We start from the raw sequence: 57073 nt of genomic DNA, 5'->3' as shown, positions 1-57073 counted from the left end.
CGGACCAGGTGCGACGGCGAATCAGCAGGCAAGGCTCGCCCCGCTCGATCTGCAGCAGCCGGCATTCTTCGGCTTCGGCGAGAATCGCCTCCACCACATGCTCGCCCTCGGTCAGGGGCGCGACCTGGGACAGATAGGCGTAGGGGGTCTGCAGGGTGAAGTCCTGCTTGAGGTACTCCGGCGCCACCAGGGCGTTGACGAAACGGTCCTCGATCTGCACCGGGATGTCGTTCTCGAAATGCACGATCAGCGAGTGGAAGACCTTCTGCCCTTCACGCATGTCCAGGGCCAGGGCACGCTCGGAACCGGCGGCCTCCTCGCCCAGGGTGATCACCTGGCAGGTATGGCGATGACCGCGGGACGCGATCTCGTCGGCAATGTTGTGCACTTCGAACAGGGCGGACTGGCTCTTGGGTTCGGCGACGAAGGTGCCCACGCCCTGCATCCGCACCAGCATGCCTTCGGCCGTCATCTCGCGCAGCGCGCGGTTGATGGTCATGCGGCTGAAACCCAGCTGATTGACCAGCTCGCTTTCCGAGGGAACACGGTAGTGCGGCGGCCAGTTTCCGCTCTCGATCTGCTGGGTGATCATCTGTTTGACGCGGGCGTACAAGGGCGCCGGACTATCGCCCAAGTGGGCAGCCAGCGGCGATTTGGCAGGCGGAGTCGGCACAGGAAATCCTTGTTGATCGATAAAGGTGGCTAGCTTGCCGGAGTTTACCGGGCAGGCAAACGTCTGTATATGTATATACAAATAACAAACGATAGGGTGCTTGAACCATGTACGCCTTTTTCGCCGAACGTGCACTGCTGCCTGATGGCTGGGCCAACCATGTACGCCTTGAAGTCAGCGCTAACGGCCAACTGACACAGATCCAGGCCAACGCCAGCGCAGACGGCGCGGAACGGCTCAAGGGCCCGCTGCTGCCGGGCATGCCCAACCTGCACTCCCATGCATTCCAGCGGGCCATGGCCGGGCTGGCGGAAGTGGCCGGCAACCCCAATGACAGCTTCTGGACCTGGCGCGACCTGATGTACCGCCTGGTGGGCAAGATCAATCCCGAGCAGTTGGAAGTCATCGCCCGGCAGCTGTATATCGAAATGCTCAAGGCCGGCTACACCTCGGTAGCTGAATTCCACTACGTGCATCACGACAGCGACGGCAAGCCCTACGCCGACCCCGCCGAACTGTCCCGACGCATCAGCCAGGCCGCCGCCGGCAGCGGTATCGGCCTGACCCTGCTGCCAGTGCTCTACAGCCACGCAGGCTTTGGTGGCCAGGCACCGAATGACGGCCAGCGCCGCTTCATCAACAGCACGGAAAACTACCTCAAGCTGCAACAGCACTTGCAGCCGCTGCTGGCGCAGCAGGCCAACCAGCAACTGGGCCTGTGCTTTCACTCGTTGCGAGCGGTCACGCCACAGCAGATCAGCGAAGTGCTGGCTGCCAGTGATCGCCATTGCCCGGTGCATATCCACATCGCCGAGCAGCAGAAGGAAGTCGACGACTGCCTGAGCTGGAGCGGCCGGCGTCCATTGCAGTGGCTGTATGAAAACGTCGCGGTGGATCAGCGCTGGTGCCTGGTCCACGCCACCCACGCCAACCCCGAGGAAATCAGCCTCATGGCCAGAAGCCGGGCCATCGCCGGCCTGTGCCTGACCACCGAGGCCAACCTGGGCGACGGTATTTTCCCGGCGGTGGACTTCCTGGCCCAGGGCGGGCGCCTGGGCATCGGCTCCGACAGCCATGTGTCCTTGAGCGTGGTGGAAGAGCTGCGCTGGCTGGAGTACGGCCAGCGCCTGCGGGACCAGCGCCGCAACCGCCTGTACCGCGCCGACCAGCCCATGGTCGGCCGGACCCTGTACGACGCCGCGCTGGATGGCGGTGCCCAGGCCCTGGGACAAGGCATTGGCGCCCTGGCCGTGGGTGCCCGCGCCGACTGGATGGTGCTGGATGGCAACGACCCCTACCTGGCCACCGCCGACGGCGACGGGATTCTCAACCGCTGGCTGTTCGCCGGCGGCGACCGTCAGGTGCGCGATGTGATGGTGGGTGGGCAGTGGGTCGTGCGCGACGGGCGTCACGCCGCCGAAGAAGACAGCAGCCGGGCCTTCACCCAGGTCCTGCGTGACCTGCTCAACTAACCCCGACCTGTAGGCGCCTGCTGGCCGGCGAAAGCATTCTCACGAGCGCCTTCGCCGGCCAGCCGGCTCCTGCGGATGAGCTTATTTCGAGGTCTTGGCCATGGCCGAGTCCGACACCCGCCAGATCAGCCGCGTGGTGTCATACCCCTGCTGGCGAGCCTTGCTCAGCAGTTCCTCGCGCACCGTTTCGTTGACCTCCTTGGTCCGCGACAGCAGCCACAGGTAACGGCGGTTCGGGTTGCCGACAATCGCGGTCTTGTAGTCATCGCTGACGTACAACACCCAGTAGTCGCCCTTGGTAGCGCCCGGCAGCAGCCGCGAGAACCAGTTATCGAACTCCACCCACAGCTTGTCGGTCTTGCCCGGCACTTGAGGCGTGGCCGTACCACGGGCCTCTTCCCATTTCCATTCCGGCGTCAGGCAGCGATTGAGCACCGCCACGTTGCCCTCCGGCAGCAGGGTATAACGAGCCTCGGATTGCGCACAGTTGCGCTGGAAGTACATGGGCAACCGCGCCAGCTCGTACCAGGTGCCCTGATAACGCTTGAGATCGACGTGGTTGACGGTCTTGGGCGCCAGCGAATCGTCCCGGGACGTGGCGCAGCCGGCCAAGAGCAGGCCGACCAGAAGAGTGACAGCAAAACGCATCATTATTTTTCTCCCGTGGGCCCGAAGCCCCGGTTTTTTTTACTTCAGGCCTTGCCCGGAAAACATCAGAACCTTGTCACCGGCGTACTGCACGCTGATAAAGCTGTTCTTGTCACCCCAGGTGCAGCTGGACATGCCCAGCGCGCCCGAACAGTCAGTCGGCTTGCCCAGGAGTTGTTCGACCTCGGCCTTGGGCATACCCGCCGACAGCTTGGAATAGTTTTCCTGATTGACCTTGCTGCACGCGGCCAGCAGCACGCAGAACGACAACAGAGCGAGAGAACGCAGGGACATGGTGAACTCCTGAACAAAAGGGGGAAGGCCTGTCAGCCAACCAGAAGCTTAGAAGAGAAAACCCCCTTCTGGTTCCCCGGGGAGACGGGTATTTCTTGCCTGGCAAACCGGGCAATTGCCTCGTAAATCAAGGACCTTTTTGCCGCACCTGACAGTTCGTCGGCTTTGTGCATCTGCCCCTCATTTTCAGTGGTGGCCAGTCGACATAAGATGCAGCGCAAAGCCCTCCACTGTGGCAAATTGACGCCCCTCGTTGACCAGCCCCTCGCGGTAGTTCATTTAATGACCAGAAATATGAAGTTCAGCCACAAGATCCTGCTCGCCGCCGCCCTTGTGGTTGCCGTTGCGTTCGCCTGTTTTATTCTGTTCAACGACTATCGACAGCGAGAAGCCTTGCGCAGCAGCACCGAAGCCTCGATGCAGGAACTGGGCAGCCTGACCACCAGCAACATCCAGACCTGGCTGGAAAGCCGCATCCAGCTCCTGCAATCCCTGGCCCAGCAGATCGCCGTGGACGGCAGCGGCGCCGATAGCCTGAAACGCAGCGTCGGCCTGCCCGCCTACACCGGCAACTTCCAGCTCAGCTACTTCGGGGGCCAGGACGGCGTGATGTTCTCGGTACCGGCCGGCAACCGCGCCGCCGATTACGATCCCCGTGCCCGCGGCTGGTACAAGGCAGCCACCGGCGCCCAGCGGACCATCGTCACCGAACCCTACATCGCCGCCTCGTCGGGCAAGCTGGTGATCACCGTCGCCACCCCGGTACAGCACCAGAACCAGATGATCGGCGTGGCCGGTGCCGACATCGACCTGTCGAGCGTCAGCGCCATCATCAACTCACTGAACTTCGGCGGCCACGGCCATGCCTTCATCGTCAGTGCCGAGGGCAAGATCCTCATCCACCCTGACAGCAAGCTGGTGCTCAAGAACCTGAGCGAGGCCTACCCCAACGCAGCGCCGAACGTCAGCCCAGGGCTGAAAGAAGTGCAGCAGGGCGGCAAGACCCAGTTCATTTCCTTCACCCACGTCAATGGCGTGCCCTCGGCCGACTGGTACGTGGCCCTGGTCCTGGACCAGGACACCGCCTTCGCCATGCTCAGCGAGTTCCGCACCTCGGCCATCATCGCCATGGCCATTGCCGTGGTGATCATCATCAGCCTGCTGGGCATGCTGATCCGCATGCTGATGCAGCCCCTGCACCTGATGGGCCGGGCCATGCACGATATCGCCGAAGGTGAAGGCGACCTGACCAAACGCCTGGTGATCCACGGCCACGACGAATTCGGCACCCTGGGAGTGTCGTTCAACCGTTTCGTCGAACGCATCCACAGCTCGATCCGCGAAGTGTCCTCGGCCACCGGCCAGGTCAACGAAGTGGCCCTGCGGGTCGTGGCTGCCTCCAATTCGTCGATGTTCAACTCCGACCAGCAGGCCTCGCGCACCAGCAGCGTGGCCGCAGCCATCAACCAGCTGGGCGCCGCCGCCCAGGAAATCGCCCAGAACGCAGCCCTGGCCTCGCAGCACTCCAGCGACGCCCGCAGCCTGGCGGAAGACGGCCAGCAGGTAGTGGACAAGACCATCGCCGCGATGCACCAGCTGTCGGCCAAGATCAGCAGCTCCTGCGACAACATCGAAACCCTCAACAGCAGCACGGTGAACATCGGGCAGATTCTGGAAGTGATCACCAGCATCTCCCAGCAGACCAATCTGCTGGCCCTCAACGCCGCCATCGAAGCCGCCCGCGCCGGTGAAGCCGGGCGCGGCTTCGCAGTGGTAGCGGACGAGGTGCGCAACCTCGCCCACCGCACCCAGGATTCGGCGCAGCAAGTGCAGAAGATGATCGAGGAACTGCAGGTAGGCGCCCGTGAAGCCGTGGGCACCATGACCGAAAGCCAGCGCGAGAGCGAGAACAGCGTGGGCATTGCCAACCAGGCCGGCGAGCGCCTGGGCAGCGTGACCCAGCGCATCGGCGAGATCGACGGCATGAACCAGTCGGTGGCCACCGCCACCGAGGAGCAGACCGCCGTGGTGGAGTCGATCAACGTCGACATCACCGAGATCAACACCCTCAACCAGGAAGGCGTGGAAAACCTCCAGGCCACCTTGCGCGCCTGCGCCGACCTGGAGCAGCAGGCCAAGCGCCTGCAGCATCTGGTGGGCAGTTTCCGTATTTAAAGGAACAGCTTCGCCGGCTTGCCGACGAAAGTGCCCTTAAAAACGCGAACCGGGCTCGCGCAGGAAAGCCAGTTCCTCGGCCGTGGATTCGCGGCCCAGGATGGCATTGCGATGGGGGAAGCGCCCAAAGCGGGCAATGACTTTCTGGTGCCGTTCGGCGTAGTCCAGGTTGTCGGCAAACACTGCACGCTCGTCCGCTAGCTGTTCATCGTGCAGGGCGGTAAAGCGTGAAACGCTCTCGTTCTGCACCGCCAGGTTTTCGCAGTGCTCGAACACCAGGTAGATGAAGCAGCGCTGCATGGCCGGCAGGCGCCGGTCAAAATCCGCGGCGATACCCTGGGCCACCAGTGCCTGGGCACGCAGGTCGCCGGCAAATGCCTTGGGAGTGTCGCGATAGATCATCCGTGGCAGTTGGTCGAGCAACAGCACCATGGCCAGCCAACCTTGGGGGCTTTGCGCCCATTCGGTCAAACCGCCAGCCAGGGCCTGCTCCACCAGGCCGGCGAAACGCTGACGCGCTTCGAGGTCCTGGCTGTCGCGCTTGCCAAACCACAACCGGCCCTTGGCAGCGACAATCTCCGCCGGCTTTTCGGCTGAACCGAACCACCAATCAAGCAGAGGCTGCCAGGGCGCGCTCATGATTTATTCCTTGTGGTAGCCGGTCACGCGGGCCACCTCTTCCTTCGAGCCGAGGAACACCGCCACACGCTGGTGCAGGCCTTCAGGCTGAATGTCGAGAATGCGCTTGTGACCATCGGTGGACGCGCCGCCGGCCTGTTCCACCAGGAACGACATCGGGTTGGCTTCGTACATCAGGCGCAGCTTGCCCGGTTTTTCCGGCTCGCGGCTGTCCCGTGGGTACATGAACAGGCCGCCACGGGTCAGGATACGGTGCACGTCAGCCACCATCGCCGCGACCCAGCGCATGTTGTAGTTCTTTTTCAGCGGGCCGGTGTCGCCCGCCAGCAGTTCTTCCACGTAGCGCTTGACCGGGGCTTCCCAGTGACGCTCGTTGGACATGTTGATGGCGAATTCCTGGGTGGATTCCGGAATCTTGATGTCTTCGTGGGTCAGGACGAAGCTGCCCATTTCGCGGTCCAGGGTGAAGCCTTTGACGCCGTCGCCCAGGGTCAGCACCAGCATGGTCTGCGGGCCGTAGATGGCGTAACCGGCGGCGACCTGCTGGGTGCCCGGCTGCAGGAAGGCCTTTTCATTCAGGGCTTCGTTCTGGCTCAGGTACTCGTTCGGGCAGCGCAGTACCGAGAAAATGGTACCGACCGGTGCGTTGATATCGATGTTCGAGGAGCCGTCCAGCGGGTCGAATACCAGCAGGTAGGCGCCTTTGGGGTACTTGCCCGGGATCTGGTAGGCATTGTCCATTTCCTCGGACGCCATGCCGGCCAGGTGGCCGCCCCATTCGTTGGCTTCGAGCAGGATCTCGTTGGAGATCACGTCGAGCTTCTTCTGCACTTCGCCCTGCACGTTTTCCGTGCCCATGCTGCCCAGGACACCGCCCAGGGCGCCCTTGGAAACGGCGTGGCTGATCTCCTTGCAAGCACGCGCCACCACTTCGATCAGGAAGCGCAGATCGGCAGGAGTGTTGTTGCTGCGGGTCTGCTCAATCAAATAGCGACTCAGGGTAACGCGGGACATGGAAGGCTCCGGAGGAATGGGGGGCTAAAAACCCGCGCAGTTTAACGCGAGTCGGGGCGCATTTCCTCCTCTCAGACAGGGAACCGCCAGTTAGAGTTCAGGCGCCGGTTCCAGCGTAGTCAAAAACCCCCAGGCACGATGGACCTTGGTGGCGAGGGAACAAGCTCCCTCGCCACACCTGCCCGCCTCAGGCCGCGGGCTTGCGCAACATGCTGAAGGCCATGCCGGCCAGGGCCAGCACCCCGAGAAGCAATACGGCCCACAGGCCGATCTTCTTCCAGTCCGGCCCGCCTGCCGCCACGGCAGCGGCAGGAGCGACAGTGGCCGAGGCCAGTTGCGCCGCGCCCTCGACCTTGGCCTGGCCCAACTGCTTGAGGCGTTGCGCACTGTAGTCGGGGATCAGGGTCGCCAGCGGCAGGTTGGCCGCGCTCGCGGTGGGGTTGCCCAGGGCCAGGGTGTAAGGGCCGGCTCCCCGAGCCAGGAACACCAGTTGGGTGCCACGCACGGCGAACTCCAGGCTCGGGGCCTCGGCGCCCAGGCCGCCACCACGCTCATCCACCACCAGCCTGAGTTGCTGCACGGTCTGCCCCGGCAGTTGCAGTTCGTTCTGCTGTACGTCCTGGCCATTCTGGGTCAGGCGGTACAGCAGGCCATTGCCCAGTGGCTGCCACGGCAGGCTGCTTTCTCGGCGCCCATAAAGCGTGGCCGGAGCCAGGCTGTTGGCCTGGGTCAGGGCAATGCGCACCCGTTCCAGGTTCAAACCCATAGGCAGCTGCCAGGTGTACTCGCCGGCCTTGGCACTGCTGCCCTTCAGGGGCTGCGACCACACCAGCGGCGATGGCAGGCTGCTGGTGGTACTGCTTTGCAATTGCGCCGAAGTCAGCACCGGCGCCGTTTGCGGGGTGTTCCATAACAGGCGCAGGTAGCGCGCCGTCTGCCCGGGCAAGGCCACTTCATGCTGTTCGACCCGTTCGTCGGCGAACGACAGGCGCGCCACCTGGCCTTCGCCCCAGGGCTGCCAGTGCTGCAGGTCGTCGCTGGCTTCGATGCTGAACCGCTGGAAGCCGTCGCGTTCGCTGGTCCAGTCCAGCACCAGTTGCTGCAACGGTGCCTTGATTGCGCTGGCATCCAGCAACCAGCCACGCAGGACCTCCTCGCCGGCCTCCAGTTGAGTGGAGGGCTGAACCTCCACCAGCGTGCCATTGGTGGTGGATTGCACCCGCACGCTGGGGGTGCTGTCGGCGGCATCTGCCGAGCTGTACAACGGGAACCACTTCACATCGCTGAGCGTGTGCTGCTCGGTGGTCTGCGCCTGCTGGCGCGCCAGGGCATAGGCCTGGGGCTCACCGGCAGCGTTGAACACACGGATATCCCGCAGGTCGGTCTGGCTGGCGTGCAGTTGCACCGCCAACGGCAATTCCAGGCGATACCAGGGCCCCTCGCCGCTCAGGCTCAGGGGTGCCAGGGACTTGAAGTCCCCCGGTTTGTCCTGGGCCACGGCGGACAACGCCACACACAGGCCCACAGCCCCCAACCAGCCCAGGCTCAGCTTCGCACTCACGATGACACTCCTTCATTCAACGGTTTGCCAGGCTCGGCTTGCGCCTCGGCGCGCTTGGGCGGCAATGGCGCGAAATAGCCCACCACCAGCAGCAATACTCCCACCCCGATGAACGAGACGATCCGCGCCAGCCCGCCACGGTTGCTCAACTCCACCAGGAACAGCTTGGCCACCACCACGGCAATCAGCACTGCGCCGATCAGCCAGACTTCACGGCGATGACGCAGGTGGCCGCCGATCATCAGGCTCAGGGCAATCAGGGTCCAGACGATGGACAGCCCGGCCTGGACCATCATCGATTCCAGCAACGCATCCGCCTGGAACGGCACGCCGCTCCAATGGTGGGCCGCCCGCATCACCAGCACGGTGAAGAAGGCGAACAGCGACAGCCCCGCCACCAGTTGCGTGGCACGCTCGGCGTAGTCGGCACGGATCGCCAGTTCCCGCACCGCGCTGCGCGACCAGACATAGACGCCGAACAGCGCGAACAGCAGCCCCAGTTCCAGCGGGTTGAGCAGCGGCAGGTAAGGCAGTGGTTCGGCCCGGCCATCGCTGAAGATATTCGCCAGCCAGAACCAGCCGAGCATCAGCACCGCCAGGGGCAGCGCGGCATACAGGCGGTACTCGCGGGAATGGGCAGAAACCGGCCACGGCCAGGCGCGCGGCGCGGCCATCGCCACCAGGTACAGGCTCGGCAGGATCGCCCAGCCCAGCCAGCGCCAGGCGTTGTACTGCTCCGACAACAGCAGCAGGCCATAACGCAGCTCCAGCGCCAGCACGCCGATCAGCAACCAGCAGCCCAGCACATGGGCGATGCTCGCCACCCGTGCCGGCAGCTGCGACACCAGGCGCCGCTGGCTGAAGAAGTGCACGGCGAACAACAGGGTCCAGGCCAGCCAGCCGAAATCCGCCGCCGGGTGATAGCGCGGAGCCCAGGAAGCCAGGAGCACCAGGCCCGCGGCCGGTATCAACAGGCTGCACAACAGGCCCAGGGACGACCATTTCAAACGTACCGCCAGCAGCGCCCAGAGCAACACGCTAGCCGCGCTGATCAGCAACAGCAGGTTGGCCTGCCAATGGGCCGGGGCGAAGCGCAGCACTTCCTTGAGCCAGGTAAAGGCCCACCAGCAGGCGCCCCAGGCCAGCAACAGATCGGACAGATGGCCCAGGCTCAAGGTATCGAAGGCCGAACCATGGTTGCCCCGCTGCAGGCGCCAGGCGCCCACCAGGGCCGCCAGGGCCAGGACCATCGGCGTCCAGAAATCGCCATTGGCCAGAGGCCGCGCAGCGTCCGCCGCGACGAAATACCAACCCGAACCGGCCAGCAGGAAAGTGCTGCCGCCAATCACCTGGAGCACCAGGCCGAAGACAAAGCTGGCCCGCTGCTGCAGATACAGGCTGAGCCAGATGATCAGCAGGCCACTGGCGGCCCAGACGCCACTGGCCGTGCTCCAGGGCAGGACGAACAGCACCGCCAGGTTGATCATCATCAGGCCGGCCAGCAGTACCAGGGACAAGCCCCGCAGCAGCCGCGGATCGCTGCGCACCATGTCATTGCGGGCTGCCAGGAGCATGCCGCCGATCAGCGCCAGGCCAATCAGCGAAGCGCTCATCAGCCCGCTCCAGCCGGCGTTGAACACCGCACCGGCATCACCGTCCGCACCTTGCAGGCGCATCAGGAACAGCGCACCGCCCAACAGCTGCACGGCGAAGGCGGTGAACAGGAACGTCCGCGATTGCAGGCGCAGGCCGACAAACAGCGTCGCCAACCCGGCCACCGCCCAGCTGATGGCGGTGCCCTGGGTGAACAGGAACAACGGCGCCAGCAGGTACAGGAAAGCCAGCCCGGCCACCGCCAGGATCGGCGCAATGCCCTGCTCCCAGCTCGCTACCTGGGTCTTCTGCGCCCGCCGCAACTGGTCGAAGCTGAACAGCAGCGCGACGCCCAGCAGCAACGCCCCCAGCGGCGCGCCATCCAGCAGGCTGGTAGCGCCAGGCTGCAGCTTACTGAGGAAGGCCAGGGCCGACCCCAGTTGCAGCAGCAGGGCGAACGCCCGGGCCAGCGGCCGTTGCTGGCGCAGGCCGAGCCAGAAGATTCCCGCCCCTTCCACGGCCCAGGCGGCGCAGGTCCAGCGCGCATCCAGGCCTAGAGGGATCGCCAGGCTGGCGAAGATCACGCCCAGGGCCAGGCAGGTTTCACCCAGCAACAGGGCGCGGCCGCCCATCAGTAGCCGGGCCAGGACCATATAGGTCAGGCCCAGGGCCAGGGCACTGAAGGAAGCGGCGAACTCCAGGTGCTGGACCAGCGCCAGTTGCAGGCCGAAGCCCACCAGGGGCGGGCCGAAGAGCATGCTGCCGTCGACGTAGTCACCCTTGCGCGCAGACCAGTGCAGCAGCGCCTGGCGGCTGTCATCCGCCGGTGCGTCGGGCATTTCCAGCAGCTTGCGCCGGGTGAACAGCAGGCCGATGGCCAGGTACATGACAAAGAACAGGATCAGGAAGGGCTCGGTGCTCCACAGCAGCTCCGGCGTGTAGGAGCGCAGGCCCCAGGCAAAGCCGATACCGAAGGTGCCGACAAAGCCGATCAGGTTCAGCAGGCGCCAGGCCTTGAACCAGGCAATGGCCAGGATGCCTGCATTGAGCAGGGCGAAGTAACTGAACAGTGCCACATGGCTGCCGGCGCCGGTGGACGTCAGGATCGGTGCGGCAAAGCCGCCCAGGGCTGCAGCGGCCGCCAGACTGAGGGCGTCCTGGGTAATGGCCAGGATCGCCGAAAACACCGTGACCGCCACCAACAGGCCAAGGGCCGCGGAAGGGTCGAGCAACGGATGCAGGCGCATCGCCGCGAACACCGTCAGGTACAGCACGGCGATACCGGTGCCCTGGAGCATCAGGGCGTAGTTGCTGTTGCGCCGCCGCAACCACCAGCCCAGGCCCAGGAGGCCCAGGGAGCAGGCCGCAACCCCGGCGTAGCGCAGCTCCAGCGGCACCACCATGCCTTCGGTGGCGTAGCGCAGAAGGAAAGCCAGGCCAAGGAACAACAGCACCACGCCGACCCGCAGCACAGTGTTGCCGCCAAACAGCCAGTTGCGCGCGCCGCTCAGGGCGCGCTCGATCAGGTTGGGTTCCCGAGGCGCAGCTACGGATTCACGGGCCGGCGCCTGGGGCTGGGGTTGCCATACCGACTCCGGCACCGGCTGGCTGGCCTCCACGGAGGCGGCAGGGCTCGCTGCCGCGGGCAACTCCCAGACCAGCTCGGGGGCAGCCGGCGCCGGCTCCACGGGCTGGACTTCCTCAAGAATGAATTCGGGAAGGTCTGCAAGTTCCGGCGCGGCGCTCATGCCGCTGCCTGCCTCGGCCAGCGGGGCGCTGGCCTGGGGTTCTGAGGCGGGTTCGGCAGCGGGGCCGCCGGTGCTTTCCAGCAGGGCAAGGCGCTGGCCCAGGGTAGCGAGGGCCTTCTTTGCCTTCTCCAGCTCACGATGCTGGTCGACAACTTGTCGATGCAGGGCGTCGGAACGAATCGCCAGGCCGATGGCCAAGCCCGAGACCGCGCCAATCAGGGCGTCGCTGAAGGACTCGTCAAGGAGCCAGCCCAGTCCCCCTCCCAGCAGCATGAATATCCATTGCATGTGTCGATATCCCTAAGCAGTCCATTGACGGACGGGTGCAACCGTATGGGTGCCCGCGCCGGTAAACCGGTAAAGGCCCCTCCCCGCTTGGAAGCCGGACACCAGCCAAAAGACACCGCCGGGGAGGCAAAACGCTGCCCAGTATATCGGCAAGGCCCAACAAACGCTGGGCCTTGTACACACTTCTAGAATTTTCTCAGGGGCCTCATTCCAGGGCCTTCCAGATCTCCGTAGCGTATTCACGGATGGTCCGGTCCGAAGAGAACCAGCCCATGCGCGCAGTGTTGAGCACCGCCGAACGCCACCATTCCTTGGAGTCGTGCCAGCGCTCCTCGACCCGAGCCTGGGCGTTCCAGTAAGCGTCAAAATCGGCGCAGACCAGGAACCGGTCGTAATCGATCAGCGAATCGATCAGCGCGGTATAGCGCGACGGATCGTCCGGGGAGAACACCCCGCCGCGAATCGCCTGCAGCACGTCGTTCAGCCGATGGGAGGCGGCGATGTCCGGCACCGCGCTGAACTCGCCATTGCGTTTGCGCGCCTCCACCTGCTGGGCACTGAGGCCGAAGATGAACATGTGCTCCGCGCCGACCTGCTCGCACATCTCCACGTTGGCGCCGTCCAGGGTGCCGATGGTCAACGCGCCATTGAGGCCGAACTTCATGTTGCTGGTGCCCGAGGCCTCGAACCCGGCGGTGGAGATCTGCTCCGACAGGTCGGCGGCAGGAATGATGCTTTCCGCCAGGCTGACGTTGTAGTTGGGCAAGAACACCACCTTGAGCAAGCCGCGCACCGTGGGGTCATTGTTCACCGTACGGGCGATGTCGTTGGTCAGCTTGATGATCAGCTTGGCCTGGTGATAGCTGGCGGCAGCCTTGCCGGCGAAGATCTTCACCCGGGGCACCCAGTCGGTTTCCGGCTCGGCGCGGATCGCCTGGTACAACGCCACGGTGTGCAACAGGTTGAGCAACTGGCGCTTGTATTCGTGGATGCGCTTGACCTGCACATCGAACATTGCCGCCGGGTTGATCGCAATCCCCAGGCGCTCATGGATGATCGCCGCGAGGGCGCGCTTGCTGTGCAGGCGCTGCTCGGCGAACTGTTTGCGAAAGGCCGGTTTCTCGGCAAAGGGTTCGAGCCCCCTGAGCAGTTCCTCGGGGCTGTCCAGCAGCTCGGGGCCCAGGGCCTCCACCAGCATTTCAGTGAGTTGCGGGTTGGCCTGGTACAGCCAGCGGCGGAAGGTGATGCCGTTGGTCTTGTTGTTGATGCGCTCGGGGTACAGCTTGTGCAGCTCGGAGAACACCGTGCTGCGCATCAACTGGGTGTGCAGCCCGGACACGCCGTTGACGCTGTGGGAGCCGAGAAACGCCAGGTTGCCCATGCGCACCCGGCGGCCGTTGTCTTCCTCGATCAGCGACACCGCCCGCAGCACGTCGAAATCGTGCAGGCCCTTGGCCCGCAGCGAGTCGATGTGCTGGGCGTTGATCAGGTAGATGATCTGCATGTGCCGCGGCAGCATGCGCTCCATCAGGCCCACCGGCCAGGTTTCCAGGGCCTCGGGCAGCAAGGTGTGGTTGGTGTAGGAGAGGGTTTCCACGGTGATCTGCCACGCCGCGTCCCAGGCGATGCCGTGCAGGTCGACCAGTTGGCGCATCAGCTCGGCCACGGCGATCGACGGGTGGGTGTCATTGAGCTGGATCGCCGCGTGCTCGCCGAGGCTGAGCACCGAGTCGTGCATGTTCTTGTGGCGGCGCAGCAGGTCCTGCAGCGACGCCGAGACGAAGAAATATTCCTGGCGCAGGCGCAGCTCCTGGCCGGCCTCGGTGCTGTCGGCCGGGTACAGCACCCGGGAAATGCTCTCGGCCCGGGCCACTTCGGCTACCGCGCCCAGGTGGTCACCGGCATTGAAGCGCTCCAGGTGCAGGTCTTCCATGGCCCGTGCCCGCCACAGGCGCAAGGTGTTGACGCTGGCCCCGCGCCAGCCCACCACCGGGGTGTCGTAGGCCACCGCGCGCACCGTTTCCGCCGGCCACCAGACCTGCCGGGTGTTGCCCGCCTCGTCGGTCACGGTGTCGACACTGCCACCAAAGCCGATGGAGTAGATCACCTCGGGGCGCTCGAACTCCCAGGGGTTGCCGAAATCCAGCCAGTGCTCGGTCTGCTCCTGCTGCCAGCCATCGACGATGGCCTGGCGGAACAGCCCGTGTTCGTAGCGGATGCCGTAGCCGTGGCCGGCGATGCCCAGGGTCGACATGCTTTCCATGAAGCATGCCGCCAGGCGCCCCAGGCCACCGTTGCCCAAGGCCGCATCGGGCTCCAGCAGGCGGATGCGCTCCAGGTCCACCCCCAGGTCGGTGAGGGCCTCGCGGGCCACCTCCAACAGCCCGAGGTTGCTCAGGCTGTCGAACAGCAGGCGGCCGATAAGGAACTCCAGGGACAGGTAGTACACCCGCTTCTGGCCCTTGCGGTAGATCTGCCGCGTGTGATCCATCCAGTGGTCGACCATGTGGTCCCGCGCGGCCAGGGCAATGGCTTCGAACCAGTCGTGGTCGAAGGCGTGATCCGGGTCTTTGCCTACCGCGTAGGTGAGTTTGGTCAAGACGGCTTCGCGAAAAGCGGCCACCTCAGCGTCGCGAACAAGGGGTTCCTGAGTCATCGATACGACCTCTGACGAGATACACAGTGAGCATGGAATTGTCTGAGCCTAGTCGGTCTGACACGAGGCGAAGGCTCTGGTTCGGCGCTATTTCAAATGGCTCGGCTAAACAGGGAGTCTTCTGCGCCAGCGGGAGAAAAGGATGCAGTTGCCGTGCCGCCAGGTATTGTTCGGCGCCACATGAAGAAAAATCCGACCTAAAGTCGTTCAAAAATCCACCAGTCCCGGTATGATCGCGCGCCCTGGAACACCTGCCGGAAATGACCTTGATGAAGTCCAACCTGATCGCCGCCGCGGAAATCGATCGTCTCGATACCTGGGCCAAGTACACCGCCCCCATGTGCGGCTCCTGCATGTCCAGCTGCTGCACACTGCCGGTGGAAGTGAAGATCAAGGACCTGATCCGCATCGGCATCGTCGATGAATTCGAACGCGGCGAGCCGGCGAAGAACATCGCCAAGCGCCTGCAGAAGGAAGGCATCGTCGAGCGCTACAACCAGAAGTCGGAAATCTTCACCCTGCAGCGCATGAGCAACAACGACTGCCTGTATCTGGATCGTAAAAGCCGCCTGTGCACCATTTATGACAAGCGCCCGGACACCTGCCGCAACCATCCGAAGATCGGCCCGCGCCCGGGTTACTGCGCTTACAAGCCCAAGCCCCAGGTGCGCCCGACCAATACCAGCAGCCGGACCCTGGAACGTTTCTGAGCCCCGGCCTGCGCCTGCAACCCCGTTCCCCATGTAACCCTGCCGCCCTGTAGCCGCAGCCGAGCCTTGGCGAGGCTGCGAACGGCTGCAAAGCCGCCGCAGTACAGGCTACTGCAGAGTTTCAGATACACCGCTTTACGACCGCTACGCGGTCGAGCGCAGCCTCGCAGGCTCGGCAGTGGCGACAGGACCCGAGCTTTTTCACAGATCAAAAAAAACGCCCCCGGCCGCAAGGCCGGGGGCGTTTTCATTCAGCCGGAACTAAAGACTCAGTTCTTGGCTTTCTTGGCAGCGCGAGTACGCTCGCCTTCGTCCAGGATCTTCTTGCGAAGACGGATGGACTTAGGAGTTACTTCACACAGCTCGTCGTCCTGGATGAATTCCAGAGCCTGTTCCAGGGTGAAACGGACCGGCGGAACCAGGGCGATGGTTTCGTCCTTGCCCGAAGCACGCATGTTGTCGAGCTTCTTGCCTTTGGTTGGGTTCACACCCAGGTCGTTGTCACGGCTGTTCAGACCAACGATCTGACCGTTGTAGATTTCCTGGCCGTGCTCGACGAACAGCTTGCCGCGCGCCTGCAGGGTTTCCAGGGAGTAGGTCAGGGCCTTGCCGGTTTCTACCGATACCAGTACGCCGTTCTGACGGCCGGACATGTGGCCGGACTTCATCGGAGCGTAGCGATCGAAGATCGAGGTCAGGATGCCTGCACCGTTGGTCAGGGTCAGGAACTGGTTACGGAAACCGATCAGACCACGGGCTGGAATGTTGTATTCCAGGCGTACACGGCCCTTGCCATCCGGAACCATGTTGCTCAGGTCACCCTTACGCAGGCCCATTTCTTCCATGACCTTGCCCTGGGAATCTTCAGGGATGTCGATGGTGACGTTTTCGAACGGTTCCTGCTTCACGCCGTCAACTTCACGGATGATCACTTCAGGACGGCCAACGCCCATTTCGAAACCTTCGCGACGCATGGTTTCGATCAGTACCGACAGGTGCAGCTCACCACGGCCGGAAACCTTGAACTTGTCGGCCGAGTCACCTTCTTCGACACGCAGAGCAACGTTGTACAGCAGCTCCTTGTCCAGACGCTCCTTGATGTTACGGGAGGTCACGAACTTGCCTTCTTTACCGCAGAATGGCGAGTCGTTGACCTGGAAGGTCATGGAAACGGTTGGCTCGTCGACGGTCAGCGGCTTCATCGCTTCAACAGCGGTCGGGTCGCACAGGGTGTCGGAGATGAACAGCTCGTCGAAACCGCTGATGCAGACGATGTCGCCGGCAGCGGCTTCTTCAACGTCTACGCGGTGCAGACCGTGGTGGCCCATCAGCTTGAGGATACGACCGTTGCGGCGCTTGCCGTCGACGTCGATGGCCACTACCGGGGTGTTGGGCTTGACGCGACCGCGAGCGATACGGCCAACGCCGATCACACCCAGGAAGCTGTTGTAGTCCAGAGCGGAGATCTGCATCTGGAACGGACCGTCACGGTCAACGCTTGGCGCTGGCACGTTGTCGACGATCGACTGGTACAGCGGGGTCATGTCTTCGGCCATTTCGGTGTGGTCCAGACCGGCGATGCCGTTCAGGGCCGAGGCGTAGACGACTTTGAAGTCCAGCTGTTCTTCGGTGGCGCCCAGGTTGTCGAACAGGTCGAAGATCTGGTCCAGAACCCAGTCAGGACGCGCGCCCGGACGGTCGACCTTGTTGATCACCACGATTGGACGCAGGCCGGCTTCGAAAGCCTTCTTGGTCACGAAACGGGTTTGCGGCATAGGGCCGTCTTGAGCGTCGACCAGCAGCAGCACGGAGTCGACCATGGACATTACGCGCTCAACTTCGCCGCCGAAGTCGGCGTGGCCCGGGGTGTCCACGATGTTGATGTGGTAGCCGTTCCAGTTGATGGCGGTGTTTTTCGCCAGGATGGTAATGCCGCGCTCTTTTTCCTGGTCGTTGGAGTCCATCACGCGCTCGTCGTTGAGCTCGTTGCGCTCCAGGGTGCCGGATTGACGCAGGAGTTTGTCTACCAGGGTGGTCTTACCATGGTCAACGTGGGCAATGATGGCGATGTTGCGTAGATTTTCGATCACTTGTGTATCTCGATCAGAGGATTCGGTGTGCTGACAAATGCTGGCAGCGATTAACAATAGATTCAGGCCTGGCCGTTACAGCTGGACGGCGGCGTCGGGGGGCCGGTGACGCAAGCCACAGGCGAACATCCCCGGGCACTTAGCTCGGTCTATAAACGCGCACATTGGCATGTCCCTCACTGAGCAGATGGTGAGCATGCAGGCGACTCATGACGCCTTTGTCGCAATACAGCAGGTACTGGCGCGTAGGGTCCAGTTCCTTGAAGCGGGCGTTCAATGCATAGAACGGCAGCGCTTTTACTTCGATGCCTGCGAGCTCCAGCGGCTGGTCTTCCTCGGCATCCGGATGACGGATGTCGATGACGATCTGACCGGCCAGCGCCTCACTGACTTCTTCAATCTGTACATCCTGGCCCAACTCGTCGATCACCCGATCGATCGGCACCAGTTTGGCCCGCTCGATCGCACGCTCGAGCACCGCCATATCGAATTCTTTCTCTTCATGCTCGACGCGATGGCGCTTGGCATGGGTCTTGGGGTTCACCGAGATGACCCCGCAGTACTCCGGCATGTGCTTGGCGAAGTCGGCGGTGCCGATCTCCACGGCCAGGTCGATGATGTCCTGCTTGTGGCTGGCGATCAGGGGGCGCAGTACCAGTTTCTCGGTCACGCAGTCGATCACCGACAGGTTCGGCAGGGTCTGGCTGGACACCTGGGAAATCGCCTCGCCGGTCACCAGCGCATCGATGTGCAGGCGGTCGGCGATGCTCGACGCGGCACGCAACATCATACGCTTCAAAATGACGCCCATATGACTGTTGTCGACTTTGCCGAGGATTTCCCCGAGCACTTCCTCGAACGGCACGCTGACGAACAGCACGCGCTGGGAGCTGCCGTACTTCTTCCATATATAGTGCGCGACTTCCATCACGCCCAGTTCATGGGCACGCCCGCCCAGGTTGAAGAAGCAGAAATGCCCCATCAGGCCGCGGCGCATGATCTGGTAGGCCGCCACCGTGGAATCGAAACCGCCGGACATCAGGACCAGGGTCTGTTCCAGGGCGCCCAGCGGGTAGCCGCCGATGCCGTTGTGCTGGCTGTGGATCACGAACAACCGTTGGTCGCGAATTTCCATCCGCACTTCGATTTCAGGCTCTTTCAGGGAAATTCCGGCGGCGCCGCACTGCCGACGCAGTTGGCTGCCGACGTATTTTTCCACGTCCATGGAGCTGAATTCATGCTTGCCGGCACGCTTGCAGCGCACGGCAAAAACCTTCCCCGGGAGGGCTTCGCCAAAGTGCTGCTTGCACTTGGCGACGATGTCGTCGAAGTCGCCCAGAGGGTACTCGTCGACCTGCAGGAAATGCGCGATGCCGGGCATGCAGCTCAGGCGCTCGGTCATGTCCTTCAGGGCCTTGGGCTCGCTGACGGCGGTTTCCAGCTCGAGGTTGTCCCACACACCATTGACCACCACGGCCGGGTCCAGGTCGCGGAGCACGGCACGGATGTTCTTCGCCAACTGACGGATGAAACGCGTCCGAACCGGGCGGCTCTTAATGGTGATTTCCGGGAAAACTTTAACGATTAGTTTCATGAAAACAGCGCGCGCTGGGCCAGCCGAAAAAGGGGGGCGCGGATTATAGCGGAAATTGCTCAAGGTTTAACCAGTTTATGTGCAGAAGGTTTTCGATGCACCAAAACGGGTCATTTATTGGCAAAGACGCTACATTGCAGTGCGCCGAATGCCGGCATTCAACCCAATACGTCGCAGAAAGCGTGATTTTGGGGCAGAAAACCCATCTCGGGGCACTGGCATGCAATTTGCTCCCTTGTGAGGCAGGTTGCCATGGCAGAGTATTCGCGCCGGCATCACCCACATTCTAAGGGCACTCCAACACCAAGCCCGAAGCCACCCGGAGGACACTATGTCGAAGTCGGTTCAACTCATCAAAGATCATGACGTCAAATGGATTGATCTGCGCTTCACTGACACCAAGGGCACTCAACATCACGTGACCATGCCGGCTCGTGATGCGCTGGATGAAGACTTCTTCGAAGCTGGCAAGATGTTCGACGGCTCCTCCATCGCTGGCTGGAAAGGCATCGAAGCCTCCGACATGATCCTGATGCCGGACGACGAAACCGCCGTACTGGACCCGTTCACCGAAGAACCGACCCTGATCCTGGTGTGCGACATCATCGAACCTTCGAGCATGCAGGGTTACGATCGTGACCCACGTGCCATCGCCAAGCGCGCCGAAGAGCACCTGAAAGCCACCGGTATCGGCGACACCGTATTCGCCGGCCCAGAGCCAGAGTTCTTCATCTTCGACCAAGTGAAATTCAAGTCCGACATCTCCGGTTCGATGTTCAAGATCTACTCCGAACAAGGTTCCTGGATGTCCGACCAGGACATCGAAGGCGGTAACAAGGGCCACCGTCCAGGCGTCAAGGGCGGCTACTTCCCGGTTCCACCGTTCGACCACGACCACGAAATCCGTACCTCCATGTGCAACGCACTGGAAGAAATGGGCCTGACCGTCGAAGTTCACCACCACGAAGTGGCGACTGCCGGCCAGAACGAAATCGGCGTCAAGTTCAACACCCTGGTGAAGAAGGCCGACGAAACCCAGACCCTGAAGTACGTGGTGCACAACGTGGCTGACGCCTACGGCCGCACTGCCACCTTCATGCCCAAGCCTCTGTACGGCGACAACGGCTCGGGCATGCACGTCCACATGTCGATCTGGAAAGACGGCAAGAACACCTTCGCAGGTGAAGGCTATGCCGGCCTGTCCGATACCGCCCTGTACTTCATCGGCGGCATCATCAAGCACGGTAAGGCCCTGAACGGCTTCACCAACCCGGCGACCAACTCCTACAAGCGTCTGGTGCCAGGCTTCGAAGCCCCGGTCATGCTGGCCTACTCGGCGCGCAACCGCTCCGCTTCGATCCGTATTCCTTACGTGTCGAGCCCTAAGGCCCGCCGTATCGAAGCCCGTTTCCCGGACCCGGCTGCCAACCCGTACCTGGCCTTCGCTGCCCTGCTGATGGCCGGCCTGGACGGCATCCAGAACAAGATCCACCCTGGCGACGCTGCTGACAAAAACCTGTACGACCTGCCGCCTGAAGAGGCCAAAGAGATCCCACAAGTTTGCGGCAGCCTGAAGGAAGCCCTGGAAGAGCTGGACAAAGGTCGTGCGTTCCTGACCAAAGGCGGCGTTTTCAGCGACGACTTCATCGACGCCTACATCGCCCTGAAAAGCGAAGAAGAAATCAAGGTACGTACCTTCGTACACCCACTGGAATACGAGCTGTACTACAGCTGCTGATCCGGTAACGCCGGCGCAAGCCGCGTGATCAAGAGGCCTCCTTCGGGAGGCCTTTTTTATACCCGCGCATTTGCCCTGCCCGGGGTGGTTGCGTGCATCATGGGCGCCGTCTCCCCATCAGCAGCCGAGCCCGCCCATGACTTCACGCCTCAACCTGTGCCTCGCCCTGACTTGCAGCCTGTTCGCCACCGCCGCCTGCGCCAGTGACGCCCCGCCCGCCCTCGCCCCGCTGCTGCAGAGCATCGGCGAACGCCTGGCGATTGCCGATCAGGTGGCCCTGAGCAAATGGGACAGCCACAAGGCCGTGGAAGACCGCCCGCGGGAACAACAGGTGATCGCCGGGGCAACCGCCCAGGCCGCAACCTATCACTTGAGCGAAGAAACGGTTGGGCAGTTCTTCGCCGCCCAGATCGAAGCCAACAAGCTGGTGCAATACGCCCGACTCTCTACCTGGCACTTGCAAGGCCGGGCACCGGACACTCCGCGCCAGGACCTGGCCGGGCAGATCCGCCCCCAACTTGATCAGTTACAAAAACGCCTGCTGCAGCAACTGGCCGACTTCAGCCCGCAGCGCACCGACCGCCAATGCCCGCAATGGCTGGCCCGGGCCAATCAGGCCAGCAGCAGCGACCCACTGCGACGACTGGCGATGGTTCGTGCCACGGCAGAGTTATGTGTGTTCAAAGGTTAACCACGCCTGCGCCACGCGCAGCAGCACCCTATGCTGGAGCCTTTCAGGCACCCGCCAGGATCTGCGAGATGTACCTCGTCATTGCTTGCCTGCTGTGGATCAGCGCATTGCCAGCCGGCGCGCAGATCTACCAGTACACCGACTCGGCCGGTAATCGCGCCTATAGCGACCAGCCGCCGGGAACCTCGTACCGGCAGATTGAAACGCCCGCGCCGAATCGCCTCCCCAGCCCGGCCACACCGGCGCCACATACGCCGGCAGCACAACCTGCCAGCACCCTTCAGGCCTACGAACGGCTGCAACTGAGCGGCGTTCCGGAGCACGGTGCCTTGCGCGCCAACAACGGCAGTTTCAGCGTGCAGGTGGAGTTGCAGCCCAGCCTGCGGCCCGGCCACCGTCTGCGCCTGCTGCTGGATGGCCAGCCCTATGGCCAGACTGGCCAGGGGCTCGAGCTGCAACTGGTGAATATCGACCGTGGCCAGCACCGGTTGGCAGTGCAGGTGCTGGCTGGCGACAAGGTCCTGCAACAGAGCCCGGCCATCAGCTTCACTCTGCTGCGGGCCCGCCGCCCCTGAGCCTCAACCGTGCACCACGCCGCTGGCCAGCAGTGCGGCGATGGTCGGTTCATCCAGGCCCAGCCCCTGCAATACCGCCCGCGTGTCCTGCCCCAGGCTCGGCGGCGCCGTACGGTAGCTGGCCGGCGTGCGTGACAACTTCACCGGCGAACCTATGCCCCGGTAGCCATCGAGCTCCACCAGCAGCCCGCGATGCCGGGTGTGGGGATGAGCCACCACCTGGTCGACGGTGGCGATCGAACCACAAGGCACCCCCAGGCCGATCAGCCGCGGGGCCAGCAACGCGCCGTCGTGCGCCGACAGGTAATGCTCCAGTTGCTGCTTCAAGGCCTCGCGGTTGACCGAGCGCTGGCCGTTGTCGGTAAAGCGCGGGTCCTCCAGCAACGCGCCGGCCCCCAGTTCCTGGCACAGCCGGGTGAACTGGCGGTCGTTGCCCACCGCCAGGAAAATCGGCTCGCCAGCAGTGCGGTAGCTGTCGTAGGGAGCAATGTTGGGATGGGCGTTGCCCGTGCGTTTGGGCGTCTTGCCGGCGGCGAAGTAGTTCGGCAGGTGCGGGTGCAGCAGGGACACGCCGCAGTCGTACAGGGAGATGTCCAGTGACTGCCCGAGGCCGCTGCGCTGGCGCTCGTTGAGGGCCAGGAGAATCCCCGCCAGGGCATTCAGGCCGGTGACCATATCGACAATCGGCAGGCCGATGCGCAACGGCCCGCCGTCGCCTTCGCCGTTGACGCTCATCAGCCCGGCCATGGCCTGGATCACCGCGTCGTAACCCGGTAGCCCGCCCAGCGGGCCATCGGCGCCAAAGCCGGAAATCCCGCAGTGGATCAACGCCGGAAAACGCTGGCTCAGCACCTCCTGGTAACCGATGCCCCAACGCTGCAGGGTGCCCGGCTTGAAGTTCTCGATCAGCACGTCGGCGCCTTCCAGCAACTGCATCAGCAGTTCCAGGCCTTCGGGGCGCGACAGGTCGACGGCGATCCCCTGCTTGTTACGGTTGATGCCGCGAAAATACGCCGCGTCATCACCTTCGAAAGGCGGCCCCCAGCCCCGGGTCTCATCACCGCTCAAAGGTTCCAGCTTGATCACGTCGGCGCCGTGGTCGGCCAGGGCCTGGGAGCAGTAGGGGCCGCCCAGCACACGGCTGAGATCGATGATTTTCACGCCCGCCAGGGCGCCTTGGGCAAACGTCATGGATGTACTCCGGCAGATCGGACAAGGACGGCCATTCAGGCCGGCAGCAATTGCATGGCCTGGGCCTGGGACAGCGGGCTTTCATTGGCCAGGCGCACCAGCAGCTCGGCATCGATCACCGGCTCAAGGCCCAACGGATCGCGCGGCAACACCTTGTGCACCAGCACCAGGTGAGCCAGGGCCAGGCGCCGATGGTCCGCACCCTGGCGCGCGGCCTCCCAGGCCATGAAGATGGCGCTGGCCAGGTGATAGAGAACGCTGCCCACCTGCCGCACCTGCTCGTCCCGGCGCTGCTGCGCCACGGCATGGAAGCCGGTCACGGTGCGCAACAGGGCCGAATCGAACAGCCGGCGGCTCGCCGGTGGCAAATCGGCCTCGGCCAGCAGCCCGGCCAGATAGCCCTGCAACGGCTCCAGCGCCTGCTCCCGAGTCACCGCCCGGGCAATGTCCAGGGCGACGATGTTGCTGGTGCCCTCCCAGATCGACCCCAGGTGCGCATCGCGCACCAGCCGGGCATCGCTCCACTCCTCGATATAGCCAACCCCGCCGCGCACTTCCATGGCATCGCCGGTCACCCGGCGGGCATCACGGCAGGCGCGGAACTTGATCAGCGGCGTAAGGATCCGCACGCACTTGCGCGCCGTCTCATCGCCGCCATCGGCCCGGGGCAGCAAGCTGGCGATCTGCATGAACATCGAGCGCGCCTGTTCGGCGGGCAGCATCATCTTCAGCAACTGGCGCTGCATCAGCGGCATTTCGATCAGGTGCTTGCCGAAGGCCCGGCGCTGGCGGGCGATGTACAACGCCTCGCTCAGCCCCCGGCGCATCAGCCCCGCCGCGCGCACGCCATTGGACAGGCGCGACATGTTGATCATGTCGGCCATCTGCTGAAAACCGCGGCCGACCTCACCGATCAGGTAGGCCGTGGCGCCTTCCAGGGTGATCTCGCCACTGGCCATCGAGCGGCTGCCCAGCTTGTCCTTCAGGCGCTGGATCCGATAGTGGTTGCGCGAGCCGTCGGGCAGCACCTTGGGCAACAGGAACAGGGTCACCCCGGCCATGCCCGGTGGTGCGTCTTCCGGGCGCGCCAGGACCATGGCCAGGTCGGCATCCGGGTTGGAGCAGAACCACTTCTCACCGAACAGGCGCCATTGGCCATCTTCCAGCCGGGCCCGAGTTTCGGTGCGTGAAACGTCGGAACCGGCGGCCTGTTCGGTCATGAACATCGCCCCCTGTAACAGCGTCTCGAAATCCTGGGACTGCAACTGCGGCAGGTAGCGCGCCACCAGTTCCGGCGTACCGAACTTGCACAGGGTGCGGGTCAGGGAGTCGGTCATGCTCACCGGGCAGCACAGGCCGAACTCGGCCTGGACGAACAGGTAGGTCAGGGCGTACTTGATCAGCGGCGGCGGGCCTCCGGGCTGGTGGCTCATGGCAGCCAGCCCCAGTTCGGCAAAGGCCACCCGTTCCAGGGTGACGTAGTCCGGATGCTTGGCGATGCTTTGCAGGTTCTCGCCGCGGCGGGTACGCGGTTGCAGCACCGGGGGATTCTTGTCGGCGCTCAGGGCCAGCACATCCAGCTCGCCACCGGCCCGGGCGCCCAGGTGCTGCAAGGTGGGCAACCACTGCTGGTAGACCGCCGAGGGCAGGTAGACCTGGAGCAGCGCGGCCAGGCCGGCGTCGCACTCGAACAGGTTGATGCCGCGGCTGTCGGGGATGTTGAGGCTGTCTTCAATGGGGCGGGGCTCGGCGGTCATGGCGCGTCTCCTGTTTTTTGTAGGCCGAGACTAGAGCCGCCATCGATAAGTATCTAATACAAAATCAATCAACTACGATAAGAAATCCATATCGTAGAACCGGAGTCGCCATGGACCTCAAACAGTTGCGCTACTTCGTCGCGGTAGCCGAAGAACTGCATTTCGGGCGGGCCGCGAACCGTCTGTGCATTTCCCAGCCGGCCCTGAGTTTCGACATCAAGAAGCTTGAGGGGCAACTGGAAGTCCAACTGCTCAATCGCAACAACAAGTCGGTGAGCCTGACCAACGCCGGACAGGTTCTGCTGGACGAGGCCCGCTACCTGCTGCTGCGTGCCGACCAGGCGCGGCACCTGACCCAGCGCTCGGCAGAAGGCTTTGCCGGGCGCCTGAGCCTGGGTTTCGTCAACTCGATCCTGCACCGCGGGCTGCCCGAGGCGGTCAAGGCCTTCGAACAGCAATACCCGGAAACCGAAGTGGTGCTGATGGAAATGAACAGTGCCGACCAGACCCAGGCCCTGCAACGCGGCCAGATCGACATCGGCTTCGTCCATGGCAGCACCTTCGCCGCCGGCATCCACAGCGAACCGCTGCTGGCCGAGCCGTTCCTCTGCTGCCTGCCCCAGAGCCACTCGCTGGCCACCCAGGCGCGGATCGACCTGGCGCAACTGGCCAATGACGATTTCATCCTGTTTCCGCGGGCGGTCTCGCCGCACTACCACGACCTGATCATTTCCCGCTGCGTGGCGGCCGGGTTCAGCCCGCGCATTCGCCACGAGACGCGGCTATGGCAAACGGTGGTGGCAATGGTGGCCCACGAGATGGGCGTGGCGCTGGTGCCACAGACCCTGGCCATGCTCGGCCAGCCGGGCGTGCATTACGGCGAGCTCGAAGGCTCCGGCGCGCCTTCGCAGATCCAGGCGATCCGCCTGGAGGACAAGCCTTCGGCGGCGGCCGAAAGCTTTCTCGGGCTGCTCAAGTCCCTGATCAAACCGGCCGCCGGAGGGCGCTGAGCGTTGGGGCGCGATACGCAATCACGTATCAAACCATAAGATTTAATCATTATATTTTTCGATTCCTGCCTGTATAGGCTCCCAGCGGTCGGACCTTGCCAGAGGTCCATGCGCCCGATCAGGGGCGCATATAACAATAAAAACGCAGGAATTGAACATGAACGCTGCCCAGGATGCCGCTGCCCACAAGAAAGCCCGCAAGGCGGGTATCGCCTCATTCATCGGCACCACCATCGAGTGGTATGACTTCTACGCCTACGGCATCGCCGCCGCCCTGGTGTTCGGCAAGGTGTTCTTTCCCGCCGACCTGCCCCCCGGCACGGCCACCCTGCTGTCCTTCCTCACCCTGTGGGCCGGGTTCATCGCCCGCCCCGTCGGCGGCATCATCTTCGGCCACATGGGCGACAAGATCGGCCGCAAGACCACCCTGGTGATCACCCTGATCATGATGGGCCTGGCCACCACCTGCATCGGCCTGCTGCCCAGCTACCTGCAGATCGGCGTCTGGGCCCCCATTGCCCTGGTGACCCTGCGCATCATCCAGGGCATCGCGGTGGGCGGCGAATGGGGCGGGGCGATCCTCATCGCCAGCGAAAGCGCGCCCAAGGGCAAGGGCATTCTCTATGCCGCCTTCGCCCAGCAGGGTTCGCCGGCCGGCAACCTGCTGGCAACCCTGGTGTTCTTCGGCCTCAGCGCCCTGCCGACTCCGGACTTTCTGCTCTGGGGCTGGCGCATTCCGTTCCTGCTGTCGGCGGTGCTGGTGATCATCGGCATGGTCATCCGCCTCAAGCTGGAAGAATCCGATGACATGAAGCGCCTGATGGAGCAGAAAAAGACCGTCAAGCTGCCGATTCTCGAAGTCCTGCGCGACCACTGGCGCCTGGTACTGCTGGGGGCCGGGGTGCTGCCGATCATCCACGTCACCTATTTCAAGAGCACCTTCGCCCTGTCCTGGGCCACCAAGGAGCTGGGCTACAGCCAGGGCAGCTTCCTCAGCGTGATCGTCATCGCCCTGGTGGTGCAGTTCATCACCCAGCCCCTGGGTGCGGTGCTGGTTTCACGCATGGACATGCGCAAGGCCATGGTGCTGATGGTGGTGCCCGAGCTGCTGCTGATGCCGGCGATGTTCTTCGCCGTGGAGACCGGTCACTACTGGATCGCGGTGCTGGGCATGTGCCTGGCCACGGTGCCGCACTCGATGTTCTATGGCGCGGTGGGCGGCATCCTGGCGCGGGCGTTTCCGACCCGGGTGCGCTACAGCGGACTGTCGATCTCCTATCAGCTGTGTTCACTGCTGGTGGGCGGCGCCACGCCGGTGCTGGCCCAGAGCATCCTCAATGGCACCGGCAGCATCATCGGCGTGGCCATCGCCTCGGCCTGCTACGCCCTGGTCTCGCTGGCATGCATGCTGGCCCTGCTCAAGCGCATCGGCCATAACGCCGCCGAACTGTCCACGGCGGAACAGGCGGATGCCGACGAACTGGCGCGCCAGACTGGCGCCCAGCCACCTGTGGATAAGGTTTCCCGGCCCGACCCGGTGCCCGGCAGCGAGCTACAGCCCGCTCGCTGATGCACCCTGCAAGTGGTGCAGGCGCCGCTCATGTTCCAGCAGCCAGCGCTTGCGCCACAGACCACCGCCATAGCCGGTCAGGGAGCCATCGGCGCCAATCACCCGGTGGCAGGCAATGACAATGGAAATCTGGTTGGCGGCATTGGCCCGGGCCACCGCGCGCACCGCTGAGGGCGAGCCAACCTGCCGCGCCACCTCGGCGTAGCTGCAGGTGGTACCCAGGGGAATGGCCCGCAACGCCTGCCAGACGGTACGGGTAAAGGGCGAGGCGCTCATCGCCAGCGGTGTGGCGAAGTGCACCGCCTCGCCGGCGAAGTAACGCTGCAGTTCGGCCTCGATCTGGTCGATGGGGGCAAAACGCCCGAAACCTATGCTCGAACCGCTGCTCTTCTGCAGGTTCTGCAACTCATTGGCCAGTGCCGGGCGGTCGAAGAATTCCAGCAGATGCAGGACCTGGGCGTCGGCCACCGCCAGCATCACGCCGATCGGGGTCTGCAACCAATCGACCTTGAGCAGTTCCCGCCCCCGCAAGTTGGACGGCGGCTGGCCCGCCAGGCGGCTGAAGGCGTGGCGAAAGCCGCTGTCGGAGTCGAAGCCGGCGCTGATCTGCGCCTCGATCACCGGCTCTCCCGAGGCCAGTTGCTGCATGCCCTGGCCCATGCGACGCAGGCGCGCCATTTCCAGGAAGGTGACGCCGAAATAGCGCTTGAACGCACGGCGCACGGTGGATGGGTCCAGCCCCTGGACGACCAGGTCGTCCTCGTACCAACGGCGTTCCGGGTCGCGGCCCAACTGCTCGAGCAAGGTCTGCACCCAGGGCTCCTGGACCCCGGCCCGCTCCAGCGGACGACAGCGCAGGCAGGCGCGGAACCCTGCTTCGACACAACCCTTGATGGAGCCGAAGAACACCGTGTTCTCGCGCTTGGGCTTGCGTGCAGCGCAGGTCAGGCGGCAGAACACGCCGGTGCTCTTCACCCCGACAAAGGCAAAGCCTTCATAGGCCGGGTCCCGGGCCAGCAGCGCCTGGTACAGGGTGTCGTCATCGGGAAGCTGGAACAGCAGAGGGGCATTTTCCATGGCCGCATCCTAAACCTTGAAGCATCGGGTTCGAGCACTCTAAACCCGCCCTTTGCCCCGCGCCGCTGAAAAACGGGCGTTGATTCTTCTATCAAGGCACGCCCATCGAGCGCCGCTCAGATTCATGCACTATATTGGTGCAATGCCTTGCACTCAGGTGCCAATACCAGCCCATTTTGGTTCGAAAATACCCGCCAGAGCTGGCAAAACGCCACAGAACCAGGCTTCAAACGCCTGTTTCAGGGCATGCGCGCTTCTTTTCGGAGCCTTGGTTTGGTTTTTGCATTTTCTCCACCACAGCGCCTTAGCCGCGCGCGCACTTCGGGACCGGCCCCGGATTGTCTTGCTTCAAAAGAGGTCACCATCTACCCATGACCATCAGCGACCCACTGCACCGCCTGCTTCTGGACAACCTGACCACCGCCACCATCCTGCTCAATGCCGACCTGCGCCTTGAGTACATGAACCCGGCGGCGGAAATGCTCCTGGCCATCAGCGGCCAGCGCAGCCATGGGCAATTCATCAGCGAGCTGTTCACCGAATCCGCCGAGGCCCTGAGCTCCCTGCGCCAGGCGGTGGAGCAGGCGCACCCCTTCACCAAGCGCGAAGCCATGCTCACCGCACTGACCGGCCAGACCCTGACCGTCGACTACGCGGTGACGCCGATCCTCAGCAACGGCGACACCTTGCTGCTGCTGGAAGTCCACCCCCGGGACCGGCTGCTGCGGATCACCAAGGAAGAGGCCCAGTTGTCCAAGCAGGAAACCAGCAAGATGCTGGTGCGCGGCCTGGCCCATGAAATCAAGAACCCCTTGGGGGGCATTCGCGGCGCCGCACAGTTGCTGGCCCGGGAGCTGCCCGAGGAAAGCCTCAAGGACTACACCAACGTCATCATCGAAGAAGCCGACCGCCTGAGGAACCTGGTGGACCGCATGCTCGGCTCGAACAAGCTGCCATCCCTGGCCCTGACCAACATCCATGAAGTGCTGGAGCGGGTCAGCAGCCTGGTGGAAGCCGAAAGCCAGGGCTGTATCACCCTGGTGCGCGATTACGACCCGAGCATTCCCGACGTGCTGATCGACCGCGAACAGATGATCCAGGCGGTGCTCAACATCGTGCGCAACGCCATGCAGGCCATCAGCAGCCAGAATGAAATGCGCCTGGGGCGCATCACCCTGCGCAGCCGCACCATGCGCCAGTTCACCATCGGCCACGTGCGCCATCGCCTGGTGAGCAAGATCGAGATCATCGACAACGGCCCGGGCATCCCCGCGGAACTGCAGGACACCCTCTTCTTCCCCATGGTCAGCGGCCGCCCGGACGGTACCGGGCTGGGCCTGGCCATCACCCAGAACATCATCAGCCAGCACCAGGGTCTGATCGAATGTGACAGCCATCCCGGCCACACCACGTTCTCGATCTTTCTGCCACTGGAACAAGGAGCCCCATCGACATGAGCCGTAGTGAAACCGTGTGGATCGTCGATGACGACCGTTCTATCCGTTGGGTCCTGGAAAAAGCCTTGCAGCAGGAAGGGATGACCACCCAGAGCTTCGACAGCGCCGACGGGGTGATGAGCCGCCTGGCCCGCCAGGCCCCGGACGTGATCATTTCCGACATTCGCATGCCCGGCGCCAGTGGCCTGGACCTGCTGGCACGGATTCGCGAGCAGCACCCGCGCCTGCCAGTGATCATCATGACCGCGCATTCGGACCTGGATAGCGCTGTCGCCTCCTACCAGGGCGGTGCCTTCGAATACCTGCCCAAGCCGTTCGATGTCGATGAAGCGGTGTCGCTGGTCAAGCGCGCCAATCAGCACGCCCAGGAACAGCAAGGCCTGGAAGTGGCCCCGACCCTGGCTCGCACCCCGGAGATCATCGGCGAAGCGCCGGCGATGCAGGAGGTGTTCCGCGCCATCGGGCGCCTGAGCCACTCCAACATCACAGTGCTGATCAACGGCGAGTCCGGCACCGGCAAGGAGCTGGTAGCCCATGCCCTGCATCGCCACAGCCCGCGGGCGGCTTCGCCGTTCATCGCCCTGAACATGGCGGCGATCCCCAAGGACCTGATGGAATCCGAGCTGTTCGGCCATGAAAAGGGCGCGTTCACCGGCGCGGCCAACCTGCGGCGCGGGCGCTTCGAGCAGGCCGACGGCGGCACTCTGTTCCTCGACGAGATCGGCGACATGCCAGCCGACACCCAGACCCGCCTGCTGCGGGTCCTGGCCGATGGCGAGTTCTATCGGGTCGGTGGCCATACCCCGGTCAAGGTCGATGTACGCATCATCGCCGCGACCCACCAGAACCTGGAAACCCTGGTGCACGCCGGCAAGTTCCGTGAGGACCTGTTCCACCGCCTCAACGTGATCCGCATCCATATCCCGCGCCTGTCGGACCGTCGCGAAGACATCCCGACCCTGGCCAGGCACTTCCTCAGCCGCGCCGCCCAGGAGCTGGCGGTGGAACCCAAGTTGCTGAAAAACGAAACCGAGGAATACCTGAAGAACCTGCCGTGGCCGGGCAACGTGCGCCAGCTGGAGAACACCTGCCGCTGGATCACCGTCATGGCCTCGGGTCGCGAGGTGCATATCAGCGACCTGCCACCGGAGTTGCTGAGCCTGCCCCAGGATTCAGCGCCGGTCACCAACTGGGAACAGGCCCTGCGCCAATGGGCCGACCAGGCCCTGGCCCGCGGGCAATCGAACCTGCTGGACAGCGCGGTACCGAGTTTCGAGCGGATCATGATCGAGACCGCCCTCAAGCACACCGCCGGCCGCCGCCGCGATGCCGCGGTCCTGTTGGGCTGGGGGCGCAATACCCTGACCCGCAAGATCAAGGAGCTGGGGATGAAGGTCGACGGTGGCGACGAGGATGAAGGCGAGGAAGGCTGAAGCCCCGGCCGCGGCATGTAGGAGCTGGCTTGCCAGCGAAGAGGCCCTTGAGCCTTGCAGTGCGCCCACAGGCGCTTTCGCCGGCAAGCCGGCTCCTACGATGAGGATGTGCGTGCACCAGGATGGGGTGCATGCACTGCCCGAAGGCGCGCTGCAGTGCCATCCAGCCCGGGTACAACCCGGGCCTCAGCTCTGAAAAGCCCTCCGTCGAAAACGCAAAAGCCCCGGATTACGGGGCTTTCGGCTTTTTATCCCAGCAATCAACGCCTCTGCAGCCAAAACTGGCACGCCACCTGCAATAACCCAGTCACTACCCAGTTTCGGGGACCTTGGTACAGGCAGGCCGGGGATTCCCCTCTTTAACACCAGGCTCGGCACGCACATCGCGACGGCCAATGGTTTCGGGAACCCCAGTACAGGCAGGCTGGGACTTCCCTCTTTAACACCAGGCCCACCCCGCTCACAGCGACGGGCCAGGCTTTCGGGAACCCCGGTACAGGCAGGCCGGGACTTCCCTCTTTAATACCCGGCCCATCCCGCGCATCGCGACGGGCCACGCTTTTGGGGACCCTGGTACAGGCAGGCCGGGAATCCCCTTCTTTACACCGGGACTCATCGCCCTCGTGGCGCTCAGCCCCTCCCGCTTTTGGGGGCCTTGGTACAGGCAGGCCGGGGTTTCCCTCTTTTATTCCTCCCGCAAGTGGATCGCCAGGCGCCAGCGCCCCTCCACCTCGCTCCCGTCCCACTGGCCCCGCAGCGGCCGCGCGGCCACCAGGTTCAGCAGCAGACCCTGGTCCGCCCGGCGCACCCGCCAGTTCACATTGCGCTGATTGACCTGCAACTGGCCCTTCTGTGCCTGCCCCTGGGCATCGAACAGCAGCGCCACGGTGCCATCGATGTGCTCCCCATGGAGCTTGGGCTCATGGTTGAACCACAGCACCAGCCCATCGGGCGCCACCTCGACCTGCTGCAACGCCACCGGATCAGGCTGGGTCAGGCGGCCGATCATCAGCCCTACCATCACCCCGACAATCGCCAGGGAGCCGAACACCCGCAGCATTAGCTTCGGTCGCGAGTACGCTTCAGGCGTAGAATGCAGTCTGTCTTTCTCTTCGGAGCCGTGCATGTTTCACGTCATCCTCTTTCAACCAGAAATTCCGCCGAATACCGGCAACGTTATCAGGCTGTGCGCCAACAGCGGCTGCCACCTGCATTTGATCGAGCCGCTGGGTTTCGAAATGGACGACAAGCGCCTGCGCCGCGCCGGCCTCGACTATCACGAATACGCCACCCTGCAACGCCATGCCGACCTTGCCAGTTGCCTGGAAAGCCTCGGCCACCCGCGCCTGTTCGCCTTCACCACCAAGGGCTCGCGCCCCTTCCATGACGCCAGCTTCCAGGAGGGCGACGCCTTCCTGTTCGGCCCCGAGAGCCGGGGCCTGCCGGCGGACGTGCTGGACGCCCTGCCCGGCGAACAGCGCCTGCGCCTGCCCATGCGCGAAGGCTGCCGCAGCCTGAACCTGTCCAACACCGTGGCCGTGGCGGTCTATGAAGGCTGGAGACAGTTGGGGTTCAAGTAGGGCCAGGGGTTCGCGGGCAAGCCCGCTCCTACAGGTTTTGCCCGAGCATGAAAAAAGCGCCGTTACAGGCGCTTTTTTCGTACCGCAACCAGCACTTACTGAACGGTGTTTTCGCCAGCGGACTGCAGGCGTTGCAGCTCTTGGGCATACAGCGCATCGAAGTTCACCGGGGCCAGCATCAGCGCCGGGAACGAACCGCGGGTCACCAGGCTGTCCAGCGCTTCACGAGCGTAAGGGAACAGGATGTTCGGGCAGAAAGCACCCAGGGTGTGGCTCATGGAAGCCTCATCCAGGTTCTTGATCAGGAAGATACCGGCCTGCTGGACTTCAGCGATGAAGGCCACTTCGTCGCCGTTCTTCACGGTCACGGACAGGGTCAGCACCACTTCGTGGAAGTCGGCTTCCAACGCTGTCTGGCGGGTATTGAGGTCCAGGCCGACGCTAGGTTCCCATTGCTGACGGAAGATCGCCGGGCTTTTCGGCGCTTCGAAGGACAGGTCACGCACGTAGATACGCTGCAGGGAGAATTGCGGTGCGCTTTCGTCGTCGGCAACGGTGTTCTGTTGGTCAGTCATCTCATGATCCTTCTTGATCTTGGGTCTATAGGGTTAGGTTCTGTACGCAAACTGCCTGCGCTTCGACCATGCTGCGTTAAAAACAGGCTCGGCGAGTTTCCATACGAACCTAGGAATTTCAGGCCGCTAGCAGCGCGTCGAGCTTGCCGGCACGCTCCAGGGCGAACAAATCATCACAGCCACCTACGTGGGTGGCGCCGATCCAGATCTGCGGCACGGACGTACGCCCGGCCTTCTGGGCCATCTCGGCGCGTACCTGGGGCTTGCCATCGACCTTGATCTCTTCGAAGGCTACGCCTTTGCTCGCCAGCAGATGCTTGGCGCGCGAGCAGTAAGGGCAGTAATCACTGGAGTAGACGATGACCTTGGACATTACTTCACCAATGGCAGGTTATCGGCCTTCCAGCTGGCCACGCCGCCGGACAGCTTGGCCGCGGTGAAACCGGACTTGAGCAGCTCGCGGGCGTGAGTGCCGGCGTGCTGGCCCTGGGCGTCCACCAGGATGATGGTCTTGGCCTTGTGCTTCTCCAGCTCGCCGACACGGGCGGCCAGCTTGTCCTGGGGAATGTTCAGTGCACCGACGATATGGCCGGCGGCATAGTCCTTGGATGGACGGATATCGATCACGACGCCCTGCTCGCTGTTGACCAGCGCGGTCAGTTCACGGGTGCTGAGGCTGCGGCCACCGCGGCTCAATTCATGAGCGATCAACAGAGCCAGCAGGATGGCGAAGGCGCCGACGAGCAAGTAGTGTTCAGTGGCGAATTGAATCAGGTGAGCAACCATCTAAGGAGGTTCCAGGGCGTTAAAATGTCGGCCAGTATACACAGCCCTCCGGGTCGACCAAACCCCGCCCGGCGGTGACTCCACCGGAACTTCGCTTTAAACTGCCACTCCCTTTTTCAACACCTCCCTTTCATCTCTTTCCTATCCAGCCACGAGTGGACGCCATGACTACCACGCCTAAACCTTTGGTCCTGATGATTCTGGATGGCTTCGGTCACAGCGAAAGCCACGAATCCAACGCCGTCTATGCGGCCAAGAAGCCGGTCCTGGACCGCTTGTGCGCCAGCATGCCCAACGGCCTGATCTCGGGTTCGGGCATGGATGTCGGCCTGCCGGACGGGCAGATGGGCAACTCCGAAGTCGGCCACATGAACCTCGGCGCCGGTCGCGTGGTGTATCAGGACTTCACCCGGGTGACCAAGGCCATCCGTGACGGTGAGTTCTTCGAGAACCCGACCATTTGCGCGGCCGTGGACAAGGCCGTGGCCGCCGACAAGGCCGTACACATCCTCGGCCTGCTGTCCGACGGCGGCGTACACAGCCACCAGGACCACCTGATCGCCATGGCCGAACTGGCCTTCAAGCGCGGCGCCGAGAAGATCTACCTGCACGCCTTCCTCGACGGTCGCGATACGCCGCCCAAAAGCGCCCAATCGTCCATCGAACTGCTGGACGAAACCTTCAAGACCCTGGGCAAGGGCCGCATCGCCAGCCTGATCGGCCGTTACTTCGCCATGGACCGCGACAATCGCTGGGACCGTGTGGCCCAGGCCTACAACCTGATCGTCGACGGCCAGGGCCAGTTCAACGCCGCCACCGCCCAGGAAGGCCTGCAAGCCGCCTACGCCCGCGAAGAGAGCGATGAATTCGTCAAGGCCACCACCATCGGCGAACCGGTCAAGGTCGAAGACGGCGATGCCGTGGTGTTCATGAACTTCCGCGCCGACCGGGCCCGCGAGCTGACCCGGGTCTTCGTCGAGGACGACTTCAAGGACTTCGAACGTGCGCGCCAGCCAAAGCTGGCCGGCTTTGTCATGCTCACCCAGTACGCCGCCAGCATCCCCGCGCCGTCGGCCTTCGCTCCGGGCAGCCTGGAAAACGTGCTGGGCGACTATTTGGCGAAAAACGGCAAGACCCAACTGCGCATCGCCGAGACCGAGAAGTATGCCCACGTCACCTTCTTCTTCTCCGGTGGCCGCGAAGAGCCGTTCCCGGGCGAGGAGCGCATCCTGATCCCGTCGCCGAAAGTCGCCACCTACGACCTGCAGCCGGAAATGAGTGCCCCGGAAGTCACCGACAAGATCGTCGACGCCATCGAGCACCAGCGTTATGACGTGATCATCGTCAACTACGCCAACGGCGACATGGTCGGTCACAGCGGCGTGTTCGAGGCGGCGGTCAAAGCCGTGGAATGCCTGGACCTGTGCGTCGGACGTATCGTCGACGCCCTGGAAAAGGTCGGCGGCGAAGCCCTGATCACCGCCGACCACGGCAACGTCGAGCAGATGTCCGACGAATCCACCGGCCAGGCCCACACCGCCCACACCACCGAGCCGGTGCCATTCATCTATGTCGGCAAACGCGCCTTGAAAGTCCGTGAAGGCGGGGTTCTGGCGGACGTGGCGCCCACCATGCTCAAGCTGCTGGGCCTGCCCAAGCCCGCGGAAATGACCGGCACGTCGATCCTGGTGGACCCAGCGCACTGATCCCTCCAGCTCGCCATTGCAGGCAAAAACGCCCGATGCAACCGTCGGGCGTTTTTCATGGTGGCCTTGCACAGGGCGAATCAGGGCCATGGAAGTAAAAGCAGACAAGCGCCGGGCACTTATTGAATAATGATTATCGTTATCAATAACAGCAGGGAGAATCTCCATGAACAAGACGGCTACGCTGCTTCTGGCCTCCCTCCTGTCAGGCTGTGCAAGCCAGATTCCTGCTCAACAGCCGGTGGATGCCAGTGCCCTCGCACAGCAACACAGCCCGGTGGAAATGGATGCTCAGACCGCCGATAAATTGAAAGCACTGCTGAAGATCCAGCCTCCTCGGGGCTCTACCGACATAGGCCAGATGAACGACCTGATTTCCCGGGAGTTCCTGCACACGCCTTACGCGGCGAACCGGCTGCACGGCTCCGCAACCCTGGCCGAGAAGCTGGTGGTCGACTTCAGGGGCCTGGACTGCTTCACCTACCTGGATTACGTCGAGGCCTTGCGCCAGTCCAGCGACGAGGCCGGCTTCATTAACAACCTGGTGCAGATTCGCTACGTGAACGGCGATATCAACTTCCTCAACCGCCGCCACTTCTTCACCGATTGGGCCCATGCCGGGCAACCCATGGCCGAGGATGTGACCGCCCAGCTGAGTGCGAACGCGGTGACCGTGGCCAAGCGCCTCAATCAAAAGGCCGATGGCGGCCGCTACCTGCCCGGCCTGCCCGTGGCCGAACGCGACATCACCTACATTCCCAGCGCATTGATTGACCAGCATCTGCTCAGCCACCTGCGAACCGGCGACTACATCGGCATCTATACCCACCTCTCGGGCCTGGACGTCACCCATACCGGGCTGTTCATTCAGACGGCCCAGGGCCCGGTCCTGCGCAACGCCTCCTCGAAAAAGGACCAGGGCGCGGTCATCGACTCACCCTTCATGGAGTACGTTCACAACGTCCCGGGAATCGTGGTCCTGCGGGCCCGGCAAGACAGCCAGGCCGGCCAGGATGCCTCGGCCGCGAAGGCCGGCACCCAGGCGCTGCAGCATCAGGCTCGTTCGCCCGCACAAGGTTGATCGGCGCCGCCGCCCCAGGCCACGGCGGCGGCACGCTGATAGCAAATGGCCCAATAACGGCCCGGAAACGGCTTTTTATGACGAACGCCTCAAAGCAGTTGGCTTTGAGGCGTTTTTTTTGCAGCGATGGGCGGGCATACTAGGCCGTCCCTTTCCCTGGTGTCGCCCGCCTCTATGCTTCGCGCCCTGATTACCCTTGCTCTGATCTGCCTGCTCCAACCGGCTTTCGCCGACGAGCGCGCGCAAACCCAACAACAGTTGGACGCCACGCGTCAGGACATTGCCGAGCTGAAAAAGCTGCTGGGCAAGCTGCAGGAAGAGAAGTCCGGCGTGCAGAAAGACCTGCGCGGCACCGAGACCGAGATGGGCAAGCTGGAGAAGCAGGTCGAAGCCCTGCAGAAAGAGCTGAAAAAAAGCGAATCCGAGCTGCAGCGACTCGATGAGGAGAAAAAAAAACTCCAGAGCGCGCGCACTGAACAGCAGCGACTGATCGCCATCCAGGCCCGCGCGGCCTACCAGAACGGGCGCCAGGAGTACCTCAAGCTGCTGCTCAACCAGCAGAATCCGGAAAAATTCGCCCGCACCCTGACCTATTACGACTACCTGAGCCAGGCCCGCCTGGAGCAGTTGAAGAATTTCAACGAAACCCTGCGTCAGCTGGCCAATGTGGAAAAGGACATCTCCCTGCAACAGGCCCAGTTGCTGGTGCAGAAGAGCAGCCTCGACACCCAGCGTGAAGAACTCGACAAGGTCCGCAAAGAGCGGCAGTTGGCCCTGGCCAAGCTGAACAACGACGTGAAGGCCCGGGACGACAAGCTCAAGGCCCGTGAACAGGACCAGGCCGACCTGGCCAAGGTCCTGAAAACCATTGAAGAAACCCTGGCCCGCCAGGCCCGCGAGGCAGAAGAAGCGCGCCAGAAAGCGCTGATCGCCCAGCAGGAAGCCGAAAAAAAGCGCTTGCGTGAGGCTCAGGCCGACGCCAGCGATGGGCCGCGCAAACCCGCAAGATCAAGCCCTGGAGCCCTGGTTTCCAGCGCCGGCCCTTCCTATGGCGGGGCATTTGCTTCAGCCCGGGGAAAACTTCCATGGCCCGTTGATGGTCGACTACTGGCACGCTTTGGTGAAACCCGTGGCGACGACTCCCGCTCCAAGTGGGACGGCGTGATGATCAGCGCCGCCGCCGGCAGCCAGGTGCACGCCGTGCACGGTGGCCGGGTAGTGTTCGCCGACTGGCTGCGCGGCGCCGGCCTGCTGGTGATCCTCGATCACGGCAACGGTTACCTGAGCCTCTACGGACACAACCAGACGCTGCTCAAGGAAGCCGGCGACGTGGTCAAGGCCGGAGAGTCCATCTCCACCGTCGGTAATAGTGGCGGACAGGACACTCCTGCGCTGTACTTTGCAATTCGTCAGCAGGGCCGCCCCAGCGACCCGGCACAGTGGTGCCACGCGCAAGGATAAGCGCTGCATCTAAATTAGGAGTTCGTTCGACATGCTGCATTTGTCCCGCCTTACCTCGCTGGCCCTGACGATCGCCCTGGTGATCGGAGCGCCTCAGGCGTTTGCCGCCGAAACCGCTCAAGCAGCAACCGCCGCGACCACCAAGGCGCCCTTGCCGCTGGAAGAGCTGCGCACCTTCGCCGAGGTCATGGACCGCATCAAGGCAGCGTATGTCGAACCCGTAGACGACAAGACCCTGCTGGAGAATGCCATCAAGGGCATGCTCAGCAACCTCGACCCGCACTCTGCCTATCTGGGCCCGGAAGACTTCGCCGAACTGCAGGAAAGCACCAGCGGCGAATTCGGCGGCCTGGGCATCGAAGTCGGCGCCGAGGACGGCTTCATCAAGGTGGTCTCGCCCATCGACGACACCCCGGCATCCAAGGCCGGGATCCAGGCCGGCGACCTGATCGTCAAGATCAACGGCCAGCCGACCCGTGGCCAGACCATGACCGAAGCCGTGGACAAGATGCGCGGCAAGATCGGCCAGAAGATCACCCTGACCCTGGTGCGCGACGGCGGCACGCCGTTCGACGTGACCCTGGCCCGCGCCACCATCCAGGTGAAAAGCGTGAAGAGCCAGCTGCTGGAGTCGGGCTACGGCTACATCCGCATCACCCAGTTCCAGGTCAAGACCGGCGAGGAAGTCTCCAAGGCCCTGGCCAAGCTGCGCAAGGACAACGGCAAGAAGCTCAACGGCATCATCCTCGACCTGCGCAACAACCCGGGCGGCGTGCTGCAAGCCGCGGTGGAGGTGGTCGACCACTTCATCACCAAGGGCCTGATCGTCTACACCAAGGGCCGCATCGCCAACTCCGAGCTGCGCTTCTCCGCCACCGGCAAGGACGAAAGCGAAGCCGTGCCGATGGTGGTGCTGATCAACGGCGGCAGCGCCTCGGCTTCGGAGATCGTCGCCGGTGCCCTGCAGGATCAGAAGCGCGCAGTACTGATGGGCACTACCAGCTTCGGCAAGGGCTCGGTGCAGACCGTGCTGCCGCTGAACAACGACCGGGCGCTGAAGATCACCACCGCGCTGTACTTCACCCCCAACGGCCGCTCGATTCAGGCCCAGGGCATCGTTCCGGACATCGAAGTGCGCCGCGCCAAGATCACCAGCGAATCCCAGGACGGCGAGTACTTCAAGGAAGCCGACCTGCAGGGTCACCTGGGCAATGGCAACGGCGGCGCCGACAAGCCCAGTGGTGCAGCGAGCAAGGCCAAGCCAATGCCGCAGGACGACGACTACCAGTTGGCCCAGGCCCTGAGCCTGCTCAAGGGGCTGAGCATCACCCGCGGCAAATGATTGAACCCTTCGCCGGCAAGCCGGCTCCTACAGGAGCCGGCTTGCGTAGGAGCTGGCTCGCCAGCCAAGCGCCCGCCAGGGTGCCCATTCCCCTAAAGGCCTGATCCCGATCCCCATGATTTCCCGCTGCTCACTGCTGTTGCGCTCGCTCCAGGCCCCGCTGCTCACCCTGCTGTGCCTCTTGCCCCTCGCGACCCAAGCCGCCGAACCCACAGCCGTTGCGCCCAAGGCCTACCTGAGCCTGATCATCGACGACCTCGGCCAGAACCTGCCCCGGGACCGCCGCGTACTGGCCCTGCCCGGCCCGGTCACCACGGCGATCATGCCCGACACGCCCCACGCTGCCGAATTCGCTCGCGAGGCCCATCGCGCCGGCAAGATCGTCATCCTGCACATGCCCATGGACCCGGCCACCGGGCCGTTTGCCTGGCACCCCGAGTTGCCCATCGAAGAGCTGCAAAAACGCCTGGAAGCCGCCTTCCAGGCCGTGCCCTACACCAGCGGCATCAACAATCACATGGGCAGCCGCATGACCGCCCAGCCCCAGGCCATGGCCTGGCTGATGGGCGACTTGCAGCGGCGACACAAATTCTTCGTCGACAGCCGCACCAGCGCCCAGACGGTGGCCGCCGCCGAAGCGCAGAAGATCGGCCTGGCCAGTGTTTCCCGGGATGTGTTCCTGGATGACGAACGTACCGAAGCGGCGATCAGCCAACAGTTGCAGACCGCGATCAAACTGGCGCGCAAACAGGGTTCGGCGGTGATGATCGGCCACCCTTATCCACAGACCCTGGCAGTGCTCGAACGTGAGCTGCCCAGGCTCAAGGCCCAGGGCATCGAGTGGATCGATATCAAGTCGATGATCAGCCTGCGCAGTAACAAGGCCATGGCCGGGCATGGCAAGAACGGGGTTTATCGCTAGAGGCCTTCGCCACAGGAGCTGGCTTGCCAGCGAAGCGCCTACAGGTAACGCCCCATGATCTCCTCCACCAGCCCCTCTTGGCGCATCTGGTCCAGGGCCGCCTGGAGCTTGGCCACCACCTCATCGGAGACGTCCTTGTTCAGGGCCAGGTATAGCTCGGCGCTGTTGAAGCGCAGCACGGTCTTGAGGCCGCTGATGCCCTCCTGCTTGGCCAGGTAGCGCCCGGCCGGGTCGCCGGTGGCCCAGAGGTCGATCTGCCCCGCCACCAGCTTCCTGGCGTTGTCCTGGTCACGCAGTACCACTTGGGGCGCCAGGCCTTGCTTGGTCAGGGTCTCGGCAATGGCATCGCCCTTGTAGGCGCCGATCTTGTACTTGCGCGCCTGCTCCAGGGATTCGAGGCTGATGGTGCTGCCGGCCTTGGCCAGCATGATCCAGTCATCCGGGCCGATGGGGCCGACCCACTTGAAGAGCGGCTCGCGGTCCGGCAGGCGCGCCATGACGAACACACCATAGCCCGGCTGCTCCAGCGCCATCTTGTAGATACGCTCCCAGGGGAAACGCAGGGTCAGGCTGTAATTGATTCCGGCGCGCTTGAACATTTCACGGACGATATCCACGGCGATGCCGTCGATATTCTCGCCCTGGGCGAAGTTCTTGCCGTTCTTGGCCATGTTGTAGGGAGGGAAGTTTTCCGTCAGCAACACCAGGGAGGTGTCGGCGGGTTCATCAGCGCGGGCGAGGCCGCAAAGAACAAGCGAAGCGCTGGCGACAACCACTAGAAGACGTTTGAACATGACGGGCTACCGGAATCCATGGCGTGCTCAAGAGTGCCGTGAGCACGCCATGCTGTCCAGTGGCTACCGCACAACAATCCCGCGCTGAGCCATATAGGCCTTGGCCTCGGGAACCGTGTATTCGCCGAAGTGGAAAATGCTCGCCGCCAGCACTGCGCTGGCATGGCCTTCGATGATGCCGTCGGCCAGGTGCTGGAGGTTGCCGACGCCACCGGACGCGATCACCGGAATCCCCAGCGCATCGCTGATGGCCCGGGTCACGCCCAGGTCGAAGCCGTTTTTCATGCCGTCCTGATCCATGCTGGTGAGCAGGATCTCGCCGGCACCCAGGCCTTCCATCTTCTTCGCCCACTCCACCGCGTCCAGCCCGGTGGGCTTGCGCCCGCCATGGGTGAAGATCTCCCAGCGCGGGGTTTCACCCGGGCCGGAGACTTTCTTCGCGTCAATGGCGACCACGATGCACTGGGAGCCGAAGTGCTGCGCCGCTTCGCCGACGAACTCGGGATTGAACACTGCTGCGGTGTTGATCGAAACCTTGTCCGCACCGGCATTGAGCAGGTTGCGGATGTCCTGCACGGTGCGCACGCCACCGCCCACGGTCAGCGGGATGAACACCTGGCTGGCCATGCGCTCGACGGTATGGAGGGTGGTATCACGCCCATCGACGCTGGCGGTGATGTCGAGGAAGGTGATCTCGTCGGCGCCCTGCTCGTCGTAGCGACGGGCGATTTCCACCGGGTCACCGGCGTCGCGGATGTTCTCGAACTTGACGCCCTTGACCACCCGGCCGTTGTCCACGTCCAGGCAAGGGATGATGCGTTTGGCCAGTGCCATGGCGAATCCTCAGCCTTGGTACGAATCGCAGAAAGCCTGGGCTTCTGCGACATCGAGGGTGCCTTCATAGATCGCGCGGCCAGTGATGGCGCCGATGATTCCTGGCGCCTTGGCGTCCAGCAGGGCCTTGATGTCGCCCAGGTTGTGGATACCGCCGGAAGCGATCACCGGGATCCGGGTAGCGGCCGCCAAGGCTGCGGTGAACGGCACGTTGCAGCCCTGCATCATGCCGTCTTTGGCGATGTCGGTATAAACGATGGCGGACACGCCGTCGGCTTCGAAGCGCTTGGCCAGGTCGATGACCTGCACGCTGCTGACTTCAGCCCAGCCGTCGGTGGCGACGAAACCGTCCTTGGCGTCCAGGCCGACAATCACCTTGCCGGGGAACGCGCGACAGGCCTCGGCGACGAACTCCGGCTCCTTGACCGCCTTGGTGCCGATGATCACGTAGCTCACGCCAGCCTTGACGTAGTGCTCGATGGTTTCCAGGGAACGGATGCCGCCGCCGATCTGGATCGGCAGGTTCGGGTAGCGCTTGGCGATTGCGGTGACCACCTCGCCGTTGACCGGCTGGCCTTCGAAGGCACCGTTCAGGTCCACCAGATGCAAGCGCCGGCAACCCCCTTCAACCCATTTGGCGGCCATGCTCACCGGGTCATCGGAGAACACCGTGGAGTCTTCCATGCGGCCTTGGCGCAGACGCACACAGGCGCCGTCCTTGAGATCGATAGCGGGAATAATCAGCATCTGGCAAACCTTCAAGTTCGATTGTTCAGCTTCACTCGGAAATCAGTTTTTCTCGAGCGCCCACAGGTCGCTTTCGATGCTTTCGAACCTCTCCTTGAGGTGCGCCTGCACATCGAAAATCGCCCGGTTGTAATAGTGCGGAGCAATTTCGCGGGTAAACAGTTCAAGAACCTCCGCCGCTTCGAACGAGCCCAGCTCGAGCTCGAACCGATCCTCCAGGAAACGCTTGATCTTGTGCGTCGCCTCGCTCTCCTGTTCGGCAGTGAGGCTCAGGATCGGCGGCTTGGGTTTCTTGATCGCCATTTACCAGCGACCGTCCCAGGCGGCGAAATTCTGCAACAGCTGCAGGCCGTGGGTATGGCTTTTCTCCGGGTGGAACTGCACGGCGAAACGCGAGCCGTCGGCCAGCGCCGCGGCGAAATCCACGCCATAGTGACCGCTGCCCACCACCTGCCGCGCGTTACCGGCATTGATGTAGTAGCTGTGCACGAAGTAGAAGCGCGCCAGGTCCGCAATGTTGTGCCATAGCGGGTGGTCCACCGCCTGCTTCACTTCGTTCCAGCCCATGTGCGGCACCTTCAGGTGCTCGCCATCCTCGATCAGGCCCTTGCCGAAGAACTTCACCTGGCCGGGAAACAGGCCGATGCAGTCCACGCCTTCGTTCTCTTCACTGTGGTCGAGCAGCGCCTGCATGCCCACGCAGATACCGAGGAACGGACGGTCCTGGCTGACCTCGCGCACCAGGGCATCGAAGCCCAGGCGGCGGATCTCGGCCATGCAGTCACGGATCGCGCCCACTCCGGGGAACACCACCCGGTCGGCTTCGCGAATCACGCTGGCATCGCTGGTGATCAGCACCTTGCCGGCGCCCACGTGCTCCAGGGCCTTGGCCACCGAGTGCAGGTTGCCCATGCCGTAGTCGATGACGGCGACGGTCTGCATTACAGCACGCCCTTGGTCGACGGCATCTGGCCGGCCATGCGCTCGTCCAGCTCCACCGCCATGCGCAGCGCGCGGCCGAAGGCCTTGAACACGGTCTCGATCTGGTGGTGCGTGTTGGTGCCGCGCAGGGTGTCGATGTGCAGGGTCACGTTGGCGTGGTTGACGAAGCCCTGGAAGAACTCCTGGAACAGGTCGACATCGAAACCACCGACGGTGGCGCGGGTGAACGGTACATGCATCTGCAGGCCAGGGCGGCCGGAGAAGTCGATCACCACGCGGGACAGGGCTTCATCCAGCGGCACATAGGCATGGCCGTAGCGACGGATGCCTTTCTTGTCGCCGATGGCCTTGCTGAATGCCTGGCCGAGGGTGATACCGACATCCTCCACGGTGTGGTGGTCGTCGATATGCAGGTCGCCCTTGCTTTCGATGTCCAGGTCGATCAGCCCGTGCCGGGCGATCTGGTCCAGCATGTGCTCAAGGAAGGGCACGCCGATATCGAATCGGGCCTTTCCGGTGCCATCCAGGTTGATCGAGGCTTTGATCTGGGTTTCCAGAGTGTCGCGCTCGACAGATGCCTTACGTTCGGCCATCACCAGCTCCGCAAAATCATTGGGCGAAAAAGGCGAATAGTATAGGCCCCACGGCGGCTAAACAGAAACACGATGGACAATATCCTGACGGGCGCCAGCCAATGGCTGCGGGGCTGTACCTGTCATGACAACTGTAGAAACTGACTTGCTGGTGAAGGTGCCAGGCCTACAAGACCGAGGCACCTTGTGCACCGGCAAGCCGGCTCCTGAGCAGGAGCGGGCTTGCCGGCGAAGCCATCAATGGAACAGCACCGCCGTCTTCTGCAAGGTCACCCACACACCCCAGGCCAGGGGAATGCCCACCACCAGCCAGGCAGCGATCACCACCGGCAGACTGGCGGACGAAGCTTTCCACTCCAGCACGACACTGCTGTCAGCGCCCTTGTCATGACCCAGGGCCTGCTCGGCCGCCAGTTGCTCATCGGTCATGAAGTACTTGTCGGCCACCGGGCGCACCAGCAGGTTGCACAAAAAGCCCAGCACCAGCAGGCCGGCGAGGATGTACAGGGTGATGTCGTAAGCCGCAGCGCGCTCGACGCCGATGCTCAGCTGGTACTCGCGCAGGTAGTTCACCAGCACCGGGCCCAGCACGCCCGCCGCGGCCCAGGCGGTCAGCAGGCGACCGTGGATAGCGCCCACCATCTGGGTGCCGAACAGGTCCGCCAGGTAGGCCGGCACCGTGGCGAAACCGCCGCCGTACATCGACAGGATGATGCAGAACGCCGCCACGAACAGGGCGATATTGCCCAGGTGGCCGAGGTTCGGGATCAGCGCATAAAGGGCAAAGCCCAGGGCAAAGAACACGAAATAGGTGTTCTTGCGGCCCAGGTAGTCGGAGAACGACGCCCAGAAGAACCGCCCGCCGATGTTGAACAGGCTCAGCAAACCGGTGAAGCCGGCGGCAATCGCGGCAATCTGCGCCAGTTGCCCGGCGTCCAGCTGGCTGAAGGTCAGGCCATTGCCCAGCAGCTTGCCGGCAAACACTTCCTGCAGCAGGGGCGAGGCCATGCCGAGGATGCCGATACCGGCCGAAACGTTGAGGCACAGCACCAGCCACACCAGGCGGAACTGCGGGGTCTTCCAGGCCACGTTCACGTGCACGTGGCGGTGGGTGATCATCGCATTGGCGGCTTTCTTCGCCGGTGCGGTCCAGCCCTCAGGCTTCCAGCCGGTAGGCGGAACCCGGTAGGCCAGGGCGCCACCGATCATGAACACGAAGTAGATGGCCGCCATCACCAGGAAGCTCTGCCACACGCCAACGCTGGTCGGCGTTGCAAAGTGGCCCATCAGGGCCGCCGCCAGGGGCGCACCGACCATGGCGCCGCCGCCAAAGCCCATGATCGCCATGCCGGTGGCCATGCCGCGCTTGTCCGGGAACCACTTGATCAGGGTCGACACCGGGGAGATATAGCCCAGGCCCAGGCCGATACCGCCGATGACCCCGGAGCCTATCCACATCAGCCAGATCTGGTGGGTGTAGATCCCCAGCGCCGAGATCAGCAGGCCGCCGCACCAGCACAGTGCCGAAACCACACCGGCCTTGCGCGGGCCGGCATGTTCCAGCCAGCCGCCCCAGATCGCCGCCGAGCACCCCAGGAAGATGAAGAACAGCGTGTAGATCCAGCCGAGCATGGAGATCGGCCAGTCACACTGGGACGAAAAGATCTGCGCGATGAAGCCCATGCCGGGCTCGCAAGCCACGGGCGCACTGACGCCCAGGGCCTTGGACAGCGGCAGCCAGAACACCGAAAAGCCATAGGCCATGCCGATGCACAGGTGGATGGCCAGAGCGGCCGGTGGAACCAGCCAGCGGTTGAAACCGGGCTTGGCGATGATGCGTTCTTTGGACAAGAACGCTGGCTGAGCGGACGGACTGGCCGCCGCGTTGCTAGTGCTCATGGATGTTTCCCCCAATTATTAGAATTGTTCATCGGCCACTCTTCTGCGACGACCTTGGCACACCGGCGCGGTCGTTTTATTGAGTAAAGCTCCATTTGGGCAGACGCGACATTAAGTCGCACAAGGGCGGACGAACCGCGAGAGGTTACCATTTGCGACAAACTAAAAAACCAAACTGACATCACCTTTTTTCCCGCAGCTGCTTTGCCCACAGGCCAGGCCGCTGGCCAAAAAAAACCGCTACAACGAAAAAACCTCTAACTGCAATGGGTGACCAGTCGTCAGGTTCAGAGCGCTATACTCCCCCGCTAAATTTTGAATTCGACATACAAGGACTCGCCCATGAAAGCGTTCGGCAAAATCCTGGGTCTGGTAATTCTCGGGCTGTTGCTGATCATCGTGGCTCTGGGCTTCGCCCTGACCCACCTGTTTGATCCCAACGACTACAAAGACGAGATTCGCCAGATTGCCCGCGACAAGGCCCACATCGAGCTGACGCTCAATGGCGACATCGGCTGGAGCCTGTTCCCCTGGCTGGGCCTGGAACTGCACGATGCCGGCGTCGCCACCCTGGCCAACCCGACCCAACCTTTCGCCGACCTGCAGATGCTCGGCCTGTCGGTCCGGGTGTTGCCGCTGCTGCGCCGCGAAGTGCAGATGAGCGATGTGCGTGTCGAAGGCCTGAACCTGCGCCTGACCCGCAACAAGGACGGCCACGGCAACTGGCAGGACATTGGCAAGGCCGCACCGACCGACAAGCAGGCCGAGACTCCGGCCGCCAGCACCGGCGAAGCCAGCCAACCACCAGCCGGCGCGGACAAACCCGCGCAGCCGATCCGCCTGGACATCGACAGCCTGACCGTGAACAACGCCCGGGTTGAGTACAACGATGAACAGACCGACAAGCAGTTCACCGCCGAAAGCATCCAGCTGAGTACCGGGCCGATTCACGAAGCCACCAACACCCCGGTCAAGCTCACGGCCTTCCTCGCCAGCAGCCAACCCGCAGTGCGCGTGCGCACCGAACTCAATGGCGAACTGCGCTTCGACCGCGCCCTGAAGCGCTACCAGTTCGAAGACATGCGCCTGTCCGGCGAAGCCGCCGGCGACCCGTTGCAAGGCAAGACCCTGACCTTCGCAGCCCAGGGCCAGCTGCTGCTGGACCAGGCCGCCAACGTTGCCCAGTGGACCGGCCTGAAGGTCTCCCTCAATCAGTTGCGCGCCCTGGGTGAGCTCAAGGTCAACGACCTGGACAAGACCCCGCAGATCAGCGGCGGCATCTCCATTGCCCAGTTCGACCTGGCGAGATTCGTCGACAGCATCGGCCAGACCCTGCCCGCCATGGGTGAAGGCAGCCTGAGCAAGGTCGAGCTGGTCAGCCGCCTGCAAGGCACGCCCACCAGCCTGGCACTGGAAGACCTGAACCTGAAGCTCGACGACAGCACCTTCAGCGGCCGTCTGGCCATCGAGGACTTCGACAGGCAATCCCTGCGCGCCCAGCTCAAGGCCGACACCTTCAATGTCGACCGCTACCTGCCGCCCAAGTCCGCCGAAGCCAACAGCGCGGCATCGGCACGCAAGGCCGAAGTGCAGAGCAGCGAAGCCGATGCCATGGCCGGAGCCGGCAGCACCCCGCTGCCCAACGCACCGACCAAGGGCGCCTGGAGCACTGACCGCCTGCTGCCGGTGGAGCGCCTGAGCAAACTCGACGTCGATGCCGACCTGAACTTCGGCCAACTGACCCTGGACAAGCTGCCGATCCAGAATGCCGCACTCAAGGCCTCCGGCCAGGGTGGCCTGCTCAAGCTTTCCAGCCTGCGCGGCGAGCTGTACAACGGCAGCTTCGATGCCAGCGGCAACCTCGATGTGCGCCAGAGCACACCGCAGTTGAGCTTGCAGACCAAGATCAACCGGGTGCCGGTGGAACGCATCCTCGAAAGCCAGGGCCAGAATCCTCCGGTCAAGGGCCTGGTGACCCTGAACAGCAACCTCAGCGGCAGCGGCAACAGCCAGAAGGCGCTGATCGACAGCCTCAACGGCACCCTCAGCTTCGTCATCAACAACGGCGTGCTGCTCAACGCCAATATCGAACAGCAGCTGTGCCAGGGCATCGCCGTGCTCAACCGCAAGAACCTCAGCAGCACGCCACGGGGCAAGGACACGCCCTTCCAGGAGCTCAAGGGCAACCTGACGCTGCGCAATGGCGTGGCCAGCAACCCGGACCTGAAAGTGCGCATCCCCGGCATGACGGTGAACGGCAACGGCGACATCGACCTGCGAGTGCTGGGCATGGACTACCGGGTCGGCATCATTGTCGAAGGCGACCTGCGGGATAACCCGGACCCGGCCTGCCAGGTGGGTGAGCGCTTTACCGGCATCGAGCTGCCGTTGCGCTGTCGCGGCCCGCTGGAGCTGGGGGCCAAGGCCTGCCGCCTGGACAAGGACGGCCTGGGCCAGGTAGCGGCCAAGCTGGCCGGTGACCGCCTGCAGCAAAAGATCGACGAGAAACTGGGGGACAAGGTCAGCCCGGAACTGAAGAACGCGCTCAAGGGGCTGTTCAAGCGATGAGAGCCGAGGCGTTTTCAACGGCGGTGCTGGACTGGTACGACCGCCACGGCCGCCATGACCTGCCCTGGCAGCAGGACATCAACCCGTATCGGGTGTGGGTCTCGGAGATCATGCTGCAACAGACCCAGGTCAGCACCGTGCTCAACTACTTCGACCGCTTCATGGCCTCGCTGCCCACGGTGCAGGCCCTGGCCGAAGCCCCGGAAGACGAAGTGCTGCACCTGTGGACCGGCCTGGGCTACTACACCCGGGCGCGCAACCTGCAGAAGACCGCGAAGATCGTCATGGCCGAGTACGGCGGCGAGTTCCCCCGGGACGTGGAAAAGCTCACCGAACTGCCGGGCATCGGCCTGTCCACCGCCGGCGCCATCGCCAGCATCAGCATGGGCCTGCGGGCGCCGATCCTCGACGGCAACGTCAAGCGGGTGCTGGCGCGCTTCACGGCCCAGGAGGGCTACCCCGGGGAGCCCAAGGTGGCCAGGCAGTTGTGGGCCGCCGCCGAGCGCTTCACCCCCCATAGCCGGGTCAACCACTACACCCAGGCGATGATGGACCTGGGGGCGACGCTCTGTACCCGGAGCAAGCCCAGCTGCCTGTTGTGCCCCCTGGAGCGCGGCTGCGAAGCCCACATGCTCGGCCTGGAAACCCGCTACCCGATCCCCAAGCCACGCAAGGAAGTGCCTCAGAAGCGCACCCTGATGCCGATGCTGGCCAACCGCGAAGGCGCCATCCTGCTTTACCGGCGGCCCTCCAGCGGCCTCTGGGGCGGGTTGTGGAGCCTGCCGGAGCTGGATGGCCTGGACGACATCCAGCACCTGGCCCTGCAGCACTCCCTGGAACTGGGCCAGCAACAGCAGATGCCCGGGCTGGTGCACACCTTCAGCCACTTCCAGCTGGCCATCGAACCCTGGCTGATCCGGGTCGAAGAGTCGGCCCTGCACGTCGCCGAGGCCGACTGGCTCTGGTATAACCTCGCCACCCCGCCGCGCCTGGGCCTTGCCGCCCCGGTGAAAACGCTGCTCAAACGCGCGGCCGAAGTCTTGAATGCAGGAGAGTCGTCATGACCCGCACCGTAATGTGCCGCAAGTACCAGGAAGAACTGCCGGGCCTGGAGCGCCCTCCCTACCCGGGGGCCAAGGGCCAGGATATTTTCGATCACGTCTCGGCCAAGGCCTGGGCTGACTGGCAGAAACACCAGACCCTGCTGATCAACGAAAAGCGCCTGAACATGATGAATGCCGAAGACCGCAAATATCTGCAGGGCGAGATGGACAAATTTTTCTCCGGCGAGGAATACGCCAAGGCCGACGGCTACGTGCCACCGGCTGAGTAAAGCTGTTGAAAATCGGGGGTGGAACGTAAGCGACGGTAATAATTAAACATTTTTTTCAAAACTTGCTTGACGCCCCCCTGAAAAACCCGTTTAATGCGCCCCGTTGCCCAGATAGCTCAGTCGGTAGAGCAGGGGATTGAAAATCCCCGTGTCGGCGGTTCGATTCCGTCTCTGGGCACCACCTTCAGCTTTCAGGTGGTGTTTACATCACGTGAAAGCAATCAGAAAACCCGCCTAGTGCGGGTTTTTTGTTGCCTGAGATTTGGCCCATCCCTCCCCCTGCGCGATACCTCCGCTTTCTTTCCTGCACAACCAAGCCCCCTGCGCGACCATCACGCCGCCAACACAGCGCATCTCGCCTCAGCTTTTCTCAAGCGTTCACTTAAATGAAGAACCATCTTGAGATAATCATCTTTTGATATTCGACCAAAACCCCTATAGAACAGGGCCTACAGCAAAAAAATCATAGATGTTTTTTTCGGCTTTCGAGATGTTTGCACAATGCCTGCATTCTTCCATCACGATCTTGAGCTGCTAAACCCGTCCTTCGACTCCAATCTGGTGGACGTGCTCAGCGAGCTTGAGCACCTTCGGCGCTTGCGACTGGAAGGCGATACGCCTCCTGCGGTCTTCTATCAGCTGAAAACGATCTTCCACATCCTGGAAAGCCTGGGTTCGGCGCGCATCGAAGGCAACCACACAACACTTGCCGACTACATCGAGAGCAAGGTTGAAGGCACAGCCGAGGACACCGATCAGCTACGCGAAGTGGCGAACATCGAAAAAGCCTTGGACTACATCGAGCAAACCATTCGCCCGGGAACACCGATTACCGAGCTCACCATCAGAGAGCTGCACGCGATGACCGTCCAGGACCTGGAGCGAGAGGGCGATAGGACGCCTGGAGCTTATCGCCAGGGCGCAGTGCAGATCGCTCAGGCCACCCACCTACCTCCTGATGCCCTGATGGTGCCCAGCTACATGCAAGAGCTGGTGGAGTTCGTCAATCGGGAGGACCTGCCCAAATACGACTTGATGAAAGTGGCCTTGACCCATCACCGGTTTGGCTGGATTCACCCCTTTGGCAACGGCAATGGTCGCGTGGTGCGCCTCCTGACTTACGCACAGCTGATGAAATATGGCTTCAACGTCGATACGGGTGGCCGCGTACTCAACCCTACCGCTGTTTTTTTCAATGATCGGGAACGCTACTACGCCATGCTCGCCACCGCGGACCAAGGAACCAAGGCCGGGCTGGAGACCTGGTGTACCTATGCTCTAGAGGGCATTAGGGACGATCTGGAAAAGGTCAACCGCCTCACCGACTATCGCTACCTGACCCGGTACATCCTGGCTCCCGCCATTACCTTTGCTCGGGATCGACAATGGATCACTGCTGCGGAAGAAACGGTACTGACCACGGCGATCAAGTCAGGTGTTGTTAAATCGAGCGATATCGCCCAGGCGCTGCCCAAGCTGACTGCCGGGCAAAGGACCTATCAAATAAAGAAACTGGTGGACCAGGGCATGCTGTTACCCATCAGCACCAACGCCCGGCAGTACACCATCGGTTTCTCCAACAGCTACCTCATCAGAGGAACGATCAAGGCGCTTCGAGAGCAAGGGTTCATACCAGCACCGCTTGAGGCGCCGTGACACTCTCTCGGGCTCTCCAAGGGCGCCCAGAGTCAAACCAACCCTGGCCGCACTGGCGCACCGCCTGCGCCGATCAGAAGGCCTTATCCGCCCGCTCCATCGCCTGCCCTTGGGCCACATCAAGCAAGGCCACGCCATCACCGAGCAGCAGCGAGGCGATGTCGGCGATCTGGAACAGGTCGCTGGAGTCAGCCGTTTGCGCGGTCATGCAGGACAGGCTGTTCATCAGTTTGTGAAGGGCGCGTATGCACTGATCGGCGCAGGCCAGAAGATCGAACAGCGGAGCACGGAGGTAGGAAACGGTCACAAGATCCGGCCACGCCGAAGCGTGCCCGCGTACAGCTGCCATAACGCATAGACAGCAAACAACACCCAAAGCGCTGGATGCTTCTTATGATCAGGTTCCTACGCCCGGCCGCTGATTTGGCAGCGACCCGCAAAAACCCTGAATTACTCGATTCAGGGTTTTTCATGCGCGCAATTGGCCGTTACCCAGGCTCAGCACCGGGCAACATTCCAGCCCTCTCTCAGTAACCGTTATTCCAGTGGATGTTGAGATCGCGCATAGCCGCCACTTTCATATCGACCATGCTCTGCTGTTCCAGCCCTTTGCGGGTGGTGATGACCTGGTATCTGCCGGCCGGCAACTGCACAAAGACGATCGGGCCCACTCCGCTCAGGCTCAACAGCTGATGCCCTTGCGGGTTCTGGATCAGCACATCGACATCCGAGGTGTATTCATTCCCTGAGCCGACGGAAAAGGTCATGTGCAGGTTGTAACCCTTGGCCTGCTGAATGGCCCGCGACTCGTCCAGGCCGATGCCGCCGCTGACATAGGAAATGCCGTTCTGTTGCAGCGGCTCCAATTGCACGCCAGCCGGGTCGATCGGCTCATTGCTGGTGGAGGCGGAGCGCACGCTCACTGGTGCGGCCAATAGCAGCACCGCGATAACACCTGACAGGACACTCATAGAAAAGGACTTCATGATGACCACTCCCGGGTTCGTCTCGAACCACTGAATGGGACGCCACCGTCAGGCCTCTGGCCCCGGGACGGCAGCGCCCGGGTCTCCCCTGCTTCATCTTGAATGGCCAAGCCATGTCTCAGGCCAGAAGCCGAATGAAAACCCTCGCTCGCCTTGTGCAACCAGGCTCGCCCATAGCTCCTGCTATTGAGTGTAAAACCTGACACAGGGCGGTTTAGATCGATTCGGCGTGAGGCCTTTAACCAAAGGTACCTAGGCTAGGGGACCAGCCCCTCGGCTCGGAGCCTGCGCCGCCTGCCAATGCTTCATCTCCTCGGCGATGAAGTGCTGCACCAGATCGCTGTACATCTTCTCGATGGCATCCGGGTTCAGGCCTTCGGCCGCGGCCCAGTCGCGACGGGTGGCCAGCATGGCTTTGAAACGCTCCTCGGCGCGCACGGTAGCCGCCGAGGTCTTGAATTTCGATGCCGCCAGTACGTACTTGAAGCGCGCGCCGAGCAGGGCGATGACCGCTCGATCCAGGGCATCGATTTCCCGGCGGATATCATCCATGCCCTGGCATTGTTCCGGGCTCATCTGGTTCTTCACTTCCATGCTCAAGGCTCCATCGACGAATAGGGGTACCCGGGCTCGACCGGGCCCGGATTATTCCCATGGGCCCGCCTGGGAGTAAAGTTGCAGGCATCCGCCCATCCGGGCGCAAAGGAACTGCTCTCGTGAACCAGAAGCGAACCCGAGTCCGCCTGCCCCACCCCCAGCCCGGCAAGACCCGCAGCGGGGCCTGGTTTTTTTTGCTGATCGGCAGCGTGCTGCTGGCACTGACTGCGCTGCTGGGCTGGACCCTGGTAAGCGCGCTGCTGGACGGACAGATCGTCACCAGCAACCGTGCCGGGCCGAAGCTCGCCTACAGCCAGGCGTTGCAGCCCACCCAGTTCTATATCGAGCTGCTCTGGCAGGGCACCAGCACCCTGTTGCTGGGTGCCCTGGCAGTTGCCGCGCTGTGGATCGCCCGGGTATTAATGGGCGCACAAAAAAATCGTCGCTGAACGCCAGGGGTCGCTCCGGCCCGTTACAGCCGCCAAGGAACAACCGCCCATGTCCCTGCTGTCCTCGCCCGACCTGCCTGCCGCCCGCCCCGCCACTGCCGAGCCGGCGCCCGGCCCCAGTGAACGCTTCAGCGAAGTGGCGGCGGACGGTTTCCGTCTTGGCGGCTTCAGCTGGCGCCACGCGCAAGCCGATCCGGCGCGCGCAGTGGTGATCATCAACGCCGCGACCTCGGTGCGCTGCCGCTATTACTTTCGCTTCGCCGACTACCTGTTCGCCAACGGCTTCGACGTGATGACCTACGACTACCGCGGCATCGGCGAGTCGCGCCCGGCCTCGCTCAAGGGGCTCAAGGCATCCTGGTCGGATTGGGGCGCGCTGGATTTCGAAGCCATGCTGCAACGCGCCCGGCGCGAGTTTCCCGGGCAACCGATCGACGTGGTGGGCCACAGTTTCGGCGGCTGCGCCCTGGGCCTGGCGGCCTCCGCCGGGGTGATCCGCCGCGCGGCCACCATGGGCGCGCAGTTCGCCTACTGGCGCGACTACGTGCCCGCCCAGCGCTGGCGCATGCTGGGCAAGTGGCATGTGCTGATGCCCCTGCTGACCCGCCTGTACGGCTACTTCCCCGGCAAGCGCCTGGGCTGGATGGAAGACACCCCCGCCGGGGTGGTCCGCGACTGGGCCACCCCGCACCCACGCTACGAAGGCCGCCCCAGCGGCCGCAGGCTGGCCGCAGAGCGCAGTGGGCAGCCCTTCGCCCAGGTTAGCGCTCCGATCCTCGCCATCAGCGTCAGCGACGACCCCTTTGGCACCGTGGCAGCCATCGAGCGGCTACTGAGCTACTTCGACAACAGCACGCGCACCCATTGGCGCATTCGCCCCGAGGACATCGGTGAGGTCGAGATCGGCCACTTCGCCTTCTTCCACAGCCGCTTCGAAAGCCGGCTCTGGCCGCTGCTGCTGCACTGGCTGCAGCACGCAAGCCCGGCCCCGAACAGCCCGGGGCAAGAGCTGACGCCGGGGCGCTGATCAGGCAAAGGCGTTGATGAACCAGGTGATCAGCGGGATCGCCACGATGTCGATCAATACCGCACCGCACAGCGGCACGATGATGAAGGCCTTGTAGGAAAAGACCTTGTAGTGATCACAGATCGCGCCCATGTTGGCCACCGCATTGGGCGTGGCCCCCAGGCCGTGGCCCATGAAGCCGGCACACAACACCGCCGCGTCGTAGTTGCCGCCAAACAGGCGGAACAGCAGGAACACGCACAGCAGCACCATCACCAGCACCTGCACCACCAGGATCACCAGCAGCGGCAGGCCGAGCTGTTCCAGTTCCCAGAACTTCAGGCTCATCATGGCCATGGTCAGGAACACCCCCAGGCATACGTCGCCCAGGGTGCTCACGGCGCTGTCGGGGATGTCGATGATCCGCGCCCGGTCATTGAGATTGCGCAGGATGATCGCCACGAACATCGCCCCCACGTAGCTTGGCAGGACGATGCCCAGGTGCTCGTTCAGCGCGCTGCCGATCCAGAAACCCAGCACCATGATCAGCAGAATGCAGGTCAGCAGGCGCAGCAGGGTCGGCGCATCCAAAGGCGCCACCGAACCCTGGGCAGCGCTTTCCAGGTGCTGCAGGGTACTGACCTGATCGGCCTGGATCTGCAGGCGGTTGCGCTCGATCAGCCAGCGCGCCAGCGGGCTGCCCAGCAAGCCGCCGGCAACCATGCCGAAGGTGGCCGAGGCCAGGGCCGCCGTGGTGGCCCCCACCGCCCCGAGGTTTTCCGCGATCGGGCCAAAGGCCGCCGCCGCGCCAAAGCCACCCTCCAGGGACACCGCACCGGCCATGATGCCCAGCAGCGGGTCGATGCCCAGCGCCTTGGCGGCACCGACCCCCACCAGGTTCTGCAGCAGCGCCAGGGACCAGCAGGCCCCCAGGTAGACGAACAGGATCTTGCCGCCACGACGCAGCAGGCCGAGGCTGCCCCCCAGGCCCACGGTGGTAAAGAACGCCACCATCAAGGGCGTCTGGATCGCGGTGTCGAGCTTGATCGCCAGCAGTTGCTGATCGCGCAGCAGCCAGACGATCAGGGCAAAGCCGAAACCGCCGATCACCGGCGCCGGGACACAGAGCTGGGTCAGCCAGCGGCTGCATTTCTTCAGCTGGGCTCCCACCCCCAGCAGGATCAGGGCCAGCGCCAGGGTGGTCAGCGCGTCCAATTCAAAAGTCGGCATGGCAAACATCTCTTCTTGTCATTGTGGTGTTGCGCGGCGAGGGGCATGCCCCTCAGTGAATCAGGCTGGCCAGCAGACGCGCGGCCACGCGGGCGGTGCGCTGGTCCTGGTCGAGCCCGGGATTGAGTTCGGCAATGTCGGCCACGCGCAATTTGCCGCTGGCCCGAGCACGGCGTACCAGGTGCTCGACCACCTGCACATCCACCCCATAGGCCGAGGGCGCGCTGACGCCGGGAGCCTGGCTGGCCGGCAGCACATCCAGGCACAGGGTCATGTAGAGCACGTCGATACCGTCGAGAAAAGTGTCCAGGCAGGCCTCGACTGCCGGCAGG

General features: G+C 63.4%; 51 protein-coding genes, 1 tRNA gene and 1 pseudogene (1 of these 53 cut by a window edge). 24 read left to right on the top strand and 29 right to left on the bottom strand.

Annotated features, from left to right (window positions below):
• Positions 1-673, bottom strand: the 5' portion of a protein-coding gene (gene hutC / locus F6S12_RS10625) for a histidine utilization repressor (protein ID WP_011058774.1). It extends 77 nt beyond the left edge of the window; the window shows 673 of its 750 coding nt (coding positions 1-673); the start codon lies at positions 671-673; its stop codon lies beyond the left edge, outside the window.
• A 107-nt stretch (positions 674-780) separates the two neighbouring features.
• On the opposite strand from hutC, the gene F6S12_RS10620 reads away from it, so the two are divergent.
• Positions 781-2145, top strand: coding sequence for a formimidoylglutamate deiminase (locus F6S12_RS10620; protein ID WP_315868892.1), 1365 nt, complete (start codon positions 781-783; stop codon positions 2143-2145).
• Positions 2146-2226: 81 nt separating this feature from the next.
• Here the strand turns inward: F6S12_RS10620 and F6S12_RS10615 are convergent, their stop codons facing one another.
• Together F6S12_RS10615 and F6S12_RS10610 are read right to left on the bottom strand one after the other, a co-directional pair.
• Complete coding sequence (locus F6S12_RS10615; protein WP_011058772.1) at positions 2227-2796, bottom strand: lipocalin family protein; 570 nt, start codon at positions 2794-2796, stop codon at positions 2227-2229.
• 36 nt (positions 2797-2832) lie between these two features.
• Complete coding sequence (locus tag F6S12_RS10610) at positions 2833-3087, bottom strand: hypothetical protein (RefSeq protein WP_011058771.1); 255 nt, start codon at positions 3085-3087, stop codon at positions 2833-2835.
• 210 nt (positions 3088-3297) lie between these two features.
• Between F6S12_RS10610 and F6S12_RS33795 the strand changes: the two are divergent.
• Both F6S12_RS33795 and F6S12_RS33790 read left to right on the top strand, forming a co-directional pair.
• Positions 3298-4404, top strand: a pseudogene (locus tag F6S12_RS33795) (cache and HAMP domain-containing protein); the annotation flags it as partial.
• Between the two features lie 93 nt (positions 4405-4497).
• Complete coding sequence (locus tag F6S12_RS33790; protein WP_370059460.1) at positions 4498-5262, top strand: methyl-accepting chemotaxis protein; 765 nt, start codon at positions 4498-4500, stop codon at positions 5260-5262.
• A 36-nt stretch (positions 5263-5298) separates the two neighbouring features.
• On the opposite strand, the gene F6S12_RS10600 is transcribed toward F6S12_RS33790, so the two are convergent.
• From F6S12_RS10600 to F6S12_RS10580, 5 genes are all read right to left on the bottom strand, one after another.
• On the bottom strand, positions 5299-5901 hold the full coding sequence (locus F6S12_RS10600) for a DUF924 family protein (protein ID WP_315868891.1): 603 nt from the start codon (positions 5899-5901) through the stop codon (positions 5299-5301).
• A 3-nt stretch (positions 5902-5904) separates the two neighbouring features.
• Complete coding sequence (locus F6S12_RS10595) at positions 5905-6915, bottom strand: class 1 fructose-bisphosphatase (RefSeq protein ID WP_011058768.1); 1011 nt, start codon at positions 6913-6915, stop codon at positions 5905-5907.
• Between the two features lie 187 nt (positions 6916-7102).
• Entirely contained in the window at positions 7103-8476 is a 1374-nt protein-coding gene (locus tag F6S12_RS10590) for a DUF3999 domain-containing protein (RefSeq protein WP_072452097.1), read from the bottom strand.
• The gene (locus F6S12_RS10585; protein WP_315868890.1) at positions 8473-12105 is read right to left on the bottom strand and encodes a DUF2339 domain-containing protein; all 3633 of its coding nucleotides are present in this window, start codon (positions 12103-12105) and stop codon (positions 8473-8475) included. Before F6S12_RS10585 ends, F6S12_RS10590 begins: the two co-directional genes overlap by 4 nt.
• A 205-nt stretch (positions 12106-12310) precedes the next feature.
• Positions 12311-14761, bottom strand: coding sequence for a glycogen/starch/alpha-glucan phosphorylase (locus F6S12_RS10580; protein ID WP_041115300.1), 2451 nt, complete (start codon positions 14759-14761; stop codon positions 12311-12313).
• A 269-nt stretch (positions 14762-15030) separates the two neighbouring features.
• On the opposite strand from F6S12_RS10580, the gene F6S12_RS10575 reads away from it, so the two are divergent.
• Positions 15031-15471 carry a YkgJ family cysteine cluster protein gene (locus F6S12_RS10575; RefSeq protein ID WP_026020056.1) on the top strand — a complete coding sequence of 147 codons (441 nt, stop codon included), beginning with the start codon at positions 15031-15033 and terminating at the stop codon, positions 15469-15471.
• Between the two features lie 269 nt (positions 15472-15740).
• Here the strand turns inward: F6S12_RS10575 and typA are convergent, their stop codons facing one another.
• Both typA and thiI read right to left on the bottom strand, forming a co-directional pair.
• On the bottom strand, positions 15741-17561 hold the full coding sequence (gene typA / locus F6S12_RS10570; RefSeq protein WP_019093868.1) for a translational GTPase TypA: 1821 nt from the start codon (positions 17559-17561) through the stop codon (positions 15741-15743).
• Between the two features lie 139 nt (positions 17562-17700).
• On the bottom strand, positions 17701-19155 hold the full coding sequence (gene thiI, locus F6S12_RS10565) for a tRNA uracil 4-sulfurtransferase ThiI (RefSeq protein WP_011058762.1): 1455 nt from the start codon (positions 19153-19155) through the stop codon (positions 17701-17703).
• A 331-nt stretch (positions 19156-19486) separates the two neighbouring features.
• Between thiI and glnA the strand changes: the two genes are divergently transcribed.
• The 3 genes from glnA to F6S12_RS10550 all read left to right on the top strand — a co-directional run bounded on the left by glnA (position 19487) and on the right by F6S12_RS10550 (position 22159).
• A complete protein-coding gene (glnA, locus tag F6S12_RS10560) occupies positions 19487-20893 on the top strand; it encodes a glutamate--ammonia ligase (RefSeq protein WP_011058761.1) in 1407 nt (468 codons plus the stop codon).
• Positions 20894-21029: 136 nt separating this feature from the next.
• Positions 21030-21584 carry a chorismate mutase gene (locus F6S12_RS10555; protein WP_011058760.1) on the top strand — a complete coding sequence of 185 codons (555 nt, stop codon included), beginning with the start codon at positions 21030-21032 and terminating at the stop codon, positions 21582-21584.
• 68 nt (positions 21585-21652) lie between these two features.
• Positions 21653-22159 carry a DUF4124 domain-containing protein gene (locus F6S12_RS10550; protein ID WP_315868889.1) on the top strand — a complete coding sequence of 169 codons (507 nt, stop codon included), beginning with the start codon at positions 21653-21655 and terminating at the stop codon, positions 22157-22159.
• 3 nt (positions 22160-22162) lie between these two features.
• Here the strand turns inward: F6S12_RS10550 and F6S12_RS10545 are convergent, their stop codons facing one another.
• Positions 22163-23350: a CaiB/BaiF CoA-transferase family protein gene (locus F6S12_RS10545; protein ID WP_315868888.1), complete on the bottom strand. Its 1188-nt coding sequence runs from the start codon at positions 23348-23350 to the stop codon at positions 22163-22165.
• A gap of 35 nt (positions 23351-23385) precedes the next feature.
• Positions 23386-25107 carry an acyl-CoA dehydrogenase family protein gene (locus F6S12_RS10540; protein WP_315868887.1) on the bottom strand — a complete coding sequence of 574 codons (1722 nt, stop codon included), beginning with the start codon at positions 25105-25107 and terminating at the stop codon, positions 23386-23388.
• Between the two features lie 110 nt (positions 25108-25217).
• Here F6S12_RS10540 and F6S12_RS10535 point away from each other — a divergent pair, with 110 nt between their 5' ends.
• The gene (locus F6S12_RS10535) at positions 25218-26117 is read left to right on the top strand and encodes a LysR family transcriptional regulator (protein WP_011058756.1); all 900 of its coding nucleotides are present in this window, start codon (positions 25218-25220) and stop codon (positions 26115-26117) included.
• A 157-nt stretch (positions 26118-26274) separates the two neighbouring features.
• On the top strand, positions 26275-27687 hold the full coding sequence (locus F6S12_RS10530) for an MFS transporter (protein WP_015633834.1): 1413 nt from the start codon (positions 26275-26277) through the stop codon (positions 27685-27687).
• On the opposite strand, the gene F6S12_RS10525 is transcribed toward F6S12_RS10530, so the two are convergent.
• Positions 27670-28764, bottom strand: a complete 1095-nt coding sequence (locus F6S12_RS10525) for a bifunctional transcriptional activator/DNA repair enzyme AdaA (protein WP_183000660.1) — start codon at positions 28762-28764, stop codon at positions 27670-27672. The genes F6S12_RS10530 and F6S12_RS10525 overlap by 18 nt on opposite strands.
• A 371-nt stretch (positions 28765-29135) precedes the next feature.
• Here F6S12_RS10525 and glnL point away from each other — a divergent pair, with 371 nt between their 5' ends.
• On the top strand, positions 29136-30221 hold the full coding sequence (glnL, locus tag F6S12_RS10520) for a nitrogen regulation protein NR(II) (protein ID WP_011058753.1): 1086 nt from the start codon (positions 29136-29138) through the stop codon (positions 30219-30221).
• Positions 30218-31654 (top strand): nitrogen regulation protein NR(I), encoded by a 1437-nt coding sequence (ntrC, locus tag F6S12_RS10515; RefSeq protein ID WP_011058752.1) that lies wholly within the window; start codon positions 30218-30220, stop codon positions 31652-31654. The genes glnL and ntrC overlap by 4 nt, the downstream gene beginning before the upstream one ends.
• A gap of 685 nt (positions 31655-32339) precedes the next feature.
• Here ntrC and F6S12_RS10510 read toward each other — a convergent pair.
• The gene (locus F6S12_RS10510) at positions 32340-32780 is read right to left on the bottom strand and encodes a hypothetical protein (protein ID WP_011058751.1); all 441 of its coding nucleotides are present in this window, start codon (positions 32778-32780) and stop codon (positions 32340-32342) included.
• Here F6S12_RS10510 and trmL point away from each other — a divergent pair.
• Positions 32779-33234 carry a tRNA (uridine(34)/cytosine(34)/5-carboxymethylaminomethyluridine(34)-2'-O)-methyltransferase TrmL gene (gene trmL / locus F6S12_RS10505; protein ID WP_011058750.1) on the top strand — a complete coding sequence of 152 codons (456 nt, stop codon included), beginning with the start codon at positions 32779-32781 and terminating at the stop codon, positions 33232-33234. The two genes, F6S12_RS10510 and trmL, sit on opposite strands and share 2 nt — an antisense overlap.
• 95 nt (positions 33235-33329) lie before the next feature.
• Here the strand turns inward: trmL and secB are convergent, their stop codons facing one another.
• The 3 genes from secB to F6S12_RS10490 all read right to left on the bottom strand — a co-directional run bounded on the left by secB (position 33330) and on the right by F6S12_RS10490 (position 34595).
• Positions 33330-33809 (bottom strand): protein-export chaperone SecB, encoded by a 480-nt coding sequence (secB, locus tag F6S12_RS10500; protein WP_011058749.1) that lies wholly within the window; start codon positions 33807-33809, stop codon positions 33330-33332.
• A 118-nt stretch (positions 33810-33927) separates the two neighbouring features.
• On the bottom strand, positions 33928-34182 hold the full coding sequence (gene grxC, locus F6S12_RS10495) for a glutaredoxin 3 (RefSeq protein ID WP_011058748.1): 255 nt from the start codon (positions 34180-34182) through the stop codon (positions 33928-33930).
• Entirely contained in the window at positions 34182-34595 is a 414-nt protein-coding gene (locus tag F6S12_RS10490) for a rhodanese-like domain-containing protein (RefSeq protein ID WP_047283556.1), read from the bottom strand. Before F6S12_RS10490 ends, grxC begins: the two co-directional genes overlap by 1 nt.
• A 164-nt stretch (positions 34596-34759) precedes the next feature.
• Between F6S12_RS10490 and gpmI the strand changes: the two genes are divergently transcribed.
• The 5 genes from gpmI to F6S12_RS10465 all read left to right on the top strand — a co-directional run bounded on the left by gpmI (position 34760) and on the right by F6S12_RS10465 (position 41107).
• Positions 34760-36301 carry a 2,3-bisphosphoglycerate-independent phosphoglycerate mutase gene (gene gpmI, locus F6S12_RS10485; protein ID WP_015633832.1) on the top strand — a complete coding sequence of 514 codons (1542 nt, stop codon included), beginning with the start codon at positions 34760-34762 and terminating at the stop codon, positions 36299-36301.
• 166 nt (positions 36302-36467) lie between these two features.
• Positions 36468-37382, top strand: a complete 915-nt coding sequence (locus F6S12_RS10480) for a DUF1460 domain-containing protein (RefSeq protein ID WP_015633831.1) — start codon at positions 36468-36470, stop codon at positions 37380-37382.
• 174 nt (positions 37383-37556) lie between these two features.
• Positions 37557-38843: a murein hydrolase activator EnvC gene (locus tag F6S12_RS10475; RefSeq protein WP_315868886.1), complete on the top strand. Its 1287-nt coding sequence runs from the start codon at positions 37557-37559 to the stop codon at positions 38841-38843.
• Positions 38844-38874: 31 nt separating this feature from the next.
• Positions 38875-40185 (top strand): S41 family peptidase, encoded by a 1311-nt coding sequence (locus F6S12_RS10470; RefSeq protein WP_011058743.1) that lies wholly within the window; start codon positions 38875-38877, stop codon positions 40183-40185.
• Positions 40186-40300: 115 nt separating this feature from the next.
• Positions 40301-41107, top strand: a complete 807-nt coding sequence (locus tag F6S12_RS10465; protein WP_077933220.1) for a divergent polysaccharide deacetylase family protein — start codon at positions 40301-40303, stop codon at positions 41105-41107.
• A 38-nt stretch (positions 41108-41145) separates the two neighbouring features.
• Here F6S12_RS10465 and F6S12_RS10460 read toward each other — a convergent pair whose 3' ends face one another.
• The 7 genes from F6S12_RS10460 to F6S12_RS10430 all read right to left on the bottom strand — a co-directional run bounded on the left by F6S12_RS10460 (position 41146) and on the right by F6S12_RS10430 (position 46916).
• Complete coding sequence (locus F6S12_RS10460) at positions 41146-41901, bottom strand: substrate-binding periplasmic protein (RefSeq protein ID WP_053155988.1); 756 nt, start codon at positions 41899-41901, stop codon at positions 41146-41148.
• Positions 41902-41964: 63 nt separating this feature from the next.
• Positions 41965-42735 (bottom strand): imidazole glycerol phosphate synthase subunit HisF, encoded by a 771-nt coding sequence (gene hisF, locus F6S12_RS10455; protein WP_015633827.1) that lies wholly within the window; start codon positions 42733-42735, stop codon positions 41965-41967.
• Positions 42736-42744: 9 nt separating this feature from the next.
• On the bottom strand, positions 42745-43482 hold the full coding sequence (gene hisA / locus F6S12_RS10450) for a 1-(5-phosphoribosyl)-5-[(5-phosphoribosylamino)methylideneamino]imidazole-4-carboxamide isomerase (protein WP_011058739.1): 738 nt from the start codon (positions 43480-43482) through the stop codon (positions 42745-42747).
• A gap of 42 nt (positions 43483-43524) precedes the next feature.
• The gene (locus tag F6S12_RS10445) at positions 43525-43785 is read right to left on the bottom strand and encodes a DUF2164 domain-containing protein (protein WP_011058738.1); all 261 of its coding nucleotides are present in this window, start codon (positions 43783-43785) and stop codon (positions 43525-43527) included.
• Entirely contained in the window at positions 43786-44424 is a 639-nt protein-coding gene (gene hisH / locus F6S12_RS10440) for an imidazole glycerol phosphate synthase subunit HisH (RefSeq protein ID WP_019093880.1), read from the bottom strand.
• Positions 44424-45017 (bottom strand): imidazoleglycerol-phosphate dehydratase HisB, encoded by a 594-nt coding sequence (hisB, locus tag F6S12_RS10435; RefSeq protein WP_011058736.1) that lies wholly within the window; start codon positions 45015-45017, stop codon positions 44424-44426. Before hisB ends, hisH begins: the two co-directional genes overlap by 1 nt.
• A gap of 237 nt (positions 45018-45254) precedes the next feature.
• The gene (locus F6S12_RS10430) at positions 45255-46916 is read right to left on the bottom strand and encodes an OFA family MFS transporter (protein ID WP_015633826.1); all 1662 of its coding nucleotides are present in this window, start codon (positions 46914-46916) and stop codon (positions 45255-45257) included.
• A 342-nt stretch (positions 46917-47258) separates the two neighbouring features.
• On the opposite strand from F6S12_RS10430, the gene F6S12_RS10425 reads away from it, so the two are divergent.
• From F6S12_RS10425 to F6S12_RS10405, 5 genes are all read left to right on the top strand, one after another.
• Positions 47259-49484, top strand: coding sequence for an AsmA family protein (locus tag F6S12_RS10425; RefSeq protein WP_315868885.1), 2226 nt, complete (start codon positions 47259-47261; stop codon positions 49482-49484).
• Positions 49481-50548, top strand: coding sequence for an A/G-specific adenine glycosylase (gene mutY / locus F6S12_RS10420; RefSeq protein ID WP_053148603.1), 1068 nt, complete (start codon positions 49481-49483; stop codon positions 50546-50548). Before F6S12_RS10425 ends, mutY begins: the two co-directional genes overlap by 4 nt.
• Positions 50545-50817, top strand: coding sequence for an oxidative damage protection protein (locus tag F6S12_RS10415; protein WP_210457734.1), 273 nt, complete (start codon positions 50545-50547; stop codon positions 50815-50817). The genes mutY and F6S12_RS10415 overlap by 4 nt, the downstream gene beginning before the upstream one ends.
• Before the next feature lie 105 nt (positions 50818-50922).
• Positions 50923-50998 (top strand) — tRNA-Phe (locus F6S12_RS10410).
• A gap of 320 nt (positions 50999-51318) precedes the next feature.
• Positions 51319-52473 carry a Fic family protein gene (locus tag F6S12_RS10405; RefSeq protein WP_194237448.1) on the top strand — a complete coding sequence of 385 codons (1155 nt, stop codon included), beginning with the start codon at positions 51319-51321 and terminating at the stop codon, positions 52471-52473.
• A 73-nt stretch (positions 52474-52546) separates the two neighbouring features.
• Here the strand turns inward: F6S12_RS10405 and F6S12_RS10400 are convergent, their stop codons facing one another.
• The 3 genes from F6S12_RS10400 to F6S12_RS10390 all read right to left on the bottom strand — a co-directional run bounded on the left by F6S12_RS10400 (position 52547) and on the right by F6S12_RS10390 (position 54053).
• Positions 52547-52780: a hypothetical protein gene (locus F6S12_RS10400; protein ID WP_315868884.1), complete on the bottom strand. Its 234-nt coding sequence runs from the start codon at positions 52778-52780 to the stop codon at positions 52547-52549.
• A gap of 220 nt (positions 52781-53000) precedes the next feature.
• Entirely contained in the window at positions 53001-53459 is a 459-nt protein-coding gene (locus F6S12_RS10395; RefSeq protein WP_315868883.1) for a carboxypeptidase regulatory-like domain-containing protein, read from the bottom strand.
• Positions 53460-53711: 252 nt separating this feature from the next.
• Positions 53712-54053, bottom strand: a complete 342-nt coding sequence (locus F6S12_RS10390) for an isochorismate lyase (RefSeq protein ID WP_161466408.1) — start codon at positions 54051-54053, stop codon at positions 53712-53714.
• A gap of 122 nt (positions 54054-54175) precedes the next feature.
• Here F6S12_RS10390 and F6S12_RS10385 point away from each other — a divergent pair, with 122 nt between their 5' ends.
• Positions 54176-54505 (top strand): hypothetical protein, encoded by a 330-nt coding sequence (locus F6S12_RS10385; RefSeq protein WP_065364819.1) that lies wholly within the window; start codon positions 54176-54178, stop codon positions 54503-54505.
• Between the two features lie 49 nt (positions 54506-54554).
• On the top strand, positions 54555-55532 hold the full coding sequence (locus F6S12_RS10380; protein WP_315868882.1) for an alpha/beta fold hydrolase: 978 nt from the start codon (positions 54555-54557) through the stop codon (positions 55530-55532).
• On the opposite strand, the gene gltS is transcribed toward F6S12_RS10380, so the two are convergent.
• Together gltS and F6S12_RS10370 are read right to left on the bottom strand one after the other, a co-directional pair.
• A complete protein-coding gene (gltS, locus tag F6S12_RS10375) occupies positions 55533-56741 on the bottom strand; it encodes a sodium/glutamate symporter (RefSeq protein ID WP_041120523.1) in 1209 nt (402 codons plus the stop codon). It abuts the gene before it with no gap.
• A gap of 52 nt (positions 56742-56793) precedes the next feature.
• A partial coding sequence (locus tag F6S12_RS10370; RefSeq protein WP_315868881.1) for an arginase family protein occupies positions 56794-57073 on the bottom strand: 280 nt, incomplete at its 5' end.

The organism is Pseudomonas sp. JV245A (assembly GCF_032424515.1).
Taxonomy (GTDB): domain Bacteria; phylum Pseudomonadota; class Gammaproteobacteria; order Pseudomonadales; family Pseudomonadaceae; genus Aquipseudomonas; species Aquipseudomonas protegens.
The sequence above is the reverse complement of the archived record's forward strand: the minus strand, read 5'-3'. Positions and strand labels throughout refer to the sequence as shown.

Coding starts and splice junctions, on each gene's coding strand:
- F6S12_RS10430 (WP_015633826.1), bottom strand. CDS start 46,916: ATGAGCACTAGCAACGCGGCGGCCAGTCCGTCCGCTCAGCCAGCGTTC.
- F6S12_RS10415 (WP_210457734.1), top strand. CDS start 50,545: ATGACCCGCACCGTAATGTGCCGCAAGTACCAGGAAGAACTGCCGGGC.
- F6S12_RS10490 (WP_047283556.1), bottom strand. CDS start 34,595: ATGGTTGCTCACCTGATTCAATTCGCCACTGAACACTACTTGCTCGTC.
- F6S12_RS10525 (WP_183000660.1), bottom strand. CDS start 28,764: ATGGAAAATGCCCCTCTGCTGTTCCAGCTTCCCGATGACGACACCCTG.
- F6S12_RS10460 (WP_053155988.1), bottom strand. CDS start 41,901: ATGTTCAAACGTCTTCTAGTGGTTGTCGCCAGCGCTTCGCTTGTTCTT.
- F6S12_RS10595 (WP_011058768.1), bottom strand. CDS start 6,915: ATGTCCCGCGTTACCCTGAGTCGCTATTTGATTGAGCAGACCCGCAGC.
- F6S12_RS10550 (WP_315868889.1), top strand. CDS start 21,653: ATGTACCTCGTCATTGCTTGCCTGCTGTGGATCAGCGCATTGCCAGCC.
- F6S12_RS10600 (WP_315868891.1), bottom strand. CDS start 5,901: ATGAGCGCGCCCTGGCAGCCTCTGCTTGATTGGTGGTTCGGTTCAGCC.
- secB (WP_011058749.1), bottom strand. CDS start 33,809: ATGACTGACCAACAGAACACCGTTGCCGACGACGAAAGCGCACCGCAA.
- hisA (WP_011058739.1), bottom strand. CDS start 43,482: ATGCTGATTATTCCCGCTATCGATCTCAAGGACGGCGCCTGTGTGCGT.
- thiI (WP_011058762.1), bottom strand. CDS start 19,155: ATGAAACTAATCGTTAAAGTTTTCCCGGAAATCACCATTAAGAGCCGC.
- F6S12_RS33790 (WP_370059460.1), top strand. CDS start 4,498: ATGTTCAACTCCGACCAGCAGGCCTCGCGCACCAGCAGCGTGGCCGCA.
- F6S12_RS10480 (WP_015633831.1), top strand. CDS start 36,468: ATGAACAAGACGGCTACGCTGCTTCTGGCCTCCCTCCTGTCAGGCTGT.
- ntrC (WP_011058752.1), top strand. CDS start 30,218: ATGAGCCGTAGTGAAACCGTGTGGATCGTCGATGACGACCGTTCTATC.
- F6S12_RS10380 (WP_315868882.1), top strand. CDS start 54,555: ATGTCCCTGCTGTCCTCGCCCGACCTGCCTGCCGCCCGCCCCGCCACT.
- F6S12_RS10390 (WP_161466408.1), bottom strand. CDS start 54,053: ATGGAAGTGAAGAACCAGATGAGCCCGGAACAATGCCAGGGCATGGAT.
- grxC (WP_011058748.1), bottom strand. CDS start 34,182: ATGTCCAAGGTCATCGTCTACTCCAGTGATTACTGCCCTTACTGCTCG.
- F6S12_RS10610 (WP_011058771.1), bottom strand. CDS start 3,087: ATGTCCCTGCGTTCTCTCGCTCTGTTGTCGTTCTGCGTGCTGCTGGCC.
- F6S12_RS10425 (WP_315868885.1), top strand. CDS start 47,259: ATGAAAGCGTTCGGCAAAATCCTGGGTCTGGTAATTCTCGGGCTGTTG.
- F6S12_RS10530 (WP_015633834.1), top strand. CDS start 26,275: ATGAACGCTGCCCAGGATGCCGCTGCCCACAAGAAAGCCCGCAAGGCG.
- glnL (WP_011058753.1), top strand. CDS start 29,136: ATGACCATCAGCGACCCACTGCACCGCCTGCTTCTGGACAACCTGACC.
- hisB (WP_011058736.1), bottom strand. CDS start 45,017: ATGGCCGAACGTAAGGCATCTGTCGAGCGCGACACTCTGGAAACCCAG.
- F6S12_RS10445 (WP_011058738.1), bottom strand. CDS start 43,785: ATGGCGATCAAGAAACCCAAGCCGCCGATCCTGAGCCTCACTGCCGAA.
- F6S12_RS10575 (WP_026020056.1), top strand. CDS start 15,031: ATGAAGTCCAACCTGATCGCCGCCGCGGAAATCGATCGTCTCGATACC.
- F6S12_RS10620 (WP_315868892.1), top strand. CDS start 781: ATGTACGCCTTTTTCGCCGAACGTGCACTGCTGCCTGATGGCTGGGCC.
- F6S12_RS10405 (WP_194237448.1), top strand. CDS start 51,319: ATGCCTGCATTCTTCCATCACGATCTTGAGCTGCTAAACCCGTCCTTC.
- F6S12_RS10545 (WP_315868888.1), bottom strand. CDS start 23,350: ATGACGTTTGCCCAAGGCGCCCTGGCGGGCGTGAAAATCATCGATCTC.
- gltS (WP_041120523.1), bottom strand. CDS start 56,741: ATGCCGACTTTTGAATTGGACGCGCTGACCACCCTGGCGCTGGCCCTG.
- trmL (WP_011058750.1), top strand. CDS start 32,779: ATGTTTCACGTCATCCTCTTTCAACCAGAAATTCCGCCGAATACCGGC.
- glnA (WP_011058761.1), top strand. CDS start 19,487: ATGTCGAAGTCGGTTCAACTCATCAAAGATCATGACGTCAAATGGATT.
- mutY (WP_053148603.1), top strand. CDS start 49,481: ATGAGAGCCGAGGCGTTTTCAACGGCGGTGCTGGACTGGTACGACCGC.
- hisF (WP_015633827.1), bottom strand. CDS start 42,735: ATGGCACTGGCCAAACGCATCATCCCTTGCCTGGACGTGGACAACGGC.
- F6S12_RS10540 (WP_315868887.1), bottom strand. CDS start 25,107: ATGACCGCCGAGCCCCGCCCCATTGAAGACAGCCTCAACATCCCCGAC.
- F6S12_RS10555 (WP_011058760.1), top strand. CDS start 21,030: ATGACTTCACGCCTCAACCTGTGCCTCGCCCTGACTTGCAGCCTGTTC.
- F6S12_RS10510 (WP_011058751.1), bottom strand. CDS start 32,780: ATGCACGGCTCCGAAGAGAAAGACAGACTGCATTCTACGCCTGAAGCG.
- F6S12_RS10615 (WP_011058772.1), bottom strand. CDS start 2,796: ATGATGCGTTTTGCTGTCACTCTTCTGGTCGGCCTGCTCTTGGCCGGC.
- F6S12_RS10585 (WP_315868890.1), bottom strand. CDS start 12,105: ATGCAATGGATATTCATGCTGCTGGGAGGGGGACTGGGCTGGCTCCTT.
- hisH (WP_019093880.1), bottom strand. CDS start 44,424: ATGCAGACCGTCGCCGTCATCGACTACGGCATGGGCAACCTGCACTCG.
- F6S12_RS10475 (WP_315868886.1), top strand. CDS start 37,557: ATGCTTCGCGCCCTGATTACCCTTGCTCTGATCTGCCTGCTCCAACCG.
- F6S12_RS10470 (WP_011058743.1), top strand. CDS start 38,875: ATGCTGCATTTGTCCCGCCTTACCTCGCTGGCCCTGACGATCGCCCTG.
- gpmI (WP_015633832.1), top strand. CDS start 34,760: ATGACTACCACGCCTAAACCTTTGGTCCTGATGATTCTGGATGGCTTC.
- F6S12_RS10465 (WP_077933220.1), top strand. CDS start 40,301: ATGATTTCCCGCTGCTCACTGCTGTTGCGCTCGCTCCAGGCCCCGCTG.
- F6S12_RS10580 (WP_041115300.1), bottom strand. CDS start 14,761: ATGACTCAGGAACCCCTTGTTCGCGACGCTGAGGTGGCCGCTTTTCGC.
- F6S12_RS10535 (WP_011058756.1), top strand. CDS start 25,218: ATGGACCTCAAACAGTTGCGCTACTTCGTCGCGGTAGCCGAAGAACTG.
- F6S12_RS10395 (WP_315868883.1), bottom strand. CDS start 53,459: ATGAAGTCCTTTTCTATGAGTGTCCTGTCAGGTGTTATCGCGGTGCTG.